Below are 56,567 nucleotides of genomic sequence, written 5' to 3'. Positions count from 1 at the left end.
CTTGGCCTGGGTAGCCTGTTCGAGCAGTTGCTCGATGCTGGCATCCGGAGTCCGTGGAAGTTCGCCAAGGCTGGAGGAAGGGGAGCTAGCGCAGGCCGCCAGCAAGGCAGCGAGGCAGAGGGCAGTGAACAGCCGCAGGCAAGCGATCATGTAAGTGTTCCTGATACTCGATCAAATTAGCGTGGAATTGTACCCAAGCACTGGCCGGGGCGCGATGTTACTGGCGTGAATCAATCAATTTAGCTGGAGTAAATGTTGCAGCGGCGCACAACTGCGTGCAAAACCGCGCTTGGCTCATACGGTTCGCAAGCCTCGTGACGCGCTACAATGCCGGCTTTTACCGAACACGAGGTGTGCGCTTTGACTGCTCCAGGTCCTTTGAATTCCGCTGCTGGCTCGCTTTATGTGGTGGCGACGCCCATCGGCAACCTGGACGACATCAGCGCCCGGGCTCTGAAAATCCTTCGCGAGGTTGCACTGATCGCCGCCGAAGACACACGGCACTCGGCGCGGTTGATGCAGCACTTCGGCATTGCCACGCCGTTGGCCGCCTGCCACGAACACAACGAACGTGATGAAGGTAGCCGCTTTATTACCCGTTTGCTGGCGGGCGATAACGTCGCGCTGATTTCCGATGCCGGGACGCCGCTGATCTCCGATCCGGGTTATCACCTGGTGCGCCAGGCACGGGCGGCGGGGATCAATGTGGTGCCGGTGCCGGGCGCCTGTGCTTTGATCGCGGCGCTGTCGGCGGCGGGCCTGCCCTCCGACCGATTCATCTTCGAAGGCTTCCTGCCGGCCAAGTCGGCAGGGCGCAAGGCGCGCCTGGAAGCAGTCAAAGAAGAGCCGCGCACGCTGATTTTCTACGAGGCCCCGCACCGTATTCTCGAATGCCTGCAGGACATGGAAGCCGTGTTCGGTGGAGAGCGTCAGGCATTGCTGGCCCGGGAAATCACCAAGACTTTCGAGACGCTTAAGGGGTTGCCGCTGGCTGAGCTGCGTGCGTTTGTCGAGTCCGACAGCAATCAGCAGCGGGGGGAGTGTGTGGTGCTGGTCGCCGGCTGGTCTGCACCGGAGTCCGAAGACGCCGTCAGCAGCGAAGCGATGCGCGTGCTCAATCTGTTGCTCGAAGAGATGCCGCTCAAGCGTGCCGCCGCTCTGGCCGCGCAAATCACCGGCGAGCGCAAAAACGTCCTGTATCAGGTCGCACTGGAACAGCAGAAGGGCGAGTAACCCGTCGCGCAGACGGGTTTCACGGCTATTAGCGCTTGTTCTTCGGGCGCTCTGCCGTTAACCTGCGCGGCGGAGAGTCGATCGGACAGTCGCTGCCCTCTATGAAAATTAGGGGGGGGAGGAAAGTCCGGGCTCCATAGGGCGAAGTGCCAGGTAATGCCTGGGAGGCGTGAGCCTACGGAAAGTGCCACAGAAAATAACCGCCTAAGCGCTTCGGCGCCGGTAAGGGTGAAAAGGTGCGGTAAGAGCGCACCGCACGTCTGGCAACAGTTCGTGGCTAGGTAAACCCCACTTGGAGCAAGACCAAATAGGGTCCCAAGGCGTGGCCCGCGCTGGGACCGGGTAGGTTGCTAAAGATGTCCAGTGATGGCCATCGTAGACGAATGACTGTTCAAGACAGAACCCGGCTTACAGATCGACTCTCCACCTTTTTCTTTCCCTGCTTGAATCAATGGCATCAGGGCTGGTTATTATCGGCAGGCCTGCGCTAAAGTCCGGCAGCGGCAAATGCAGTAATAGCCATTTCCCACCTTGCTTCAATCAACAGCAGAAGCGCTTTTGTAATACCGAAAAAATCTTACTCTTAACAAATTACTTTAACTTCCGAGCGCAGCTTTCAGTGCTGCATCAAGTTATTGGTCAAAAGTGTCCGCCAATTTGTCGTTACCCCTCCTTTTAAGCTCCTAAATCTCCGTTCTGTAAGGGTTTTCCTTTGATCCGCGCCTTGACGGTGTGGTGGGCGCATTCCTATAGTGTGCGCAAGTGGCGGAAAGTGGCATGAAGTGGGTTTTTTGAGCTCAAAACGATAAAAATTGGAGAAACGCTGACGTGTTTCGCGGAGCTAACGCTATCAGTCTCGATGCAAAGGGCCGTCTCGCCATGCCGAGCCGGTACCGTGACGAGCTCGTTTCGCGTAGTTCCGGCCAATTGATCGTGACCATTGATGCCGTTGATCCGTGCCTGTGTGTCTACCCGCTCGACGAGTGGGAAATCATTGAAACCAAGTTGCGCGCACTCCCTTCGCTTCGCGAAGAGAACCGTCGCCTGCAGCGTTTATTGATTGGTAATGCCGTCGACCTCGAACTCGACGGCAGTGGTCGTTTTCTGGTTCCACCGCGTCTGCGCGAATACGCCAAGCTTGATAAGAAAGCGATGCTGGTGGGCCAACTGAACAAGTTCCAATTGTGGGACGAGGATGCATGGAACGCGGTGTCTGCCGCTGACCTTGCTGCTATTCAACAACCGGGCGCCATGCCTGATGAACTGCGTGATTTGATCCTGTGACTATTGATAGCGGCTTTAACCACATCACCGTACTGCTTGACGAAGCCGTCGAGGCTCTCGCCGTACGTCCTGATGGCTGCTATCTGGACGGTACGTTCGGGCGCGGCGGGCACAGTCGGCTGATCCTCAGCCAGCTCGGGACGGACGGTCGGCTCATCGGGTTCGACAAAGATCCACAAGCGATTGCCACCGGGCAAACGCTAGCGGCCGAAGACGGCCGCTTTGTCGTTGTGCAGCGCAGCTTTGCCGAGCTGGGTTCGGTGGTTGCCGAGCGAGGTCTGAGCGGCAAGGTCAGCGGTATCCTGCTCGATCTCGGCGTGTCTTCGCCGCAGCTCGACGACGCCGAACGCGGCTTCAGTTTCCTTAACGACGGCCCGCTGGACATGCGCATGGATCCGTCCCGTGGCATCAGCGCCGCCGAGTTCGTCAACACCGCGCCGGTGGAAGAAATCGCCCGGGTGTTCAAGGAATACGGCGAAGAACGCTTCTCCGGGCGCATGGCCCGTGCCGTGGCCGAGCGCCGCGACATCAAGCCGTTCGAGCGCACCGCTGATCTGGCCGAAGTCTTGAAAGTCGCCAACCCGGCGTGGGAGAAGGGCAAGAACCCGGCGACCCGTGCATTCCAGGGTTTGCGCATTCACGTCAACAACGAACTGGGCGATCTGGAAGCCGGCCTCGAAGCCGCCCTGGATGCTCTGGAGATCGGTGGCCGTCTGGTGGTCATCAGCTTCCACTCGCTGGAAGACCGCATCGTCAAACTGTTCATGCGCAAGCTGGTGAAAGGCGAAGCTGACAACCTGCCACGCAACCTGCCCGTGCGCCACGTGGCGTTCGAACCGAAAATCAAAATCCACGGCAAAGCGCAGACGGCCTCCGACGCCGAACTCAAAGCCAACCCACGTTCCCGTAGCGCTGTCATGCGTGTCGCGGAGAAGTTGCGGTGAGCAAGCTTTTCGCCAAGCCCCTGCCGGGCGGCAGCTTTATCATGCTGCTGCTGTTTATCGGCGTGCTCGTGTCGGCCATCGGCGTGTCTTACAGCGCGCACTGGAACCGGCAGTTGCTCAACAATCTTTATAACGAACTCAGCGTGCGCGACAAGGCGCAGGCCGAGTGGGGGCGCCTGATTCTCGAGCAAAGCACCTGGACTGCGCACAGCCGCATCGAAGTGCTGGCCACCGAACAACTGAAAATGCACATCCCTGGCGCGGCTGACGTGAAGATGGTGGCGCCATGATGAAACTCGAAGGGGCACTCTTCCCGTGGCGCTTCCGCCTGATGGTGGCACTGCTCGGCGTGATGGTCGCGGCGATCTGCTGGCGCATCATCGACCTGCAAGTGGTTGACCGTGACTTCCTCAAAGGTCAGGGCGATGCGCGCAGCCTGCGTCACATTCCGATTCCTGCTCACCGTGGTCTGATCACCGACCGTAACGGCGAGCCGTTGGCCGTGAGCACCCCGGTGACGACCCTGTGGGCCAACGCCAAGGAAATGCAGACCGCCAAAGAGAAGTGGCCGGCGCTGGCCGCTGCGTTGGGGCAGGATCCGAAAGCCCTGGCCGAGCGTCTCGAAGCCCAGGCCAACAAAGAATTCATTTATCTGGTGCGCGGGCTGACCCCCGAGCAGGGCCAGGCTGTGCTCGATCTGAAAGTGCCGGGCGTTTACGGCATCGAAGAATTCCGCCGCTTCTATCCGGCCGGTGAAGTTACCGCGCACATGGTCGGCTTTACCGACATTGACGATCACGGGCGTGAAGGCGTCGAGCTGGCCTACGACGAGTGGCTGGCCGGTGTCCCGGGCAAGCGGCAGGTCATCAAGGATCGGCGCGGTCGGCTGATCAAGGATGTCCAGGTCACCAAAAACGCCAAGGCCGGCAAGCCCTTGGCGTTGTCGATTGACCTGCGTCTGCAATACCTGGCCAACCGCGAGCTGCGCAACGCGATCATCGAGAACGGCGCCAAGGCCGGCAGCCTGGTGATCATGGACGTGAAGACCGGCGAGATTCTCGCCATGGTCAACCAGCCGACCTACAACCCGAACAACCGTCGCAACCTGCAGCCGGCGATGATGCGTAACCGCGCGATGATCGACGTGTTCGAACCGGGTTCGACCATGAAAGCGATCTCGATGAGTGCCGCGATCGAAACCGGCCGCTGGAAACCGAGCGACACCGTCGAGGTGTACCCGGGCTCCCTGCAGATCGGCAAGTACACCATCAAGGACGTGTCGAAGACCGAAGGTCCGGTACTCGACCTGACCGGCATTCTGATCAACTCCAGTAACGTCGGCATGAGTAAGGTCGCGTTCGATATTGGTGGCGAAACCATTTTCCGCCTCGCACAGAAAGTCGGCCTCGGCCAGGACACCGGCCTCGGCTTCCCGGGCGAGCGCGTCGGCAACCTGCCGAACTACCGCGAATGGCGCAAGGCTGAAACCGCGACGCTGTCTTACGGCTACGGTATTTCCGTGACCGCGATCCAGCTGGTGCACGCGTTCTCGGCGCTGGCCAACAACGGTCGTCTCGCACCGCTGACCCTGATCAAAACCGACAAGCCGCCGCAGACCACCCAAGTACTGCCGGAAGCGGTGGCGAAAACCATGCAAGGCATGCTGCAGCAAGTGATCGAAGCACCGCGCGGGGTGTTCCGTGCGCAGGTGCCGGCGTATCACGTGGCCGGCAAGTCGGGTACTGCACGTAAAACGTCGGTGGGCACCAAGGGCTACGCCGAAAACTCGTACCGTTCGTTGTTCGCCGGTTTCGGCCCGATGAGCGATCCGCGTTACGCCATCGTGGTGGTGATCGATGAACCGTCCAAGGCCGGTTACTTCGGTGGTCTGGTGTCGGCACCGGTGTTCAGCCGCGTGATGTCCGGCACCCTGCGTCTGATGAACGTGACCCCGGACAACCTGCCGACCACCCAACAGGCCAACGCTACGCCGGTCGTTCCGCTGAAAGCCAATGGAGGGCGCGGCTGATGTCTCTGAGTCTGAACAAGATATTCCCCCACGCCGGTCACGATCTGCTGATCCGTGAGTTGGCGCTGGACAGCCGCAACGTACGCGCGGGTGACCTGTTCCTCGCCGTGCCGGGCGGCAAGTTCGATGGCCGTGCGCACATCGCCGATGCCTTGCAGCGTGGTGCGGCGGCGGTTGCCTATGAAGTGGAAGGCGCCACCGTGCTGCCGATCACCGAAGTGCCGTTGATTCCGGTCAAAGGCCTGGCGGCGCAGCTGTCCGACATCGCCGGGCGCTTTTATGGCGAACCGAGCCATCACTTGAACCTGATCGGTGTCACCGGCACCAACGGCAAGACCAGCGTGACCCAACTGGTCGCGCAGGCACTCGACCTGCTCGGTCAGCACTGCGGCATCGTCGGCACGCTGGGCTCCGGCTTCTATGGCGCGCTGGAAAGCGGTCTGCACACCACGCCGAATCCGATTGCCGTGCAAGCAACCTTGGGCGACCTGAAAAAGGCCGGGGCCAAAGCCGTGGCCATGGAAGTCTCGTCACACGGTCTGGACCAGGGCCGCGTTACCGCATTGGCGTTCGACGTCGCGGTAATGACCAACTTGTCCCGCGATCACCTGGATTATCACGGCACCATGGAGGCGTACGCCGAGGCCAAGGCCAAGCTGTTCGCCTGGAATGACCTGAAGTGCCGCGTGGTCAACCTCGACGACGATTTCGGCCGGCAACTGGCCGCCGATAAACGCGATTCGCGCCTGATCACTTACAGCCTGCTCGACAGCAGCGCCTACCTGTTCTGCCGTGAAGCGCAGTTCGATGACCACGGCGTGCGCGCCACGCTGGTCACGCCGCAGGGCGAGCATCACCTGCGCAGCACGCTGCTCGGTCGTTTCAACCTGAGCAATGTACTGGCGGCAGTCGGCGCCTTGCTCGGTCTGGATTACGCCCTCGACGAAATTCTCAAGGTGCTGCCGAAACTCGAAGGCCCGGCCGGACGCATGCAGCGTCTGGGTGGCGGCACTCAGCCGCTGGTGGTGGTCGATTACGCCCACACCCCGGATGCCCTGGAAAAAGTTCTGACTGCATTGCGCCCACACGTCAAAGGCCAGTTGCTGTGCCTGTTCGGCTGTGGCGGTGATCGTGATCGTGGCAAGCGTCCGCTGATGGCCGAAGTGGTCGAGCGTCTGGCTGATCGCGTACTGGTCACCGATGACAACCCGCGCACGGAAGACCCGGCGCAGATTTTTGACGACATCCGCGCCGGTTTCAGCGCTGTGGATAACGTCACCTTCGTCGCCGGCCGTGGTCAGGCGATTGCGCAACTGATCGCTGGCGCTTCGGCGGATGACGTGATCGTGCTGGCCGGTAAAGGTCACGAGGACTATCAGGAAATCAACGGCGAGCGGCACGCTTTCTCCGATCTGGTCGAGGCCGATCATGCCCTCACCGCGTGGGAGGTGGCCCATGCTTAAGGCCCTGACATTGAGCGAACTGACCAACGTGCTCGACGCCCGTCTGATCAGCAGCGACGCCAGTTTTGATGGCGTCAGCATCGACAGCCGTGCGATCACCGCTGGCCAACTGTTTATTGCCCTGACCGGTCCGCGCTTCGATGGTCACGACTATCTGAACGACGTCGCCGGCAAGGGCGCGGTGGCGGCACTGGTCGAGCGCGAAGTCGTCGACAGCACCTTGCCGCAACTGCTGGTCAAGGACACCCGCCAGGCCCTCGGCCAGTTGGGTGCGCTGAACCGTGCCGCATTCACCCAGCCAGTTGCGGCTATCACCGGCTCCAGCGGCAAGACCACGGTCAAGGAAATGCTCGCGAGCATCTTGCGTACCCGCGGTCCGGTGCTGGCGACGCGCGGCAATCTGAACAATGATCTGGGCGCACCGCTGACCCTGCTCGAACTGGCCCCGGAACACACCGCCGCCGTAATCGAACTGGGCGCTTCGCGTCTGGGTGAAATCGCCTACACCGTCGGGCTGACCAAGCCACACGTGGCGATCCTCAACAACGCTGGCACCGCCCACGTTGGCGAGTTCGGCGGGCCGGAAAAAATCGTCGAAGCCAAAGGCGAGATCATCGACGGGCTGGCGGCGGATGGCGTCGCTGTGCTCAACCTCGATGACAAGGCCTTTGGTATCTGGAAGCTCCGCGCCGGCGCACGCAAAGTGCTGACCTTCTCCCTGAGCAATCCTCAGGCAGATTTCCACGCCAGCGACCTGAGCACCGATGCCCGGGGTTGCCCGGCCTTCAACCTGCATACACCTGAAGGTGTGGAGCACGTTCAACTGAACCTGCTCGGCACCCATAACGTCGCCAACGCCATGGCTGCCGCCGCTGCCGCTCACGCCCTGGGCGTGTCGCTGTTCGGCATTGCCACCGGGCTTGGCGCGGTACAACCGGTCAAGGGTCGCACCGTCGCGCAACTGGCGAAGAACGGCATGCGCGTGATCGATGACACTTACAACGCAAACCCCACCTCCATGTGCGCTGCCGTTGATATACTCGCCGGCTTTTCCGGCCGCACCGTCCTGGTGCTCGGAGATATCGGCGAGTTGGGCGACTGGGCGGAGCAGGGGCACCGCGACGTGGGCGAATATGCCCGGGGCAAGGTTTCCGCGCTTTACGCGGTCGGGCCGAACATGGTCCACGCCGTGAACGCATTCGGTAAAGAGGCGCATCACTTCGGCACGCAAGCCGAACTGATCCAGGCCCTCGACGCCGAGCAGGACACAAACACCACCATTTTGATCAAGGGTTCGCGCAGTGCAGCGATGGAAAACATCGTTGCGGCTCTGTGCGGGTCCAGTCTGGAGAAACATTAATGCTGCTGCTGCTAGCGGAGTATCTGCAACAGTTCTACAAAGGCTTCGCGGTCTTCCAGTACCTGACCCTGCGCGGGATCCTCGGTGTGCTGACCGCGCTGGTTTTGTCGCTGTGCTATGGCCCGTGGATGATCCGCACCCTGCAGAACCGTCAGATTGGCCAGTCCGTTCGTAATGACGGCCCGCAATCGCACCTGTCCAAGTCGGGTACGCCGACCATGGGTGGCGCACTGATTTTGTCTTCCATCGGTGTCAGCACCCTGCTGTGGGCTGACCTGAGCAACCGCTACGTGTGGGTCGTGCTGCTGGTGACTCTGCTGTTCGGCGCCATCGGCTGGGTCGACGATTACCGCAAAGTGATCGAGAAGAACTCCCGTGGCTTGCCAAGTCGCTGGAAATATTTCTGGCAGTCGGTGTTCGGTCTGGGCGCGGCGATCTTCCTTTATATGACCGCGACCACGCCGGTGGAGACCACGCTGATCCTGCCGATGCTCAAGGACTACAGCATTCCGCTGGGCGCCGGGTTCATCGTGCTGACCTACTTCGTGATCGTCGGTTCGAGCAACGCGGTCAACCTGACCGACGGCCTCGACGGTCTGGCGATCATGCCAACCGTGATGGTCGGCGGCGGTCTGGGGATTTTCTGCTACCTGTCGGGTAACGTGAAATTCGCTGAATACCTGCTGATCCCTTACGTGCCGGGCGCGGGCGAACTGATCGTGTTCTGCGGCGCGCTGATCGGTGCCGGTCTGGGCTTCCTCTGGTTCAACACTTACCCGGCGCAAGTGTTCATGGGCGACGTCGGTGCTCTGGCACTGGGCGCGGCACTGGGCACCATCGCAGTGATCGTGCGTCAGGAAATCGTCCTGTTCATCATGGGCGGCGTGTTCGTGATGGAAACCCTGTCGGTGGTTATCCAGGTTGCCTCTTTCAAGCTGACCGGGCGCCGTGTGTTCCGCATGGCACCGATTCACCACCACTTTGAACTCAAGGGCTGGCCCGAGCCACGCGTGATCGTCCGTTTCTGGATCATCACCGTGATTCTCGTGCTGATCGGCCTTGCCACCCTGAAGCTGAGGTAGAACGAGTGTCTCTGATCGCTTCTGACCACTTCCGCATCGTTGTCGGCCTCGGCAAGAGCGGCATGTCCCTGGTTCGCTTCCTGGCGAACCGGGGCGTGTCGTTTGCCGTCGCCGATACGCGGGACAATCCACCGGAACTGGCCACGCTCAAGCGTGACTATCCGCACGTGGAAGTGCGTTGTGGCGAGCTGGACGTCGAATTCCTGTGCCGTGCCGACGAGCTCTACGTGAGCCCCGGCCTGGCGCTGGCGACCCCGGCCCTGCAAGCCGCTGCCGCCCGTGGCGTGAAAATGGCCGGCGACATCGAGCTGTTCGCGCGTAACGCGCGGGCGCCGATCGTGGCCATCACCGGTTCCAACGCGAAAAGCACCGTCACCACTTTGGTCGGCGAGATGGCGGCTGCGGCCGGCAAACGCGTCGCGGTGGGCGGCAACCTCGGTACGCCAGCACTGGAATTGCTCAGCGATGACGTCGAGCTGTACGTGATGGAGCTGTCGAGCTTCCAGCTGGAAACCACCGATCAGCTCAACGCTGAAGTGGCCACCGTGCTCAACATCAGCGAAGACCACATGGACCGCTACAGCGGCCTGCCGGCGTATCACCTGGCCAAGCACCGGATCTTCCGTGGTGCGAAGCAGTTCGTGGTCAACCGTCAGGATGCACTCAGTCGTCCGCTGATCGGCGAAGGCCAGCCTTGCTGGACCTTCGGCCTGAACAAACCGGATTTCAAGGCCTTCGGCCTGCGCGAAGAAGACGGCGAGAAATACCTGGCCTTCGAATTCCAGAACCTGATGCCGGTGCGCGAACTGAAAGTGCGCGGCGCGCATAACCAGGCGAACGCCCTCGCGGCGCTGGCGCTCGGCCATGCGGTCGGCTTGCCGTTCGACGCCATGCTTGATGCCCTGCGTAACTTCACCGGCCTCGAACACCGCTGCCAGTGGCTGCGTGATCTCGACGGCGTCGGTTACTACAACGATTCCAAGGCCACCAACGTCGGCGCCGCTCTGGCTGCCATCGAAGGCCTGGGTGCGGATATCGACGGCAAGGTCGTGCTGATCGCCGGTGGCGACGGCAAGGGCGCCGAGTTCAACGATTTGCGCGACCCGGTGGCGGCCAACTGCCGCGCCGTAATCCTGATGGGCCGCGACTCCGACAAGATCGGCGAGGCCATCGGTGACGCCGTGTCACTGATTCGCGCGACCTCGCTGGTCGACGCCGTTGCGCAGTGCCGCGCAGTCGCCCAGCCGGGTGACGTAGTGCTGCTGTCGCCGGCCTGCGCCAGTTTCGACATGTTCAAGAATTACGAAGACCGTGGTCACCAGTTCGTCCGCGCCGTGGAGGATCTGGCATGAGCCTGCGCAATATCATCAAGCCGTACCCGTCGCCGATCATCACCGGCCGTGGCATCGACCTCGACTTCCCGATGCTCGCCGGTTGCCTGGCGCTGCTGGGCCTGGGCCTGATCATGATCGCCTCGGCCTCCACTGAAGTGGCGGCGGCGCAGTCGGGCAGCGCGCTGTATTACATGATTCGCCACCTGATCTACGTGGCACTGGGCCTCGGCGCGTGCATCATCACTATGATGATTCCGATTGCCACCTGGCAGCGTCTGGGCTGGATGATGCTGATCGGCGCATTCGGTCTGCTGGTGATGGTGATCGTCCCGGGGATCGGCCGTGAAGTGAACGGGTCGATGCGCTGGATCGGTTTCAGCTTCTTCAACGTTCAGCCGTCCGAGATCGCCAAGGTGTTTGTGGTGATCTACCTCGCCGGTTATCTGGTGCGTCGGCAGAAAGAAGTGCGCGAGAGCTGGATGGGCTTCTTCAAGCCGTTCATCGTGCTGCTGCCGATGGCGGGTCTGTTGCTGATGGAGCCGGACTTCGGTGCCACCGTGGTAATGATGGGGGCGGCGGCAGCGATGCTGTTCCTCGGCGGGGTCGGGCTGTTCCGCTTCTCGCTGATGGTGGTTCTCGCAGTCGGGGCCGTGGTCTTGCTGATTCAGATGCAGCCTTACCGGATGGCGCGTCTGACTAACTTCGCCGACCCGTGGGCCGACCAGTTCGGCGCCGGTTATCAGTTGTCGCAGGCGTTGATCGCCTTCGGTCGCGGTGAATGGCTGGGCGTCGGCCTGGGCAACAGCGTGCAGAAACAGTTCTACCTGCCTGAAGCGCACACCGACTTCGTGTTCTCGGTGCTGGCCGAAGAGCTCGGCGCCGTCGGTTCGCTGTGCACCGTCGCGCTGTTCGTCTTCGTGTGTATTCGTGGCATGTACATCGGTCTGTGGGCCGAGAAAGCCAAGCAGTTCTTCGCTGCTTATGTGGCTTACGGTCTGTCGTTCCTGTGGATCGGTCAGTTCCTGATCAACATCGGGGTGAACGTCGGTCTGCTGCCGACCAAGGGCCTGACCCTGCCGTTCCTCAGTTATGGCGGCAGTTCCCTGGTGATCTGCTGCGCCTGCCTCGGCTTGTTGCTGAGGATCGAGTGGGAGAGTCGAACCCACCTGGGCAGTGAAGAGATGGAATTCCATGAGAGCGACTTCGCCGAGGAGCCGAACCATGGGCGCTAACGTATTGATCATGGCCGGCGGCACCGGCGGCCACGTGTTCCCGGCGCTGTCCTGTGCCCGCGAATTCCAGGCGCGCGGCTACACCGTGCACTGGCTCGGCACGCCACGCGGAATCGAAAACGAACTGGTGCCGGCTGCAGGTCTGGAACTGCACCGCATCAATGCCACCGGGTTGCGTGGCAAGGGCAAGCTGTCGCTGCTCAAGGCACCGTTCATGTTGCTCAAGTCGGTGTGGCAGGCGCGGGCGGTGATTCGCAAGCTGCGTCCGGTCTGCGTTGTCGGCTTCGGTGGTTATGTGACCGGGCCTGGCGGAATTGCCGCGAAACTGGCCGGTGTGCCGGTGATCGTTCACGAGCAGAACGCCGTGGCCGGCACCGCCAATCGGTTGCTGGTGCCGTTCGCCGCCCGGGTGTGTGAAGCGTTCCCCGACACCTTTACTCTGTCGGACACCCGCCGTACCACCGGAAACCCGGTGCGCAGCGAGCTGTTCCTCGAAACATCGCGACCGGCTCTGGCCGGGCGCAAAGCGCGTTTGCTGATCCTCGGCGGAAGCCTTGGCGCAGAACCGTTGAACAAGTTGCTGCCTGAAGCCCTGGCGCAAGTCCCTGCCGATTTGCGTCCGGAAGTGTTTCATCAGGCCGGCAAAAACCACGATGAAGTGACTGCAGAGCGCTACCGCGCCGCCGGCGTCGATGCGCAGGTGCAGCCGTTCATCAAAGACATGGCCCAGGCCTATGGCTGGGCTGACCTGGTGGTGTGCCGCGCTGGCGCGCTGACCATCAGTGAGCTGGCTGCCGTTGGTCTGCCCTCGATGCTGGTGCCTTTGCCCCACGCGATCGACGATCACCAGACCCGCAACGCCGATTATTTGGCCCGTGAAGGCGCTGCCTTCGTGATGCCGCAAAGAACGACTGGTGCCGCGGACCTTGCCGCGCGCCTGACAGAGGTCTTGATGCAACCGCAACGACTCGAAGAAATGGCCCAAGCGGCCCGCCGTCTGGCCAAACCCGATGCCACCCGTAGCGTGGTCGATACCTGCCTGGAGGTGGCCCATGGTTGAAAATCAGAAAGCCATGCCACAACCGGAAATGCGCCGCATCCGTCGCATCCACTTCGTCGGTATCGGCGGCGTGGGCATGTGCGGCATCGCTGAAGTGTTGCTGAACCTGGGCTATGAAGTGTCCGGTTCCGACCTGAAGGCTTCGCCGGTGACCGAGCGTCTGGAATCGTTCGGTGCGCACATCTATATCGGCCACCGTGCCGAGAACGCTGCGACCGCCGATGTGCTGGTGGTTTCCAGCGCTGTGAACACCTCCAACCCGGAAGTGGCGACCGCCCTTGAGCGTCGTATCCCGGTGGTACCGCGTGCCGAGATGCTCGCCGAGCTGATGCGCTATCGCCACGGCATCGCCGTCGCCGGCACCCACGGCAAAACCACCACCACCAGCCTGATCGCTTCGGTGTTCGCCGCCGGTGGTCTGGACCCGACCTTCGTCATCGGTGGCCGTCTGAATGCCGCGGGCACCAATGCCCAGCTCGGCACCAGCCGCTACCTGATCGCCGAAGCCGATGAGAGCGACGCGAGCTTCCTGCACCTGCAACCGCTGGTGGCCGTGGTCACCAACATCGACGCCGACCACATGGCCACCTACGACGGTGACTTCAACAAGCTGAAGAAAACCTTCGTCGAGTTCCTGCACAACCTGCCGTTCTACGGTTTGGCGGTGATGTGCCTGGACGATCCGGTGGTGCGTGAAATCCTGCCGCTGGTCAAGCGTCCGACCGTGACCTACGGCTTCAGCGAAGACGCCGACGTGCGCGCGATCAATGTGCGCCAGCAAGGCATGCAGACCTTCTTCACCGTACTGCGCCCGGATCGCGAGCCGCTCGATGTGTCCGTGAACATGCCGGGCAACCACAACGTGCTCAACTCGCTGGCGACCATCTGCATCGCCAGCGACGAAGGCGTCAGCGACGAAGCCATCGTCCAGGGCCTGTCCGGGTTCCAGGGCGTTGGCCGACGCTTCCAGGTCTATGGCGAACTGCCGGTGGACGGCGGCAACGTGATGCTGGTCGACGACTACGGTCACCACCCGACCGAAGTCGCGGCCGTGATCAAAGCCGTGCGCGGTGGCTGGCCGGAGCGCCGTCTGGTGATGGTCTACCAGCCGCACCGTTACAGCCGCACCCGTGACCTGTACGACGATTTCGTCAATGTACTGGCCGATGCCAACGTGCTGCTGCTGATGGAAGTCTATCCTGCGGGCGAAGAGCCGATCCCGGGCGCGGACAGCCGCAAGCTGTGCAACAGCATCCGTCAGCGCGGTCAGCTCGACCCGATCTACATCGAGCGCGGTGTCGACCTCGCGCCGCTGGTCAAGCCGCTGCTGCGTGCCGGCGACATCCTGCTGTGCCAGGGTGCCGGGGATATCGGCGGTCTCGCGCCGAAGCTGTTGAAAAGTGAATTGTTCGCCGGCGCCGTGGCTGCGTCGGTCGAGGGGAAGTTGAAATGACTGCTGCCTACGCCAACCTGTTCTCCACCATCGCGCCGAAAGACTTCGGCCGTGTCGCCGTGCTGTTCGGTGGCATGAGTGCCGAGCGTGAGGTTTCGCTGAAATCCGGTAACGCCGTGCTCGACGCGCTGCAAAGCGCGGGCGTGGACGCGTTCGGGATCGACGTCGGCGAGGATTTTCTGCAGCGTCTGCTGAATGAAAAGATCGACCGCGCGTTCATCATTCTCCACGGTCGTGGCGGTGAAGACGGCTCGATGCAGGGCCTGCTCGAATGCGCCGGTATTCCTTACACCGGCAGCGGCATCCTCGCTTCGGCACTGGCGATGGACAAACTGCGCACCAAGCAGGTCTGGCACAGCCTCGGGATTCCGACGCCGCGTCACGCCGTGCTGTGCAGCGAAGCCGATTGTATTTCCGCGGCGACGGAACTGGGCTTCCCTTTGATCGTCAAACCGGCGCATGAAGGTTCAAGTATCGGGATGGCCAAAGTGAGTTCTGCGTCCGAGTTGATCGACGCATGGAAAGCGGCCAGTACCTACGATTCGCAAGTCTTGGTTGAACAATGGATTCAAGGTCCGGAGTTCACCATCGCCACCCTGCGTGACCAGGTGTTGCCTCCTATCGCCCTGGGTACACCGCACACGTTCTACGACTACGACGCCAAGTACATCGCCAACGATACCCAGTACCGCATTCCGTGCGGGCTGGATGCCGCCAAGGAGCAGGAACTCATGGATCTCACGGCCAAGGCCTGTGAGGCGCTGGGTATTGCCGGTTGGGGCAGGGCGGACGTGATGCAGGACGCCGACGGACAGTTCTGGTTCCTGGAAGTGAACACCGCACCGGGCATGACCGATCACAGTCTGGTGCCGATGGCGGCCCGTGCTGCCGGTCTGGACTTCCAGCAACTGGTTCTGGCCATTCTGGCCGCCAGTGTTGAAGGCTCCGGTAACACAGAGGCGCGAGGTTAAGACCATGCAAGGCGCTCATCTCAGACATCAGCCACCCGCACCCGGCCGCAAGCCGGTGCCGCGGGGTGCCAGCCGAATGGTGGCCAAAGAGCCGATGTCCGCGCGCCTGCCGAAAGCCAATTTCGGCTTTCTGAAAAGCCTGTTCTGGCCGGTGCTGCTGGTGGCGCTCGGGTTCGGTACCTACGAAGGCGCGCAGCGTTTGCTGCCGTACGCCGACCGGCCGATCACCAAGATCGCCGTGCAGGGCGACCTGAGCTACATCAGTCAGCAAGCGGTGCAGCAGCGAATCGCCCCGTACGTGGCGTCGAGCTTCTTCACCATTGATCTGGCCAGCATGCGGACCGAGCTCGAGCAGATGCCCTGGATCGCTCACGCCGAAGTACGCCGGGTGTGGCCGGATCAGGTGGTGATCCGCCTCGAAGAGCAACTGCCGGTGGCCCGTTGGGGCGACGAGTCGCTGCTCAACAACCAGGGTCAGGCCTTCACGCCAAAGGAGTTGGCGAACTACGAACACCTGCCACAGCTGTTCGGCCCACAACGGGCCCAGCAGCAAGTGATGCAGCAGTATCAGGTGCTGAGCCAGATGCTCCGGCCGCTGGGCTTCTCGATCGCGCGCCTGGAACTGCGTGAACGTGGCAGCTGGTTCCTGACCACCGGTGCCGGCAGCTCCGGCCCCGGCATCGAGTTGCTGCTGGGACGCGGCAACCTGGTGGAAAAGATGCGCCGCTTCATTGCCATCTATGACAAGACGCTTAAAGACCAGATTACGAACATTGCGCGCATCGATCTGCGCTACGCCAACGGCCTCGCTGTTGGCTGGCGGGAACCAGTAGCGCCGACGACAGCCCAACCCGCTGTCGCAAAGAATTAAGAAGAGGCAGGACCCATGGCAAACGTGCAAAGCGGCAAAATGATCGTCGGTCTGGATATCGGCACCTCCAAGGTGGTGGCGCTGGTAGGCGAGGTCGCGGACGACGGCACGCTGGAAATCGTCGGTATCGGTACTCACCCGTCCCGCGGCCTGAAGAAGGGCGTGGTGGTGAACATCGAGTCGACCGTGCAATCGATCCAGCGCGCGATCGAAGAAGCCCAACTGATGGCGGGCTGCCGCATTCACTCGGCGTTCGTCGGCGTGGCCGGCAATCACATCCGCAGCCTGAACTCCCACGGCATCGTGGCGATTCGTGATCGCGAAGTGAGCTCGGCTGACCTGGAGCGCGTACTCGACGCCGCCCAGGCCGTGGCGATCCCGGCTGACCAGCGCGTGCTGCACACCCTGCCGCAGGATTACGTGATCGATAACCAGGAAGGCGTCCGCGAGCCTCTGGGCATGTCCGGCGTCCGTCTGGAAGCCAAGGTTCACGTGGTCACCTGCGCCGTCAATGCTGCCCAGAACATTGAAAAATGCGTGCGTCGCTGCGGTCTGGAAATCGACGACATCATTCTCGAGCAACTGGCCTCGGCCTACTCGGTACTGACCGACGACGAAAAAGAGCTGGGCGTGTGCCTGGTCGACATCGGCGGCGGCACCACCGACATCGCGATCTTCACCGAAGGCGCGATCCGCCACACCGCGGTGATCCCGATTGCCGGTGATCAGGTGACCAACGACATCGCCATGGCGTTGCGCACCCCGACCCAGTACGCCGAAGAGATCAAGATCCGCTACGCCTGCGCCCTGGCCAAACTGGCCGGTGCCGGCGAAACCATCAAGGTGCCGAGCGTTGGCGACCGTCCACCGCGCGAACTGTCGCGTCAGGCCCTGGCCGAAGTGGTCGAGCCGCGTTACGACGAACTGTTCACCCTGATCCAGGCCGAACTGCGTCGCAGCGGCTACGAAGACCTGATCCCGGCGGGCATCGTCCTGACCGGCGGTACGTCGAAGATGGAAGGTGCCACCGAACTGGCTGAAGAAATCTTCCACATGCCGGTGCGCCTGGGCGTGCCGCATGGCGTGAAGGGCCTGGATGACGTGGTGCGCAACCCGATTTATTCCACTGGCGTGGGCTTGTTGATGTACGGCCTGCAGAAGCAGTCCGACGGGATCTCGTTCTCGGGCATCGGCAGCCGCGACAGCTACAGCAACGATGAGCCACAGGCGCCGTTGCTGGACCGATTGAAGAAGTGGGTTCAAGGCAACTTCTAAAGCTTTACCGCAACACCGCTACAAAAATGCAGTAGGCGAAAAAACTAGAGAATGTAAGGAGAGGGAAAATGTTCGAACTCGTAGACAACATCCCCGCAAGCCCGGTAATCAAAGTTATCGGTGTTGGCGGTGGCGGCGGCAACGCTGTCAACCACATGGTCAAGAGCAACATCGAAGGCGTCGAATTCATCTGCGCCAACACTGATGCTCAAGCGCTGAAAAACATCGGCGCGCGCACCATCCTGCAACTGGGCACCGGCGTGACCAAAGGTCTCGGCGCTGGCGCCAACCCTGAAGTAGGTCGTCAGGCCGCTCTCGAAGACCGTGAGCGCATTGCCGAAGTCCTGCAGGGCACCAACATGGTGTTCATCACCACTGGCATGGGCGGCGGTACCGGTACCGGTGCTGCGCCTATCATCGCCGAAGTGGCCAAGGAAATGGGCATCCTGACCGTTGCGGTCGTGACTCGTCCGTTCCCGTTCGAAGGCCGCAAGCGTATGCAGATCGCCGACGAAGGCATCCGCATGCTCTCCGAAAGCGTCGACTCGTTGATCACCATCCCTAACGAGAAGCTGCTGACCATCCTCGGTAAAGACGCAAGCCTCTTGTCGGCTTTCGCCAAGGCTGACGACGTACTGGCCGGTGCCGTTCGCGGTATCTCCGACATCATCAAGCGTCCGGGCATGATCAACGTCGACTTCGCCGACGTGCGTACCGTGATGAGCGAAATGGGCATGGCGATGATGGGCACTGGCTGCGCCAGCGGTCCGAACCGTGCACGTGAAGCGACCGAAGCGGCCATCCGCAACCCGCTGCTGGAAGACGTGAACCTGCAAGGTGCACGCGGCATCCTGGTGAACATCACCGCCGGTCCTGACCTGTCCCTGGGTGAGTACTCCGACGTGGGTAGCATCATCGAAGCCTTCGCTTCCGAGCACGCAATGGTCAAGGTCGGTACCGTTATCGATCCGGACATGCGCGACGAACTGCACGTCACCGTGGTTGCCACCGGTCTGGGCGCGAAAATCGAGAAGCCTGTGAAGGTCATCGACAATACCGTTCACACCTCCATGGCTGCCGCTCAGGTTCAACAACCGGCTCCTGCGCGTCAGGAAGCTCCGGCGGTGAACTACCGTGACCTGGACCGTCCGACCGTCATGCGCAACCAGGCTCAGGCCGGTGCTGCGACTGCCGCGAAGATGAACCCGCAGGACGATCTGGATTACCTGGACATCCCGGCATTCCTGCGTCGTCAGGCCGATTGATGGAATGTATCAGGGCTATGACGGTGATTGGTGTTCAGCAAAGGCTCGGTCTGCTATTATCGCCAGCCTTTGTTGATACCAGTTCGCAATTTGCGCTGAAGCGGCCCAAGCCATGATTAAACAACGCACACTGAAAAATATTATCCGTGCCACAGGTGTAGGCCTGCATTCCGGGGAGAAGGTCTACCTGACCCTCAAGCCTGCGCCTGTCGACACTGGCATTGTGTTTTGTCGCGCTGACCTCGACCCTGTGGTGCAGATTCCTGCCCGCGCGGAAAACGTCGGTGAAACCACTATGTCGACGACGCTGATCAACGGCGACGTCAAAGTGGACACGGTAGAGCACTTGCTCTCGGCCATGGCTGGCCTGGGCATCGATAACGCCTACGTCGAGCTCTCCGCGTCCGAAGTCCCGATCATGGATGGCAGCGCTGGACCGTTCGTATTCCTGATTCAATCGGCTGGCCTGGAAGAGCAGGACGCCGCCAAGAAATTCATCCGCATCCTGCGTGAAGTGACAGTGGAAGACGGCGACAAGCGCGCCACTTTCGTCCCTTTCGAAGGGTTCAAGGTGAGCTTCGAGATCGATTTCGATCACCCGGTTTTCCGGGACCGCACCCAAAGTGCAAGCGTGGATTTTTCCAGCACTTCGTTCGTAAAAGAAGTCAGCCGCGCCCGTACTTTCGGTTTCATGAGTGACATCGAGTACCTGCGCAAGCACAACCTCGCACTTGGCGGCAGCGTTGAAAACGCGATCGTGGTGGATTCCGATGGTGTACTGAACGAAGACGGCCTTCGCTACGAAGACGAATTCGTGAAGCACAAGATCCTCGATGCGATTGGCGACCTGTACCTGCTGGGTAACAGCCTGATTGGTGAGTTCAAAGGCTTCAAGTCCGGTCATGCACTGAACAACCAGCTGCTGCGCAAGTTGATTGAGCAGACAGATGCGTGGGAAGTCGTGACGTTCGAAGACGCCAGCACTGCACCGATCTCTTACATGCGCCCGGTTGCGGCAGTGTAAGTAAAAAACCTCTCTAGTTTTTTGAAGGCCATCCTCGGATGGCCTTTTTTTATGCCTGCGGTTTTTGTGTTACCTGGGCCGGCCTATTCGCGAGCAGGCTCGCTCCCACATTTGGAATGCGTTCCCCTGTAGGAGTGAGCCTGCTCGCGATAGGGCCGGTGAAGCCAATACACCTGTCAGCCAGCCACCACCACGCGATTCCGCCCACCTTCCTTGGCCTGATACAGCGCTTTGTCTGCCGCAAACAGCAGTTGTTCCAGCGACATCTCGACCACCGCCGTCCAAGTGCTGATACCGATACTGACGGTCATCGCCACATCCGCGCCCTCGACCCTCGGCATCTGCTCGACCGCCTGGCGGATATGTTCGGCAATCTGTCGCGCGCCGCTGCTGTCGGTTTCAGCGAGGATCACCGAGAACTCTTCGCCACCGTAACGAGCGACCAGATCCCCTGGTCGTCGTACGTTCGCCGTGATCACCTTGGCCAGCTCACGCAGCGCCTGATCACCCGCCTGATGCCCATGCCGGTCGTTGAAGGCCTTGAAGTGGTCGGCATCGATCATCATCACCGACAGCGGCTTGCCCGAACGCTGGGCGCGGAACCATTCGTGGCGCAGCGCCTGATCGAGCATCCGCCGGTTGGCCACGCCGGTCAGCGCATCGGTGGCGGCCAGTTGCGCCAGTTCGCGTTCGGCGCGCTGGCGCAGGCGCAGCTCACGGGCAAGCAGCCAGGTCAGCCACAGCAGCCCGGCGCACAGCACGCCGGTGGCGCCGCTGATCAACAGCGCCGTGCGGCGCCAGGTGCCGAACACCTCATCACTGGAGAGCGCGACCATCACCGTCAACGGCAAATTCCCGACTCGCGAATAGGTGTAGAGCCGTTGCTGATGATCCATGCTCGAAGTGCTGGTGAAACTGCCACTGCCGTCCTTGTCGCCGAGAATCCGCACCACGTTGGGCCGGTTGCCGAAACTCTTGCCGATGGAGTCGCTTTGCAGGTACGGCTTCTGCGCCAGCAGCACGCCGTCGCTGTTGATGATGTTCAGGGTGCTGTCTTTGCCGATATCGAGGCTGTTGAACAACTGATCGAAGTAGTCGAGCTTCATCGACGCTACCGCCACGCCGGCGAATTCTCCGGTGTCCGAGGAGATCCGCCGACTGAAGCTGATTCGCCACTGATTGGCTTCGTCGCAATCGCAGCGGGTTTTGAATGGGCGGCTGATGAACATGCCCATGTCACGGTTGAAGGCATGGGCGAGAAAGTAATCGCGGTCGGCGAAGTTACCCGGCTTGGGTTCGATGCGCGATGAGTCGGCGACCACATCGCCATGCTTGTCGAGCAGCAGGATGTCGCCCTTGAAGCGCGCGGTAGTGGAGCGGTCGAACAGTGCCAGATGGCGGATCTGCGGGGTGACACCGCGCAAGTCGTCGCGCTGGGCGGCGGCGATCAGGCCTTGCAAGGTCAGGTCGTACAGCTCGACCGTGCGCAGGACGTCGGCGTCGATCAACTGGGCGATGGTGGTGGCGCTGCGGGTGGCCGACTCCTGAGCGTTGGCGTGCTCACGAATCAGCAGAAAAGTGACGATGCACAGAATCGCGATCACGGTCAGCGAACTGCCGCAGATCAGCAGCAATTCGGGGCGTCCGGTCTTGCCCGCCAGAGGTGGGGTACGGCTCGCGATCATGATGGGGGCTGTCGGTTGGGAGGATCTTATTAGCGTAGTTGCATCAAGTCAGTGACGGTATTCCATTGTGGGAGCGGGCTTGCTCGCGAATACGCCGTGTCATTCAACATTGATGTCGACTGATGCAGCGCATTCGCGAGCAAGCCCGCTCCCACAGGGTACATCTCTAAATTCAAGACCGTGGTGCAGGGGGGATCTTAGAAGACGTTGATCGGGTAGTCGACAATCACCCGGTATTCATCGGTATCGGTATCAATCGCGCCGTAACCGTTACCACCCCGGTTGGTCGCCCATTGCAGGCGTACCGCGAGGTCTTTTGCCTGACCGCTCTGCACCACGTATTTCAGATCGAGGTCGCGTTCCCAGTGCTTGGCGTTGCGACCGTCAGCGCTGTACCACGAGGCATAGCCTTTGCTGCCCGGATCGACCTTGGTCAGGTCCACGGTGCCGCGCGAATAGGAAACTGCCGAAGTCAGGCCCGGCACACCGAGACCGGCGAAGTCATAGGCGTACTTGAGCTTCCACGAGCGTTCGTTCGGGCCGTTGAAGTCCGAGTACTGTTGCGAGTTGTCGAGGTAAACGCTGTCGCCCTGGCTGATGTAATCGAATGGCGTGTTGCCGTTCACGCGCTGGTACGCGGCGGTGACGCTGTGGTTGCCGATGCCGACGGTGAAATGCAGGCTGTAGGTGTTGTTGTCGATGTTACCCAGCAGCGCGTCGCCGGTGTCCTGCGTGTGATAGAAGTGCAGGCCCGGGTTGAGGCTGACCAGATCGGTCAACTGCCAGGTGTAATCCAGGTCGTAGTAGTACTGGTTCCAGATGTCCTTCAGCTCGGCGGCGTACAGATTGCTGGTCAGGCCTTCGACGCCGCTCCAGGACACGCCGGCCCAGTTCAGGTGGCGGCTTTCGTCGCCCTCGGCGAGTTTGCCGTAGGACGTGCCGATGCGCTGGCGACCGCTCTGATTGTACGGCTTGGTAAAACTGGCCTGGCCACCTTCGAACATCCAGCCGTCGAAGCTGTGGTTGGTCAGGCTCACGCCACGAAAGGTCTGCGGCAACATGCGCGAATCACCGCCGGCAATCACCGGGTTGGTGAGGAACAGGTCACCGGCCTTCAGCTCGGTATCGAACGCGCGCATCTTCAACGTGCCGCCCGCAGTCGAGAACGAGCCCGGCGCTTTGCCGTTGCCATCGCTGATCGGCAGGATGCTCGAGCCATCGGTACCGCCACCGCCGTCGAGCTTCAGCCCGAGCATGGCGTGGGCGTCGATGCCGAAGCCGACCGTGCCTTCGGTGTAGCCCGACTGGAAGATCCCGAGAAAACCCTGGCCCCACTCGATGTTGTCGTCCGTCTGCTGCAGACGGTTGCGATTCATGTAGTAGTTGCGGGCGTTGAGGTTGAGGCTCGAGCCTTCGATGAAGCCTTGTTTGGCGGCTTCGTCGGCTTGGGCTGTGGGGGCAATCGTTGCGGCAATTGCAATGAACAGCGGGGTGAAACTGACTGGGTAACGCACTTGCGACGGAGCTCCTTGGGTCAACTGACACTTCAAAGTCTTGAGGTGCGGGATGTTTCTTGTTTTTTACAGACGAACCAAACGGCTTTCAGACCACAACGAAAAAAGGCCGCTGAAAGGCAGCGGCCTGGAAGGACGACGGTTGAACGGGAAGAGCCAAACAACCGCGTCGAGGGAAATGTTTCGCAGTGCGCGACTCAGCTGTCTTTCTCGGCCGCTTGAGCCTGGGAAGTGGCGGCTTGAGGGGCTTGCGAGGCGTCCTGCGACTTGGCCATCACTTCTGCCTGATACTGTTCGAAGGCGTGAGCGCGAGCGACATTCTGCGCTACGAACGCTTGCGATTCTTCAGCCATCGCCATCGGCGACAGGATCAATGAGGACAAAACGAAAGCGCTGGCAATACCCATACTGTTGGACATCTGGAAAACCTTCTTGCTTGGCAAGTGCTGTTTGGTGCGGGCAAAGATAAGGTTGCCGGGCGCCGAGAAACAGCGTGATTTTCATAAATGACTGTTACAGCACAAGCAAAAGTCACCCCCTCACCCCAGCCCTCTCCCCCAAGGAGGCGAGGGGGAAAGGGAGCAGATCGGGGGCTTTTCAAAACTTGAGTTCGACTGGATATTTCAGGTCGATGCAACTCCAGAGAACAGCTCGGTCAGTCCCCTCTCCCTCCGGGAGAGGGTTAGGGTGAGGGGCTTCTAAACAGGCAAATAAATGCCGAAGGTATTCATCCCCCGATCACTGCGCACAAACACATCACCACCGTGCATCAGCGCAATCGCCTTGACGATCGCCAGCCCCAATCCATGGTTGTTGCCGCTGTTGCTGCGTGATGCATCCACCCGATAAAAGCGCTCGAACAAGCGCGGCAAGTGCTCGCTGGCAATCGGCGATCCGGGGTTGGCCACGCCGATGCTGACCTGATGGTCTTCAACTTCGATGCACACCTCGATCACCTGGCCCGGCTCGGTGTGCTGCACGGCGTTGCTCAGCAGGTTGATCAGCGCCCGACGCAAATGCGCGATCTCGATCCGCACCTGCGCATCGCCACTGACGTGCACCTGCACTTGCGCGTCTTCGAGGATGAAATCCAGATACTCGAGCGTGGTCGCGACTTCATCAGCCAGCGAAGTTTCGGTGAGCTTGGTCGCCTTGCTGCCTTGGTCGGCGCTGGCCAGAAACAGCATGTCGTTGATGATCGAACGCAGGCGTTCCAGCTCTTCGAGGTTCGATTGCAGCACTTCGAAGTAATGCTCGGCGGAGCGCCCGCGGGTCAGCGCGACCTGGGTCTGGCCGATCAGGTTGGTCAGTGGCGAGCGCAGTTCATGGGCGACGTCGGCGTTGAACGATTCCAGGCGCGAATAGGCCTGTTCGACCCGCTCCAGGGTTGAGTTGAACGAGTCGACAAACTGCTCCAGCTCCGGCGGCAAGGGTGACATGCGCAGGCGTCCGGCCCGTAGTGGCGGTGCCAGGCGCTGGGCTTCGTGAGACAGTTTGATCAGCGGCTTGAGACCGATCCGCGCCACCCAGTAACCCAGCGCCGAGGCCAGCAGCACGCCGATAATCGCCAGGCTGACGAGAGCGATCAGCAGACTATGCTGAGTCTCGTGGAAAGTCTCGGTATCGATGCCGATCATGAAGCGCAGCGGCGGGCGTTGATCCTTGGCCGGCAGTTCGGTGAGCAGCACTTTCAGCGGATAAGGATGCTCGGGCAACTGCAGGTCATGCATGCCGGTTGGGCCTTTGGCGAAGGCGCGGATTTGCGCGTCCGGCTCACCGTACTCGTACCCGGGATCACCGCTGACCACCCAGAAACGAATGCGCTTGTCCTCTTCGCCGAGCAGCTTGAGCTTGGCGTTGATCTTCACCCAGTGCTCGGGTGTGCCATAACGATTGAGCGCCGATTCGAGCACGCTGTAACGCGCATCCAGCTCGGCTTCCGGCAGCAGACCCAGGCCTTTGTCGACCTGCTGATACAGCGCGCCGCCAATCAACAGAAACACCAGCAGTGCCACCAAGGTGAACATGCCACTCAGGCGCAGCGCGATAGAATTACTGGACACCACGGCTCTCCAGCACATAACCCATGCCACGAATGGTGTGCAGCAGTTTCTCGTCGAACGGCCCGTCGAGCTTTGCGCGAAGACGCTTGATCGCGACTTCGACGACATTCGCGTCGCTGTCGAAATTGATGTCCCAGACCATCTCGGCAATTGCGGTTTTCGAGAGGATTTCACCTTGTCGGCGCGCCAGAACGCTGAGCAGCGAGAACTCTTTCGCCGTCAGATCCAGTCGGGTGCCGGCGCGGGTGGCCTTGCGGCTGATCAGATCGATCCACAGGTCGGCGATGCTTACCTGCACCGGTTCATGGCCACCGCTGCGCCGGGTCAGCGCCTGCAAGCGCGCTACCAGCTCCAGAAAGGAAAACGGCTTGCCGAGGTAATCGTCGGCGCCGTCACGCAGGCCCTTGATCCGGTCTTCGACGCGCTCGCGGGCGGTGAGCATGATCACCGGGGTCTGCTTGCGTGCACGCAATGCGCGCAAAACGCCGAAACCATCCAGGCCCGGCAGCATGACGTCGAGGACGATCACCGCGTAGTCGCTTTCCAGCGCCAGATGCAGGCCTTCGACGCCGTCGCGGGCCAAGTCCACGGTGTAACCCTGTTCCGTCAGACCGCGGTGCAGATAATCCGCGGTTTTTTCCTCGTCTTCGATAATTAGAACGCGCATGACCCTGCCTCAGTCTGTGGTCGCCAGTGCCGTCGTGGGCATTGGTTTGGGCCTGTGAAAAAGCCGCTCAAGCCACAAGTATATGACCGGCGTGGTAAACAGCGTCAGCATCTGGCTGACCAGCAAGCCGCCCACCACCGCGATCCCCAGCGGCTGGCGCAGTTCGGCGCCGGTGCCGTAACCGAGCATCAGCGGCAACGCGCCGAGCAGGGCGGCGAGGGTGGTCATGATGATCGGCCGGAACCGCGTCAGGCACGCTTCGAAAATCGCATCCTGCGGCGCCAGTCCGCGATTGCGCTGGGCTTCCAGTGCGAAGTCGATCATCAGAATGCCGTTCTTTTTGACGATACCGATCAGCAGCACCAGCCCGATCAACGCCATGATCGAAAAGTCCTGACCGCAGATCCACAGCATGATCACTGCACCGAGGCCGGCTGCCGGCAGCGTCGAGATGATTGTCAGCGGATGTACGAAGCTCTCATAGAGCACGCCGAGAATGATGTACACCGCCACCAGCGCCGCGAGAATCAGCCACGGCTGACTGGCCAGCGAACTCTGGAACGCCTGCGCCGCGCCCTGGAAATTTCCGCTGATCGCGGTCGGCATGCCGATCTCGGCCTTGGCCTGATTGAGCAGGATCACCGCGTCGCCCAACGCCACGCCGGGCGCCAGGTTGAACGACAGGTTGGCGGCGGGGAACATGCCGTCATGGGCAATCGACAGCGGGCCGATGGTCGGCGCATCGAATTTGGCCAGCGCCGACAGCGGCACCATCTCGCCACTCAGCGGCGAGCGCAGGTAGAAATAGTTGAGGCTTTCAGCCTTGCCGCGCTGCTTGGTGTCCAGTTCCAGAATCACGTTGTACTGGTTGACCTGGGTCTGGAACTCGTTGATCTGGCGCTGCCCGAAGGCGTCGTACAGCGCTTCGTCGACATCACTCGCGGTCAGGCCGAAACGCGCGGCGGCACTGCGGTCGATACTGATGTGAGTGATGCTGCCGCCCAGTTGCAGGTCGTTGGAAATGTCGCGGAACGCCTGGTTGCTGCGCAGCTTTTCCGTCAGACGCTGGGTCCAGGTGGCGAGGGTCGCGCCGTCATTGCTCTTGAGCACATATTGGTACTGTGCGCGGCTCGGGCCGGAACTGAGGTTGATGTCCTGGCCGGCGCGCAGGTACAGGACGATGCCCGGGACTTTCATCAGTTGTGGACGAATGCGGTCGATGAACTGGCTGGCCGAGACGTCGCGGTCGCCGCGTTTTTTCAAAGCAATCCAGAAACGCCCGTTGGCGATGGTCTGGTTGCTGCCGGACACACCGACCGAGTGGGAGAACGCCTGCACAGCCGGGTCGGCGGCGACGATTTCGGCCATTGCCAAGTGTTTTTTCACCATGTCGCCGTAGGAAATATCCGCCGCGGCTTCGGTGGTGCCCAGGACGAAACCGGTGTCCTGCACCGGGAAGAAACCCTTGGGAATAAAGATGTAGCCGGCAATCGCCATTGCCAGCGACAGGCCGAACACGCCGATCATCAGCTTCTGATGGGCGAGGGCGCGGCGCAGACCTTTTTCGTACCAGCCGAGCAGGCGTTCGCTGAAGCCCGGTTTGTCGTGGGCGTGGTGCACCGGTTTGCGCATGAACAGCGCTGCCAGCGTCGGCGCGAGAGTCAGCGACACCACCACCGAAATCAAAATGGTCGAGGTCGCCGTCAGGGCGAATTCCTTGAACAGCCGCCCGACCACGCCGCCCATGAACAGCAGCGGAATGAACGCCGCCACCAGCGAAAAGCTGATCGAAACCACGGTAAAGCCGATCTCGCCGGCCCCTTTGACCGCCGCTTCGCGCATGCTGTCGCCGGCCTCCAGATGCCGGTGGATGTTTTCCACCACCACGATCGCGTCGTCCACGACAAACCCGACGGCCACGACAATCGCCACCAGCGTCAGGTTGTTCAGGCTGAAGCCCAACAGGTACATCAGGGCGAAACTGGCAGTCAGCGATACACCGAGCACCGCCGACACAATCATCGTCGCCGACAGCTGGCGCAGGAACAGCGCCATCACCGCCACCACCAGCAGGATCGCGATCAGCAGAGTGATCTCGACTTCATGCAAAGAGGCGCGGATGGTCTGGGTGCGGTCGATCAGGGTTTTCACCTGCACCGAGGCCGGAAGCATGGCTTCGAGGCCGGGCAGGGCGGCTTGAATGCGGTCGACGGTTTCGACGATGTTCGCGCCGGGCTGGCGCGAGATCACCAGGTTCACCCCGGGTTGATCACCGGCCCAGGCTTGCACGTAGGCATCTTCCGAACCGTTGACGACTTTGGCGACATCCCGCAGGTGAACCGGGGCGCCGTCCTTGTAGGAAACGATGAGTTGGCTGTAGTCCTCGGGTTTGAACAACTGGTCGTTGGTCGACAGTGTCGAGATGCTCGATTCGCCGTACAACGCGCCTTTGGCAAGGTTGAGACTGGTCTGCTGGATCGCCAGACGAATGTCGGCCAGGGTCAGGCCGATGGCCGCCAGTTTGTCGGCCGAGGCTTGCACGCGAATCGCCGGACGTTGCTGACCGGTGATGTTGATCTGGCCTACGCCGTCGATCTGACTGATCTGACGCGAGAGCAGGGTTTCCACCAGATCGCTGAGCTCGGTGCCGGGCATTTGCGTCGAGCTGACGCTTAAGATCAGCACCGGGCTGTCGGCCGGGTTGACCTTCTTCCAGGTCGGCAGGGTCGGCATGTCCTTGGGCAGCTTGCCGGCGGCGGTATTGATCGCGGCCTGGACTTCCTGGGCGGCGGTGTCGATGCTCTTGTCGAGAGTGAATTGCAGGGTCAGCAGGCTGGAGCCGAGCGCGCTGCTGGAGGTCATCTGGGTCATGCCGGGGATGGCGCTGAATTGCACCTCCAGCGGCGTGGCCACGGACGAAGCCATGGTGTCGGGGCTGGCACCGGGTAACTGCGCCGAGACCTGAATTGTCGGAAATTCCGCTTCCGGCAGTGGGGCGATCGGCAGGCGCGGGAAGGCAATCACGCCGACCAGCACCAATGCGATGGTCAGCAGAATCGTCGCGACCGGGTGATCGATGCACCAGGTGGAGACGCCTTTGTGCGCCTTCATGGTTTCGGCTCCGCTTGCACCACCTGTGGCGGCTCGCTCATGACCTGCACGGTCGAGCCGGGTTTGAGCCGCGACTGGCCGTCAGTCACCAGTACGTCACCGGCCTTCACGCCTTTGATGATGTCCTGGCCGCTGCCCTGATAGACCATCTGCACTTGTACGGCTTCGACTTTGTCGCCACTCACCCGGTAAACGAAGTGTTGATCGAGACCGCGCTGTACGACGGTGGGCGGCACCACCAGCGCATTCTTATCCAGTGCAGTCTGAATTTTTACCGTCACCAGCAGGCCCGGCCAGAGCTTCTGGCTGGCGTTGTCGAATTCGGCCTTGGCGCGGATGGTGCCGGTGTTGGCGTTGATCTGGTTGTCGATCAGGGTCAGGTGACCTTCGCCGAGCAGGTTGCCGGTTTCACCGTCGGTGTCGGCGCCGATGTAGGCCTTGACCTGTGCGTGCTGCGGATCGTTGATCAGGCCCTGCAGGGTCGGCAGCATTTGCTGTGGCAGCGAGAATTCCACGGCGATCGGGTCGATCTGGGTCACGGTGAACAGGCCGGCGGTGTCGGTCATGCGCAGGAAGTTGCCTTCATCGACTGTACGAATACCGACGCGGCCGGTGACCGGGGAGCGGATCTGCGTGTAAGAAAGTTGTACCTGCGCCGCGTCGATCGAGGCCTGGTTGCCTTGGGCGGTGGCTTTGAGTTGGTTGACCAGTGCTTGTTGCTGGTCGTAGGTCTGTTTCGAGATGCCGTCGTCGACGGTGAGCAGTTTGTAGCGTTTGAGGTTGACCAGGGCGACCTGCAATTGCGCCTGGCTTTCGCCCAGTTGCGCGCGGGCCTGGTCGAGGCTGGCGCGGATCGAGCGGTCGTCGATGGTGGCGAGCAGGTCGCCTGCTTTGACGAGTTGGCCTTCCTTGACGAGGATTTTGGTGAGGATGCCGTCGACTTGTGGGCGCACTACGACGCTGTGTAATGAGAGTACGGAGCCGATGCCGCTGGTGTAGCGGGGGACGTCTTTTTCGCTGACGGTGACGACGCGGACCGGGATGGCGGTTGGGGTGGCCTGTTTGGTCGGGGCGGGTTTCAGGACGTACCACAGACCTGCGCCTGCGAGGACGATCAACAGGGTGGCGAGCAGGGCTTTGTTCTTTTGGATTCGCATGCGGGGTGGGCGCCGGACGGAGTTTGGGCAGGGTTGTTGTCTTTATAAACCTGTCTGCAGGTCAGTAGGGTGACGGCTAGCTGTCAGCGCTGTCAGTTTCGCCGGGGTGTATATCCGTTTCTGCGGGTGTGGCTGATTACGGTTTCGCCCTTACGGCGAGTCACTTTTTCCAGACGCCGAAAAAGTAACCAAAAAGGCTTGCTCCTGCGTTCGGCCCGCTCGCTGGGGCTCGGGGTCCCTTCGCTCCGGGATCGATCCGGGCGCAGCGCCTCCGGTTTGCTTCGCTGCACCTCCTCTCGCTGTGTTTGGCTTCGCCAAACGGTCGCTACGCTCCCACGCCCGGATCAACCCCTCCACTCAGCCTTCCGACGTCGCCCGTGGATCAAGATCAAGAGCTGCAGCCGAGCTTGCGCTCATCCTGTTGAGTGGGGCGGCTGCGCCGCGTGCGGGTTGGACTTATTTTCCCTGTAGGAGCTGCCGCAGGCTGCGATTTTTTGATCTTGCTTTTGCTTTTGCTCTTTTGTGGGAGCTGGCTTGCCAGCAATGGCGGCCTGACAGCTGACCAATCTCCAACTGACTCGCCCAATCCCACTGTGGGAGCGGGCTTGCTCGCGAAGGCGGCCTGATAGCCGACCAATATTCAACTGAATGCACTCAATTCAATTGTGGGGAGCCAGCCTATCCACCCCATGGTCTGAGGCTGTTTAATTCTGTTCCAAATAACCAGAACCTTCCCACAAGGTTTTCAGGTTGTCCGTCGGACATGCGGTCTCTAGTCTTTGGTCATCGCTGCCAATTCAGCGATCGGGTGTGGAAACCCGATTCAAGTAGAAACAATGCACCAGCACCGTAATCGTTGCCGACGTCTTTTTTCGTCTGCAAACTGCGTCGCGGCGGCTGTGCGTGGGCAGACTTCGGTCTGGCCGGTTGCCTACTTATCGGTTTTCCACCCCGCGCACAGTTGCCACCTTTTGTCGTGTGGAAACGGCAAAGGCTGGCTCCCAAATACAAGTAGGAGCTACACCATGGATAAACTGATTCCAGCCCCTCCCCCCGAAACTACAACCCCGCTCGCCGAAGCCATCCGCGCTGACGACTTCGCCAAAAACCGCGAAGCCATCAAACGTGCGCTCGATTTCTACCTCTGTCCGCAACCCGTCCAGCCGCGACAGCCAAGTACCATGTTTCTGGTCAACCCAGGTATCGACACCGAAACCCTGCTCGCCCACGCTTACGAATCGTTGGCCTCTGCCAGTGCCATGGCCAGTAACTTCGCCAATGAACTCGGCGGTCCGCAACGCAGCACGGCACTGGCGATCCAGCAAATCGTCATGCTCGCCGAGCTGGCAGTGAACCGGGCGCTGGATAGGGTTGATCCACGCACTTGATCCGTCCGGGCACCGCGTCATTGTTCATCGCGAGCAGGCTCGCACAGGTTGAAGCACAGTCCACCTGTGGGAGCGAGCCTGCTCGCGAAGACGCCTGTGCGGGCGACGCATCTCTGCCGGCTATTGTTGTTGGCCGGTCCCAAAAAGGGCCCGATCATTCCCGATTCGGGACTCAAATGCCGACTAATCTTCTCAAGATCCAGCCCCGAGCGCGGATAAACATTGTGTAGCCCGGGTTCGCTGGGCCTCACATCGGGAGTGTCTAGATATGAAGCTGAAAACCGCAATGTCATGTGTGCTTCTCCTGCTTCCACTCACCGCGTTCGCCGCGCCCGGCAGTCAATCCGGCGAGATCCGTTTTACAGGGCAGATCGTTGATTCCGGCTGTGCAGTCGGGCGTGCGGGAGCGTTGTCTTCCACCGGGGCCCGGCGAGTTGAAATCAAGCCCGGTGTGAACGTCGATGTGGACACGTATCGCAACGCCTGCAGCCGTCAGGCGCTGCCGCTTTCCATGTCCTATGAACCGTTGCAGACCTCGACCGACAAAGGCATCGTCACCATCACTTACCTGTAAACCGTTCGGCGTACGCTGCAAATCTTCAGGTGCCGAGTCCGGGCGCGCAGGTATACTGCGCGCTTTCGCGGCTCACTGTTCGGGCCCGACTTTTTGCTTTGCGGAGCTTTTATGACTTCCCCGACCCAACCGGTTGACGACGCCGTGAGTGATGTCCCGGCCGAGCTGACTGACGCCAGCGAAACCAAACCCGAGATCCCGGCCTTCAAGTTCCCGTTCAAACCGGGTGAGCTGGCGGCCGCCAAGGGTTCGAACCAGCCGTGGTACAAGAACGGCGCCAAGAACGGCCATACCAAGACCCCGGGCATGGCCCCGCCGGGCACTCGCCGTTCGATGGGCAAGCGCTGAGTTTCCTCCCGCCTTCGGCCATCGACTGCGATTTTCGGTCGCAGTGATGGCTAAGTGCTCATCACCTGAGCCAGATCAATATTTGACCAATTGGTGCGCTTAGAGTCAGCAGCCCTGCCGACTCTTCCCATAAAACGAGCGCGCTTTCCATGAAGATCAATCTCCCGGTAACCGGTCGTAACGTCGATGTGGCGCTGGACGCGAACATTCTTTCGACCACCGATCTGACCAGCGCAATCACCTACGCCAACGACGATTTCATCCAGATCAGCGGTTACAGCCGCGACGAATTGCTCGGTGTGCCGCACAACCTGTTGCGTCACCCGGACATGCCGTCGCAGGCGTTTGCGCACATGTGGCAGACGCTCAAGGGCGGGCGCTCCTGGATGGGGCTGGTGAAGAATCGTTGCAAAAACGGTGATCACTACTGGGTCAGTGCTTATGTCACGCCGGTCACGCACAACGGCGTGACGATGGAGTATCAGTCGGTGCGCACCCGGCCGGATGCGCGACGGGTGGCGGCGGCGGAGCGTGTGTACGCGCAATTGCGCGGTGAGTCGAATGGTAGGCAGGCGCTGCCCACCTTGGGTTTGCGCGGCAGGATCACGGCGCTGGCCAGTGTGTCGTTGGGGCTGGTGTTGGGGATCGAGGCTTGGTTGCGCCCGGAGTCGGCGTGGTTCGACGCGGTTGCGTTTGTCGTCGGTAGCGGACTTTGCACGGTGGGCGTGCGCTGGATCTTGCGCCCGCTGCAGCAGTTGACCGACCGCGCGAGGCAGATCGCGGATAATCCTTTGAGCCAGGGCATTTATACCGGGCGTCACGATGAAATCGGCCAGATCGAGTTTGCCCTGCAGATGCTCGAAGCCCAGGTCGGCGCGGTGGTCGGGCGCATCGGTGATGCATCGCAGCAGTTGGCCGGGCATGCGGCGCAACTGGTTGATCATTTGCAAAGCAGCCACAGCAGTTCGTTGGCGCAGCAAGCGGAAACCGATCAGGTGGCGGCGGCGATTCATCAGATGGCCGCCAGCGTCGCGCAAGTTGCCAGCCATGCGCAGCAGGCGTCGGTAGCGGCGGACATGGCCGGCACGGAAACCCGCGAAGGGCATTGGCTGGTCGGCGAGAGTCGCAGTGCGGTGTTGCGTCTGGCCGAGGAGTTGCGGCGGGCGACCGAGGTGATTCATCAGCTCGAAGGTCACAGCAGCGAGATTTCCGGGGTGATGGAGGTGATCCGCAGCATTGCCGAGCAGACCAATCTGCTGGCGCTCAACGCGGCGATCGAAGCAGCGCGTGCTGGCGATGCCGGGCGCGGTTTTGCAGTGGTGGCCGATGAGGTGCGCGGGTTGGCGCAACGCACGCAGCAGTCGACCAACGAGATCCAGCGGATGATCAGCAGCCTGCAAAACGGCGCGCGCGATGCGGTGCTGGTGATGCAGCAGAGCAGCGAGCATGTGGATAACAGCGTCGAACAGGCACAGCGCGCGGCGCGGGCGCTGGACGGGATCAGTGAGCGGGTCGAGCAGATCACCGAGATGAGCCTGCAGATTGCCGCGGCGGTGGAGCAGCAGAGTGCGGTGAGCGAGGACATTAATCGCAACATCGTCAGCATTCGCACGGCGTCGGAATTGACGGTGGATGAGGGGCGGCAGAGTCAGCGCAATTCTGAAGATGTGGCGGGGCTGGCGGGGGATTTGCGGTTGCTGGCGCGGGAGTTCTGGGGGCGGCGGCAGGTTCGGGATTGAGGTTGCCTGGGCCAGCCTCTTCGCGAGCAAGCCCCCTCCCACAGGTTTGTGAGTTGATCATTTATTCTGTGTACAACTCAAAACCCTGTGGGAGGGGGCTTGCTCCCGAAGGGGCCATTGCAGGCAGTACAAAATCCGGATCAAGCCGCCCGCAGCGAAATGAACGCATACGTCTGCGCCGGCTCCGTCACCACCTTTGCTCCGACGGCGAGCAACTGCCCGGCCACATCATCACCGGACAAATGAAACAGCCATTCGCTGGACGCGTCACTCAGAGGCTGTGCAGAAACCTGATCGATCACCGCCGCAAAAGCGTCCATCTGCGGCAAATACGCGGTAAACCCGTCGCCCTTGAGCGCCGTAGTGCGAATCCCCAGCGCCGCGCAGATTGCATCCTTGATCCGGATGTCATCGCGATCAGCCTGGCGCGAGCGCTGGATCAACTCCAGCAGTTCCTGATCGACCAGCTCCCCGCCGACAATCAGCAGCGGCCCCTGTTGCCACGACTCTGGCGGGCAATCTTTGGCCGCCGGGTTGAGCGGAATGTGCGGATTGATTTCTGCCGGATAAATCCTGCACACCAACGGTCGGCGTTCGTAAATGCGGCACAGGTTTTCTTCGTCAAGATTCCGGCAGCGACCGACGTTGTAGGCGGCGAAGGTGATGGCCACGTGGGCCTCGGTCGTGCCGCTGCGTACCACCAGCGAACGCCGTTCGGCGTGTTCACGCTGCTGCGCCGGCAGGCCCAGGCCGTTGCCGAGAAAGGCCTCCACCAGCACGATCACCTGACCGCCATCCGCCGCCCACATGCGGGCTTCGGCGAGGGTCAGGGGCACATGGTGGTCGGTGCAGCATTTGCCGCAACCGACGCAGGAAAATGTCGTATTCATTGCACGATCAATCTTCAATCAGAGTGTGATACGGCGACGTAAAGTCGCCAGGCTGAGGCTGATCGAAGCAAGTTGTGCGCCAGCCCTCAAGGCTTGACGGTCGGGCGGATCGAGTCCCATTCGGTGACGAACGCGGTTTTCGACTTTTTGCTGTACAGGCACAGCTCAGTGCCTTGCTGGCCTTTCATGTGTTTTTGCGGGTATTGGCCTTGCAACAGCACGGCGGTGTAGCCGACGCGGTCATCGAATTGCGCGGGTGTGCCGACGGGTTTGGCGTCTTTCAGGCCGCTGGCCTTGGTGCAGCTGGCGAGCACGGTTTTATCGTAAGCGGCCCAGGCGTCGGGGCTGGAGGCATGGGCCTGTGAGGCTAGGGCGGTGAGGCAGAGCAGGCTTAGGGTGAGGGTTTTCATCTTGGGCGTCCTTGGTCGTGGGTGGCCAAGGTTGGAGTCTGTCAGGGGTGAAAAGTTGTCAGTGATGGCCTCTTCGCGAGCAAGCCCGCTCCCACAATTTGGAATGCGTTCCCCCTGTGGGAGCGGGCTTGCTGGCGAAGACGGTCGATCAGTCCGGCACAAGTTCCCGGCGAACCACCATCATCCCGGCACTTTCATACAAACGCTGCGCCCGCAGATTGTCTTCCAGCACCTTCAGATCGACAAACCCTTCACGGCGTTGCTGAAACACTTTGAATGCATTCAACAGCAACGCCCGACCCAAACCTCGGCCCTGAGCGCGCGGATGCACCACCAGATTCTTGATGTACGAACTGGTCCAGCATTGCGCCACGCCGATCACGCCTTCGTTATCGCGGGCGATGAAGCACAATTCAGGATCGTATTCGGCATCGCTTTCAAACCGCTGCTGCCACTCCTCCAGTGCCGGCACGCGACCGCCGCCCTCGCGGTAGCCGAGTTGCATCAACTGATGCACGGCCGCCGCCAGTTCCGGACGATAAGTGCTCAGCTCAATACCTTCCGGCCAGTGGATCGCCGGCACGCCTTGCCGCAGATCGCGGCGCATCAAAAAACAGTAGGTCTGGCTCAAGATTCAGTGACCGTTGGCGGCGACGTGTTTGGCGGCTTCGATCAAACGCTGGGTCAGCTCTGGTGACGAGAACTTGGTCAGCACCGCGTTGGCCCCGGCCAGACGCGCTTTTTCGCTGTTCATCGCGCTGTCGAGCGAGGTGTGCAGCAGCACGTAGAGGTGGGCGAAGTCCGGCGTCTCGCGCAGGGTGCGGGTGAAGGCGTAGCCGTCCATCTCGGACATTTCGATGTCGGAGACGATCAGGTTGATCTGTTGCGCGGTGCCTTGCAGATCCAGCAGGCAGTCGATGGCTTCCTTGGCACTGCGCGCGGTGTGGCATTGCAGGCCGAGGTTGCGCAGGGTGTGCACCGATTGCTGCAGTGCCACCTGGCTGTCGTCGACCACTAGAATCCGTGCGTTACCAAGGACTTCGGCGTCTTCCATGCTCAGGTCGGTCGGGGCCATTTCGATCTGCGCCGGGGCGATGCTGTGGATGACTTTCTCGATGTCGAGCACTTGTACCAGCGTGCCGTCGACTGAGGTCACGCCAGTGATGTAGGCGCGCGAACCACCGGAGCCGAACGGCGGCGGCTTGATGTCGGTGGTCAGGCAATGGACGATTTTGCTCACCGCCTGCACATGCAGGCCCTGCTTGGAGCGGCTGACGTCGGTGACGATCAGGCAGCCGCCGTTCGGGTCTTCCAGCGGTCGCTCGCCGATGGCGCGGCTAAGGTCGATCACCGACAGCGACGCGCCGCGCAGGGTGGCGATGCCTTTGATGTGCGGATGCGACTCGGGCATTTTGGTCAGCGGCGGGCAGGGAATGATTTCACTGACTTTCAGCAGGTTGATCGCCATCAGCTTGCCGCTGCGCAAGGTAAACAGCAGAAGCGAAAGTGAATCTGCGCGGGCTTTGTTGGAAGACATAAAAACCTTCTGTGGAAAAAGGTGATGGGCGAGGGTGCAAATCGCCAGAAACTATTGATGCCGGGTTATCGGCGTTAATGGGGTGGGCTTTAGGTCGGTTATCGGCTGGCGGCAGATCCAAAGCCCCTCACCCCAGCCCTCTCCCGAAGGGAGAGGGGGCCGAACGAGGTGTCTGGCGCTGTACATCGACCTGAATGACCGAGTCGATTATGGATTCAGTACAGATCTCTCACGTCGGCGGAGTTCTTGAATATCCCCCAATCAGTCCCCTCTCCCTCCGGGAGAGGGCTAGGGTGAGGGTGTGCTTTTAGCTCTTCATCCCCAACCGCTTGGCCATCCGCCCAAGATTCGCCCTATCCAGCCCCAGCTCCCGCGCCGCACTCGCCCAGTTATCCTGATTGCGTTCCAGCGCCGCACTGATCAAGCGGCGCTGATACTCCTCAGTGGCGCTGCGCAAGTCGCCATTGATCAACGGTGCCACGGTTAAAATATTGGCAACCGGCTCAACCGAGTTATCCACAACCTCCCGCGGCAAATCCAGATCCGCCGCGCTCAAACTGAGGATCTTCGGCCGCACCTTGCAATTGCCCAGTGCCTTCAGTGCGCTGCGGCCGATCAAGTGTTCCAGTTCGCGCACGTTGCCCGGCCAAGTGTAGGCGAGCAACGCGTCCTGGGCGTCGCTGCTCAGGCGCAGGCTGTTAAGGCCCATGCGCGAGCGGTTCTGTTCCAGAAAGAAGCCGCTGAGCAGCAACACATCGCGGCCGCGATCGCGCAGCGCCGGGACGCGCAGCGGGTACACGCTCAAGCGGTGATAGAAGTCGGCGCGGTAGCGGCCGCTGCGCACTTCTTCGGCCAGATCGCGGTTGGTCGCGGCGATCAGGCGCACATCGACCTGATGTTCCTTGTCCGAGCCGAGCCGCTGCAACTGGCCGCTTTGCAGCACGCGCAGCAACTTGGCCTGTACGGTCAGCGACAGTTCGCCGACTTCATCGAGAAACAGCGTGCCGCCATTGGCCAGTTCGAACTTGCCGCGGCGGTCGCTGGTGGCGCCGGTAAAGGCGCCGCGCACGTGGCCGAACAGTTCGCTTTCGACCAACGTATCGGGCAGAGCGGCGCAGTTGAGGCTGATGATCGGTTTGTCGGCGCGCGGCGAGGCGGCGTGGATCGCTTGCGCCACCAACTCCTTGCCGACCCCGGTTTCGCCGGTGATCAGCACGGTCAAGTCGCTGCCGCCGACCAGATTGATTTCCTCCACCAGCCGTTTGTGCGCTTTGCTTTGGCCGATCATTTCGCGTTGCTGCTGGCCGCTCGCCTGGCGGTAGACCTCGGCGCGTTGGTGTTCGTCTTCGGCACGCAGCGCCAGGCGCTCAATGCGTTCGGCGGCGTTGACCGTGGCCGAGGCGAGACTGGCGAACGCTTGCAAGGCGTCGAGTTCGATCGGTTCAAAACGCTCCGGATCGAGCGCATCAAGGGTGATCAGGCCCCAGAGTTTTTCATCGACGAACAGCGGACAGCCAAGACAGTCATGTACCTCAAGGTGATCGCCCAGACCATCGACCAAGCCGTCGTAAGGATCGGGCAAGTCGCTGTCGGCGGCGAACCGCGTTGGCCCGGCGCCGTCCAGAAGGATCTCGAAACGGGGATGTTCGCTGACCTTGAAGCGCCGGCCGAGGGTGTCGGTACTCAAACCATCCACCGCCAGCGGCACCAGCCATTCGCCGTCCAGGCGCAGCAACGCGGCGGCATCGCACGGCAGCAGGGCGCGCATGGCTTCGAGCAGGCGCCGATAGCGCTCGCCCTCGGGCAGTTCGCGGGACAGGTCGGAGACCAGTGGCAGTAGAGCGGTGAGCAGGGATTTGGCGGTCATGGTCTTGTAGTCAAAGAGACTCGATGTAGTCGAGATGACTATAAAACGCTTTGAGTCTAAATGACTACGTAAAAAATAAACAATTGATTTATAACGATAATTTATCTGGCACGAAAACTGATAAGCCTAAGGTAATTCTCAAAAAGCTCAGGAGTCATTCTTATGCTTAGCGTCCAGGATCGTGCCATCGTCAAATCCACTGTGCCTCTGTTGGAAAGCGGCGGAGAAGCGCTGATCACCCACTTCTACCGCATGATGCTCTCCGAATACCCTGAGGTGCGCCCACTGTTCAACCAGGCGCATCAGGCCAGTGGCGATCAGCCGCGCGCGTTGGCCAATGGTGTGTTGATGTACGCCCGGCACATCGATCAGCTCGACCAGTTGGGCGATCTGGTGGCGAAGATCATCAACAAGCACGTCGCCCTGCAAATCCTCCCGGAGCACTACCCGATTGTCGGCACCTGCCTGCTGCGTGCCATCTCCGAAGTGCTCGGCGACGAGATCGCTACGCCTGAAGTCATGAGCGCGTGGGGCGCGGCGTACGGGCAATTGGCCGAGATTCTGATCGGCGCTGAAGCCGCGATCTACGACCAGAAAGAACAAGCGGTCGGCGGCTGGCGCGGCGCGCGGGAGTTCATCGTGGTGGACAAGGTCGAGGAGAGCGCGGAAATCATTTCGTTCTACTTCGAGCCGGCGGACAAAGGCCCAATCCTGGCCGCAGAGCCGGGTCAGTACATCGGCATGAAGCTGATCCTCGACGGCGAAGAAGTCCGTCGCAACTACTCACTGTCGGCGCTGGCCGATAAAGGTCAGTACCGCATCAGCGTCAAACGCGAACCGGGTGGTCGTGCGTCCAACCACTTGCATGACCAATTGCACGTCGGCGCGAGCATTCAGCTGTTCCCGCCATCGGGCGAGTTCACCCTGACTGCCAGCGACAAGCCGTTGGTGCTGATCAGTGGCGGGGTCGGCATCACGCCAACTTTGGCGATGCTCGAAGCAGCGCTGCAAACCGAGCGCCCGGTGCACTTTATCCACTGCGCGCGCAACGGCAGCGTGCATGCGTTCCGCGACTGGATCGATGGGCTGGCGGCGCGTCATCCGCAGCTCAAGCGCTTCTATTGCTACGCCGAAGACGACGGCGTGAGCCCGGCGGCGGACAAGGTCGGGATCCTCAGCCAAGAGCAATTGGGTGAGTGGCTGCCGGCGCAACGCGATGTCGACGCTTACTTCTTGGGGCCGAAGGGCTTCATGGGGGCGATCAAGCGGCATCTGAAAGCGTTGGGCGTGCCGGAGCAGCAGAGCCGTTATGAGTTCTTCGGGCCGGCGGCGGCTTTGGAATAATCCAGAACCGGGTTGCCTTCATTCGCGAGCAAGCCCGCTCCCACAGGATTTGTGGCGTGCACAGAATGTGTGAACGACGCTGAACCTGTGGGAGCGGGCTTGCTCGCGAAGGCCGTTACGCGGTCTCGATTCTTAAATTCTGTTTAAAGGTTAATCGTTTCTTAACCGGTTTATCGTTTATTCCCCGATGCTGATGATAGGCGCTCGTTCGTTTAACTGATCAGGATCGCCCCCATGTCGCACATCATCTTCTCCTCTCGTCTGAACCTGACAATGCTTGGCCTGTCGGCTGTTTTATTAGCCAGTCCGTTTGCTGCGGCCGAATCGGCATTGATCGCGCCACAGACCCTGGTCGTCGATCAGAGCCTGCCCAAGGCTCAGCGCGATGCAATGGAGTTGGCGGCGCGGCGTTACGGCAGTTTCTGGAACAGTGGGGAAGAGGCCCTGGCCACGGCAGCCTTGTCGCCGCAGTTTGTCGACAAGACCCCGCCCGAAGGTCGGGTGCAGGGGCCGACCGGGCCGTTGCTGGCATCGAAGTTCTTTCGTACGGCGGTGCCGGACCTGAGCTGCGAGATCGAGCAAATGATCATTGCCGGTGACCGCGTGGTGGTGCATCTGCACTTTCGCGGACACTTCAGTGGGACGTTCAAGGCTCTCAAAGGGCAGGGCCAGCGTGTAGACTTCCGGGCAACCGATATCTATCAGATCGACAACGGTCGCATCGCGGCCAATTGGCATATCGAAGACAACATCAGTCTGATGGCGCAACTGCAAGCGCAGCCGCCAGCCAGCTGAACCATGGACATACAAGGGAAACGCGATGAGCGAGGAAACGATTCGACTGGGACGTGAGCGGCGCTTTCTGGTGCTGCTGGGCATCATCTGTCTGGCACTGATCGGCGGCGCGCTGTACATGCAGATCGTGCTGGGTGAGGCACCATGCCCGCTGTGCATCCTGCAGCGTTATGCATTGCTGCTGATTGCGCTGTTCGCGTTTATCGGCGCGGCCATGCGCACCCGCCGCAGCATCACGGTGTTCGAAGTGCTGGTGGTGATCTGCGCGATCGCCGGCGCCGGTGTTGCCGGGCATCACGTGTACACCCAGTTCTATCCGGCGGTGAGCTGCGGCATCGATGTGTTGCAGCCGATTGTCGACGACCTGCCGCTGGCGAAGATCTTCCCGCTGGGCTTCCAGGTCGATGGTTTCTGCTCGACGCCGTACCCGCCGATCCTCGGTCTGTCGCTGGCGCAATGGGCGCTGGTGGCGTTCGTGCTGGTGGTGATTCTGGTGCCGCTGCTGACCTCGCGTAACCGAAAAGCACTGCGCTGAATCAACTCTTCGGCAGATTGGCCGATACAGAAAACGCCCCGATTTGCGTATCAGCCGATCGGGGCGTTTTGCATTTCAGAGTGTTTGTGAAATCACCGTGACGAACGGCAATGGAGAGTGCGGCAGATGTGCGACATGTTGTCACACGCGCCCTGTCGCAGGGCGTTTCGGCGACCCGGATTGGCGTAATGTTACAAAAAAGGATTGGTCTGTTTCGGCATTTTTCTGGTTTTGCACGCAGGTGCCAGATCAGGCAGTTTTAACAGGCTCTGGCAGATGGCCAGAGGCCTTTGAATATCGGGCTTTGCGCCGATTCGCCGCTGGGAAAATCCCTTCGGAGCTGTCTGAACTGAGGTGTATAGGCCTACATTTTTTGGTGTTTTTGTTGAGAATCGATTTCGATAACATGCGGAACTTTTGCAAAAACGGTGATGGATTGTTGCTCTGAGCGATAAAAATTATTTCGGGATAAGACATGGTGTATAGGGCGCTACCTATCTACAATCGCCCGCACTGAATTCCCGGCACTGTTCAGCCTTTATTAAGGAACTGGACAGGAAGTCGGGTGTCGAGCGGGCCGAAAGGCTTTTGCGACACCCAGGTGTCGGTGCCTTCCAACTTTCCGCACCAAATGGAATTGGTCTGTAACAAGGCCTTTGACCACGAATTCGAATAAGAACTGACCGCTGTCCATGGTTTTGTCGAGCGTCTGACGCGCGACGGGCGGCCCTTATTCAATCCAAAGAAAATGCCAACCCTTGGCAGGGTGAAGTGTTGGCGATCAAAACCCAACTGCATTGCGCAAGCTGCTTTAGAGGTCGTGAGATGAGTAAAAACAGGTACCCCAGATTACTAGGCCTAGTGCCGCTGCTCGGCACGTTGTTGCTGGGAGGCTGCAACATGACCCTGCTCAATCCAACGGGCCAGGTCGGCCTGGAACAGCGCAACCTGATCATCACCGCCACGCTGCTGATGCTGTTGGTCGTTGTGCCGGTTATCGTCATGACCTTCCTGTTCGCCTGGAAGTACCGCGCGTCCAACAAGGATGCCGTCTACACCCCGAAATGGTCGCACTCGACCAAAATCGAAGTGGCGGTCTGGACCATCCCGGTTCTGATCATCATCGCCCTGGGTTACATCACCTACATTTCGACCCACAAACTGGACCCGTACCGTCCGATTGAATCCGACGTCAAGCCGGTGACCATCGAAGTCGTTGCGCTGGACTGGAAGTGGCTGTTCATCTACCCGGAACAAGGCATTGCCACGGTCAACAAGATCGTGTTCCCGGCGCACACTCCGGTCAACTTCCGGATCACCTCCGACGCCGTGATGAACTCGTTCTTCATCCCGGGCCTGGGCGGCCAGATCTACGCGATGGCGGGCATGACCACCAAGCTGCACCTGATCGCTGACCGCAACGCTGAAATGGACGGTATCTCCGCCAACTACAGCGGCGCTGGTTTCACCGGTATGAAATTCAAAGCGATCGCAACTTCTCAGGAAGATTTCGACGCCTGGGTAAGTGAAGTCAAAAAGGCACCTAAACAGCTTGAACAAGCTGAATACGCAGCCCTTGCCAAGCCAAGCCAGAACAATCCAGTCGAGCTCTACTCCTCGGTCACGCCGAACCTGTTCCAGACCATCGTCGACAAGTACGAAGGCATGAAACCGGGCAAGCCGCTGAAGCACGAGAAGAAAGAGAAAGAAGTGGCGGCAACGGACATGGACTCGAATTCGCATTCAGCTGCCGGGGCAGAGGAGTAAACGATGTTTGGTAAATTAAGTTGGGAAGCGATCCCTTTCCACGAGCCGATCGTGATGGTCACCATCTCGATGATCGCGCTCGGTGGTCTGGCGTTGTTCGCTGCAATCACCTACTTCAAGAAGTGGACCTACTTGTGGACCGAGTGGCTGACGTCGGTCGACCACAAGAAAATCGGTGTGATGTACATCATCGTTGCCATGGTCATGCTGCTGCGTGGCTTTGCCGACGCCATCATGATGCGTACCCAGCTGGCCATGGCCACCGAGGGTTCGCCTGGCTACCTGCCGCCTGAACACTATGACCAGATCTTCACCGCTCACGGTGTGATCATGATCATCTTCATGGCGATGCCATTCTTCACCGGCCTGATGAACCTTGCAGTGCCGCTGCAGATCGGCGCGCGTGACGTTGCCTTCCCGTTCCTGAACTCCCTGAGCTTCTGGCTGCTGGTGTCCGGCGTTGTGCTGATCAACCTGTCCCTGGGCGTCGGCGAATTCGCCAAGACCGGCTGGGTTGCCTATCCGCCGCTGTCGGGTCTGCAGTACAGCCCTGGCGTGGGGATGGACTACTACATCTGGGCGCTACAGCTATCCGGGTTGGGTACGACGCTGACGGGGGTCAACTTCCTCGCCACCGTGCTGAAAATGCGTACCCCTGGCATGAAACTGATGGACATGCCGATCTTCACCTGGACCTGCACCTGGGCCAACGTCCTGATCGTGGCTTCGTTCCCGATCCTGACCGCTACCCTGGCACTGCTGACCCTCGACCGTTACATGGATTTCCACATTTTCACCAATGAACTTGGTGGCAATCCAATGATGTACGTCAACCTGTTCTGGGCCTGGGGCCACCCTGAGGTTTACATCCTGATCCTGCCGGCATTCGGCATCTTCTCGGAAGTGATCTCGGCGTTCACCGGCAAGAAACTGTTCGGCCACCACTCGATGATCTACGCTTCGGGCGCGATCTCGGTACTGGGCTTCATGGTTTGGCTGCACCACTTCTTCACCATGGGTTCGGGTGCCAGTGTCAACGCCTTCTTCGGTCTGGCGACGATGCTGATTTCCATCCCGACGGGTGTGAAACTGTTCAACTGGCTGTTCACCATCTACCAGGGCCGTCTGCGCTTCACCAGCCAGGTTCTGTGGACCCTGGGCTTCATGGTGACCTTCGCCATCGGCGGCATGACCGGCGTACTGCTGGCCATCCCGGGTGCTGACTTCGTTCTGCACAACAGCCTGTTTGTGATCGCGCACTTCCACAACGTGATCATCGGCGGCGCGGTATTCGGCTACATCGCAGGTTTCGGCTTCTACTTCCCGAAAGCGTTCGGCTTCAAGCTGCACGAAGGCTGGGGTAAAGCAGCGTTCTGGTTCTGGATCTCGGGCTTCTTCGTCGCGTTCATGCCGCTCTATGCACTGGGCTTCATGGGCATGACCCGTCGTCTGAACGCCACCACCAACCCTGAGTGGGTACCGTACCTGTACGTTGCCATGTTCGGTGCGGTGATGATCGCTGTCGGTATCGCCTGCCAACTGATCCAGCTGTACGTCAGTGTGCGTGACCGCAACAAGCCAGAGAACATGTGCGAACACGGTGACCCGTGGAATGCCCACACTCTGGAATGGTCGACCTCGTCGCCACCTCCGTTCTACAACTTCGCTGTGCTGCCTAAGGCTGACTGCATCGACCCGTTCACCGAAGCCAAGGAAAACGGTACTGCGTACCAGGCTCCGGCCAAGTACGAGCCGATCCACATGCCGAACAACACCGCCACTGGCGTGGTGATGGGCGCACTGCTGACCGTCTTCGGTTTCGCGATGATCTGGCACATCTGGTGGTTGGCGATCGCCAGCCTGGCCGGCACTGTCATCTACTTCGTGATCCACGCCGCACGTGACGACCAGGGCTACATGGTTCCGGTTGAAACGATCGAGCGCATCGAAGCCGAGCAGCACAAGCGTCTGGTCGCGGCAGGGAAAATCCCGGCCAATGCCACCCGTGTAACCTCGTTGGAACAGGCTTAAACCATGTCGAACTTAGTGACCAATGTTGGACACGCCCATGGTGACCATGGGCACGATGACCATCACCACGACTCGGGCGAGATGACCGTATACGGTTTCTGGCTCTACCTGATGACCGACTGCATTCTGTTTGCGTCGATCTTCGCGGTGTACGCAGTACTGGTAAACAACGTCGCCGGTGGCCCGTCGGGCCACGACATTTTCGAACTGCCATACGTGCTGGGCGAAACCGCTCTGCTGTTGTTCAGTTCGATCACCTACGGCTTCGCCATGTTGGCGTTGTACAAAGGCAAGAAGCAGCAGGTTCTGGGCTGGTTGTTCATGACCTTCCTGCTCGGCGCAGGCTTCATCGCCATGGAGATCAACGAGTTCCACCTGCTGATCTCCGAGGGCTTCGGTCCTAGCCGTTCGGGCTTCCTGTCGGCGTTCTTCACCCTGGTCGGTACCCACGGTCTGCACGTATCTGCGGGTCTGATCTGGATGGGCATCATGATGTACCAGGTCAACAAGCACGGCCTGACGGCGACCAACAAGACCCGTCTGAGCTGCCTGAGCCTGTTCTGGCACTTCCTGGACGTGGTGTGGATCTGCGTATTCACCGTTGTTTACCTGATGGGGACTCTGTAATGGCTAATGCACACTCCCATGACAGCCATGATGCTGGCCACGGCAGCGTAAAGTCGTACGCCATCGGCTTCATCCTGTCGGTGATCCTGACTGCCATCCCGTTCGGCCTGGTGATGTTCCCGACCTTGCCGAAGTCGACCACGCTGGCAATCGTTCTGTTGTTCGCAGTAATCCAGGTGATTGTTCACCTGTACTACTTCCTGCACCTGGACCGTTCGATTGCACAACGTAACAACGTGATCGCGTTTGTCTTTACGGCCATCGTGATCCTGCTGCTGGTTGGCCTGTCGCTGTGGATCATGTTCAGCATCCACACGTACATGATGGCGAAGTGAGGTAGACCCGATGTCGCTCAAGCACTTTATCCAAATCACCAAACCGGGGATCATTTTCGGTAACGTGCTTTCTGTGGCAGGCGGGTTCTTCCTGGCCTCGAAAGGGCATGTAGATCTGGCGGTGTTCCTGGCCGCCATGATCGGCACTTCCCTGGTTGTGGCCTCCGGTTGCGTGTTCAACAACTGCATCGACCGCGACATCGACCTGAAGATGGAACGCACCAAGAACCGGGTGCTGGTGCAGGGCTTGATCTCCCTGAAACTGGCCCTGGTCTACGCGACCATCCTGGGTGTTCTCGGCGTTGCCTTGTTGTACAAGGTGGCCAACCCGTTGGCCGCCCTGTTCGCGGTAATCGGCTTCATCATCTACGTCGGCTTCTACAGCCTGTACCTCAAGCGCAAGTCGGTTCACGGCACGCTGGTGGGCAGTCTGTCGGGCGCCATGCCGCCAGTGATCGGTTACGTTGCCGTAACCAACAGCTTCGACATGGCCGCACTGACCCTGCTGGTGATGTTCAGCCTGTGGCAGATGCCGCATTCCTACGCCATCGCGATCTTCCGTTTCAACGACTACCTGGCCGCATCGATTCCGGTGCTGCCCGTCAAGCGCGGAATCGAAGTGGCCAAGAAGCACATCCTGCTCTACATCCTGGCGTTCCTCGTGGCGACCTTGATGCTGACCTTCAGCGGTTACGCCGGCATGAGCTACCTCGCGGTCGCCGCGGCCATGGGCATGTACTGGTTGTACATGGCCTGGACCGGCTACAAGGCGGTGGATGACACGGTCTGGGCACGCAAGCTGTTCGTGTTCTCGATCTTCACCATCACCGCCCTGAGCGTCATGATGTCCCTGGACTTCAAGGTGCCGGCCGAGCTGTTGCTGACGTACGCGCCGTAAGGCTGGATGGCTTCACGAAAAACCCCGCACATTGAGAGATGTGCGGGGTTTTTTGTTGGGTGCTATTTAAGGTTGAGCGTGTCTTTGGGAAACGACTGTCTGCTTATAGAGAGATCTCCTACCTTCGGAAAACTTTTCATTAGTTAGGATCCCAGAGGCTATTTTCTAATGGGGCAGGTTTGGATGAAAAAGCGCGATCTGTTTGCTGAATTAATGCAGGGCGTCGCAGAGATGGCGGCACATCGTGAAAATGTGGCGAAGGATGCCTTAGCGGCCGGTTGCTATCACTTCGTGAAACACCTAGATTTGGATCCAACTATGTCGATGACCTGCCACAAATCGGATCTCCGGCAATCATCGGTCTTAACCTGCGGTTCTTCATGCACTGATCAAAAGGCTGGGCGAAATGACTGAGAGGATGACCTGCGACGAACGTTTCATTGCCCTGGCACACGAGCTGAACTACGACATCTATGGCGAGAACACCGCCGGCGGCAATTACGCGCCGCTGATCCGCCATCGCGATGAGTTGTACATCAGCGGCATGGTGCCGCGGGTCAATGGCAGGATTCTGTATCCCGGTCGCGTCGGGTTGGAGTTGACGCTCAAGGATGCCCAGGCTGCCGCGAGCATCAGTGCCATGCGCTGCCTGGCGCTGATTGTCGATGCGGTGGGTTCGCTGGACAAGATTCGAGCGTTGTTGCGGGTCACGGTGTATGTGAAGTCGACCCCGGACTTCGTTGACCTGAGCGAGGTGGCAAACGGCGCATCGGACGTGTTCAGCCATGTGCTCGGCGATGCCGGCCGGCACACTCGCACTACGGTCGGTGTCTATCAGTTGCCGAAGAACGCCGCGATTGAAGTCGACATGATCGCGGCGGTGCAGTCGGAAGTCTGATCGCCGCGCCGCCCAACAAAAAGCCCCGCCTGAATCTCAGAGCGGGGCTTTTTTGTCGGCGCCGGGATTACTGCGCGGCGATGCTGTAACCATCGAACGCGGTTTGCTGTTGCAGGGCGGTGATGATGTTCTTGCGGTTGATCGCGTGTTCGGTGCCGGCGTTGTCGAGGAAGGTTTCGCCTTCCAGCTCGGCTTCTTCGCCTTCACCGACGAAGGTGAAACCGAGGAACTCCAGCGCTTCACGGTCAACGTTCAGGCGCGAACGCGGAGTGCGCAGCGGCAGGGTCACGCTGCTGCCGTCCTTGCTGATGGTGAAGATTTCCAGTTCTTTCTTCTTGGCAGCCTTGCCCTTGCCGCCACTCGGATTGCTGATCGCCTGGTGGGTCTGATTCAGCACTTTGAGCGCGAGGCCGTAAACGATTTCCTGGAACGCCGGATCGTCCTTGAAGCAGGACAGGATGCGGCCGATCGAGAACTTGCTGCTCAGGTCTTCAAGGGCGGCGAGGTCGGCGGCCTCGGCGTCCTTGAGGCGCTTGAGTTCGCCCATCAGCTCGTAGGCCTTGTCGTCATCGAAGCTGTCGTGCGCCTGACGGATCGCGGCGCGCAGCTCGCGGATCTGGTCACTTTCGCGGGTCGACTGGAAAGCATCCAGCACCATCTCGCTGATGATTTTGGCTTGTGGAAGGTGTTGTGAAAGATTGATGGAGTTTTCGTATTCCGCTTTGGACGATTCGGTGACTACGGATTCAGCGGTGTTGAAATCGGACATTGAAATTTCACTACTTTTTTAACTTGAGTGGAAACGAGAAAGCGCGAGGTCTTTTTCAGGCCGGTTAATTTAGGGGAGCGGGGCGGCGTTGTCACGGAACAACAGTCCGGTGGTGCGGATTATTTGTCCGGCGTGTTCAGGTTCATCGAGCGCACCATCCACTGTTCAGCGGTTTGCTGATCGGTCGGCAGCGTGAAGCGGAAAGTCGCGCCGCGCCCGGCGACATCGATCAACTGAATCTCACGCCCGTGCAGTTGCAGGATGCGGTGGACGATCCGCAGGCCCAGTCCACCGTCACGCCGCGCGCCGCCAATATTGAACGGACGCAGGAACAGACCTTCGCGCAGATCCGGAGCGATGCCGGGGCCGGAGTCGCTGACCGTGACTTCGACCAAGGCGCCCTGGGGTTTCAAGTCGAGCTCGATTTCACCGCCCGCAGGCGTGTGGCGCAAAGCGTTATCCACCAGGTTGGTCAGCACCCGTTCGATCAACCCGAGGTCGGCGCAGACGGTCGGCAGGTTCGGGACGAAGCTGGCCTTGAGTTCGACATGGCGGGCTTCGGCGGCCAGTTCGAATTTCTGGAAGATGTCCTGCAGCAGATCGATCAGCGAGAAGCGTTCCAGTACCGGCTGCACGAAACCGTGCTCCAGACGCACCAGCTCCAGCAGCGATTGCGCCAACCCGCCGACCTTGCGGCTCTGATCCAGCGCGATGCCCAGATAACGCCGGCGTTCTTCGGCGGTGAGTGTGGCGTCCTTGAGTGACAGGGTTTCCAGATAGCCGTGCAGCGAGGCCAGCGGTGTGCGCAGGTCGTGGGAGATGTTCGCCACCAGTTCGCGGCGCTCCTGATCCTGGCGGGTCAACGAGCGCCACTGATCACCCAGTCGGTTTTGCATCTGCCGGAAGGCGCCATCGAGTACGGCGATTTCATCCGGGTCAGCGCTTTTATCCACAGTCGCTGACGGTGCAGGCAGAGGTTGCGGCGCGCCATCAATGTCGAAGCGGCTGACGGTTTCGGTCAATCGGCGCAGTGGCCGGGTGATCAGGTTGAACGCCGTGAGACCGGCGATCAGGCATAGCAATGCGACCAGTCCGATCGACAGCAATGCAGTGTTGAGCGCGGCACTGGTCGCGCCACGTTCGGCGAAACGATCGTGTTCTTCACTGAGCAACACCACGTACAGATAACCGGCGGGCTTGCCGTTGACCCGTAACGGCGCGGCACTGAAGACCTTGCGCCCGTCGACGCTGCGCGGGTCATCGCCGAGGATCGGCAGCGGCTGGTCATTGAGCAGGCGGCGGATCGGCGCCAGATCGACGGTCTCCCGGCGTAGATGGCCTTCGGGCGCCGCGTTGCCGACAATCCGCCCCTCACTGTCGAGCAGGTACACCTCGACACTCGGGTTGACCAGCATCAGCTTGCTGAACAGTTCGCGCACGGCGCCGGGCATCAGGCCATGGCTGTCCATCAGCACCGTGTCATGGGCGATGTGCTGCGCCAGATCCCGCGACAGGCCTTGCACCACTTCCAGTTCATGCATCTTGCTGGAGCGCACCTGCAGCCATGCCGAGGTGCCGCAGCACACCAGCAGCAAAACGGCGAACACCAGCGACAGGCGCTGCGACAGGGTCAGTTTCATGGTTGTTCCGTACTGAATTTATAGCCTCGGCCCCACACGGTGAGGATGCGGGTCGGTTGCGCCGGATCGCTTTCGATTTTCGCCCGCAAGCGATTGATGTGGGTGTTGACCGTGTGCTCGTAGCCTTCGTGGCTGTAACCCCATACCGCGTTGAGCAGGTCCATGCGTGAGAACACCTTGCCCGGCTGTCGGGCGAAGAAATACAGCAAGTCGAACTCTCGCGGAGTGAGGTCCAGACGCGCGCCATTGAGGGCGACGTCGCGGGTAATCGGGTCGATGCTCAAACCATCGAGACTGAGGCTGCCGGCGTCCATCTTCAGGTTGCGCGCCATGGCGTCGACCCGGCGCAGCAAGGCTTTGACCCGAGCCACCAGTTCCAGCATTGAAAACGGTTTGGCGAGGTAATCGTCGGCACCCAGTTCCAGACCCAGAATGCGGTGCAATTCGCTGGAGCGGGCGCTAGTGATGATGATCGGCGTGTAGCGCGCCATCGCCCGGGCGCGGCGGCAGATTTCCAGGCCGTCGACCCCCGGCAGCATCAGGTCGAGGATCAGTGCATCCCATTGTCCCTGTTGCAACAGGCGCATGCCTTCGTCGCCATCGGCGCAGTGCACGACGTCGTAATGCTCATCGCGCAGGTGCAGGCAAATCAAGTCGGCGATGTGCTGGTCATCCTCGACCACGAGGATGCGTCTGGTTAATTCCATCAAGCTCAATCCTTCGGCGCAGTGAGCGCATTGTGCGGGTTTTCCTCGGGGCGAGTTATCACGAATTCGTTAACTTCCCGTGAGGATTTGGCGATCAACCCAAGCGTAGGCTGTGTTCCATGACAGGCACCTGGAATTTTTGGAGACGGCCATGTTTTCACGGCGACAGATTCTCGTAGCGAGCGGCGGGCTGGGGGTTGCAGCTCTGGTGGCGGGTGTATTGCCAAAATTTTCCTCGGGCTCCGCACTGATCGAGCAAGCCCATGCCGATGAGGTTTTCGAGGTTAGCCACAGCGACAGTGAATGGCACTCGCTGCTCTCGGACGAGCAGTACGCCATCCTGCGCGAAGAAGGCACCGAACGGGCCTATACCAGCCCGCTCAACGACGAGCATCGCAACGGCACATTCGCCTGCGCGGGTTGTGATCTGGCGCTGTTTTCATCGGCGACCAAGTTCGACAGCCGCACGGGCTGGCCGAGTTTCTGGGCACCGTTGGAACATGCGGTGGCCACGCGTCAGGACCGATCGTTCGGTATGTCACGCAATGAAGTGCACTGCCGACGCTGCGGCGGGCACTTGGGACATGTGTTCGACGACGGCCCGAAACCCACCGGCCTGCGCTATTGCATGAATGGCCTGGCGATGACGTTCAAACCCGTAGCGGCATGAGCCATGGCCATTTTTCGATGTTCACTTTCTACAGGACGACACCATGTGGCTCTTGGTTCTCGCTTATCTGGGCGGTGTGCTGACGATCGTCAGTCCGTGCATCCTGCCTGTTCTGCCTTTTGTCTTCGCTCGCACCGGGCAGCCGTTTATCAAGAGTGGCTTGCCGCTCTTGGCCGGGATGGCGCTGACTTTCGCCCTCGTCGCCACACTGGCGGCGGTGGGCGGCGGTTGGGTGGTGCAAGTCAATCAGTACGGGCGCTGGCTCGCGTTGCTGTTCGTTGCACTGTTCGGGCTGACGCTGCTGCTGCCGCGCCTCGCCGAGCGCCTGACGCGACCGCTGGTCTCGGCCGGCAGTCGGCTGTCCGAAGCCGCGGGCCAGGACAATCGTCCGCGTCCCGGCGCCTCGTTTCTGATTGGCGTCGCCACGGGTCTGCTCTGGGCACCGTGCGCCGGGCCCATCCTCGGTTTGATTCTGACCGGAGCCGCGCTGCAAGGGGCAAGCATCGCCACCACGCTGTTGTTGCTCGCCTACGCGGCGGGCGCCGCGACTTCACTGGCGGCGGCGCTGCTGCTGGGCAGTAAGGTCTTTGCGTTGATGAAGCGCTCGATCGGTACGGGGGAGTGGATCCGGCGCGGGTTGGGGGCGGCGATGCTCGCGGGTGTCGCAGCGATTGCGCTGGGCCTCGACACCGGGCTGTTGGCGCGGCTGTCGACGGCTTCCACGGGCGGGATTGAACAGGCGCTGGTCGGCAAGCTGACCAGCAAATCGCCGACGGGCAACGGAACCATGATGGCGCAGATTCCTGCTGCCGGCGGGGCGATGAAAGTTGCCGACAAGGCACCGGGAACACTACCGGTCGAAGGCCAGTTGCCGCCGCTCAATGGCGCCGTGCAATGGCTCAATTCGCCACCGCTGGACGCCCATGCATTGAAGGGCAAAGTGGTGCTGGTGGATTTCTGGACCTACTCCTGCATCAACTGCCTGCGGACCTTGCCATACGTCAAAGCCTGGGCGGAAAAGTACCGCGATCAAGGCCTGGTAGTGATTGGCGTGCACGCCCCGGAGTTCGCTTTCGAGCGCGATGTGGGCAATGTCACTAAAGCCATGAAGGAGCTGGGTATCAACTATCCGGTCGCCATCGATAACGACTACAAGATCTGGCGTGCTTTCAACAACGAATACTGGCCGGCGCATTATTTTGCCGATGCTCAAGGACGGATTCGTTACCACCATTTTGGCGAAGGCGACTACGCCGAATCGGAGCGGGTCATCCAGCAGTTACTGCGTGAAGCCGGGGCGAAAACCGTGGCCGATGGCCTGATCAACGCCGATGCCCAAGGCGTGCAACAGGCGCCGGACATGAATCAGGTGCTGTCACCGGAAACCTACGTCGGCTACCAGCGTGCGGAACATTTCGTACCGGAAACCGGGCTGGTGCCTGACAAGGTCGCGACCTATAACCCACCCGCCAACCTGGCTTTGAATGACTGGAGCCTTGGCGGCCAGTGGGCCGTCGGTGCCGAGCAGGCCACCGCCAGCGCGCCGGCCAGTCGCATCGTCTACCGCTTCCACGCCCGCGATCTGCATCTGGTGCTGGGCCCGGGTGCGGATGGCAAACCGGTGCGTTTCAACGTGTCGATTGACGGTCAGGCGCCGGGTGCCGCCCATGGTGTGGATGTCGCCGCGGATGGCAGCGGCCGCGTGACCGAGCAGCGCCTGTATCAACTGGTACGGCAAACCGACGAGGTGAAGGACCGGACCTTCACCATCGAATTTCTTGACCCGGGCGTATCGGCTTACGCCTTCACCTTCGGCTGATCGGGAGTGCGCAACATGAAAGCTCAAAACAACTGGCGCCGTGCACTGCTCGGCGTCGCCATGGCCGGTGTGATCGGTCAGTGCTCGGCGTTCTCTTTCGGTGCAGAGGACGCGGTGGTCATCCCGCCGCCAGCCCTCGACGAAACCACTCAGGCGCACAGTGAAACGGCGGTATTCGCCGGTGGTTGTTTCTGGGGCGTGCAAGGGGTTTTCCAGCACGTCAAAGGCGTGCAGAAAGCCGTCTCCGGTTATGCCGGCGGCGCAGCGAACACGGCGCAATACGAGCGGGTCAGCGAAGGCGATACCGGTCACGCCGAGTCCGTGCAAGTTACCTTCGACCCGACGCAAGTCAGCTACGGCAGCCTGCTGCAGATCTACTTCTCGGTGGCCCACAATCCGACCGAACTCAACCGCCAAGGCCCCGACAGCGGCACGCAATATCGCTCGGCGCTGTTCCCGGTCAATGCCGATCAACAACGGGTGGCCCAGGCCTACATCGCCCAACTCGACGCGGCGCATGCCTACAGCAAACCGATCGTCACCCAACTGGAAACCTACAACGGTTTCTACCCGGCGGAGGACTATCACCAGGATTTCCTCACCGAACACCCGAGCTATCCGTACATCGTGATCAACGACATGCCCAAGGTCGCGCAGTTGAAGCAGTTGTTTGCGCAGCGTTATCAGGAGAAACCGGTGTTGGTGAAAACTGGTTCCTGAATTACTGCGAGGTTATTTGCCGGCGTTGGGACTGAAGCGTGCGCAGCAAACGGTAGTACTTCAGCGAACGAGTGCCGATCAACCCACAGACGAAACCTGACGCTGCAGCTTTGAACAGCAGCGTATCCAGAGCAGAGGCTTGCTCCGGATGCACGTCATCCTGATAACCGAAGTAGTAATTCACGGCAAAAAACAGCAGGTACAACATCAACACTTTCCAAGTGCCGGGCAAGATCAGTCCTGTTTGCGAATCATCAAGCGTCACGTATTGCGCCGAAAACATTAGCCATGCCGTAACGCCGCCCAGCAAGAGGGCGCCAATCCAGCAGCTGAGGGACAGGACTGGGTTAAGCGTCAGATTTATTGAGAAGAGAGACCAGGCTATTAACACTGGTGGCGTGACCAGCATTGCTAAACGGCTCTTGGGGCTGGGCGTGCGAGCCTTGATCCCGAAATAAACGAGTACCAGGAAAACCGCATAAACCCACAGAGGGGTGTTTTGCAGAGTGATCAGCATCAATTGGCGTCCGTGCTTGAAAGAGAAGATGAATCATAGCGGTTGCCATGTTCGGCGGCGGTTATTTCAAGCGCGGTCGCTCCATGGCAATTACCGATGTTTCAAACCCCAAACTGGCAAAAAACGCCTCCGCACCTTCGCGCCCGGCGCGTAGTACCCAAGTGATCTCGGGGTTGTCCCCCATGACATGCTCGACCAGTGCGCGCCCGACGCCGGCGCGCCGATGCTGGCCATCAACTACGACCATCGACAGATAACCGTTGGACAAACCATCGGTGATGCCTCGGGCAAAACCGATGATTTTTTCTCCGCTCAGTGCGACGGCAGTGCGTTGCGAGTTTTCGATCAGTTGAGTGAAGTAGTCGCTGGAGCCTGTTCGGTGTCCCCAGCCATGTAGGCCGAGAAACAGCCGAACTGGCTCCACTTCGTCGGGCAACAGATCGCGTACGGTAAGGTCGTTTCTCATCGATAACAGCATCCTTGTCGGCAATCACCGGAGCGTAGTCGATAGCAATTGAGTCAGGATCTGCCCCAGGTTTTCATCGCGAACTCGACGAAGCGCCGCAGCTTCGGCAAACGATAACGATCCGGGGCATACAACAGATGCAAAGGGCGGCTCGGTGGCTGGTAATCGGGTATCACCGTCACCAGTTTGCCGTCGCGCAGATCCTGTTCCACCAGCGCATCCGGCAGCATCACGATGCCCATCCCGGTGCGTGCCGCCTGATGCAGGCCGGCGGAGGTGTTCATCAGCATCGGGCCGCTGACGTCGACCAGAATCTCGCCGTCCGGGCCGCTGAGGCGCCAGCGTTTTTCCACTGATTGCCAGTCATCGCCGGCAGGGTAGGCGAAGGACAGGCAGTCGTGTTGTTGCAGGTCTTCCGGGGTGATCGGCATGCCGCGTCGGGCGACGTAAGCCGGCGAAGCGCACACGGTCAGGGTGTAGTCGATCAGCGGCCGGGCGATCAGGTTCGACTGCTCGAAATGGCCCAGCCGAAACGCTACATCGAGGCCACTTTCCAGCAAGTCCGGACGGCGGTTGGTCAGCACCACGTCCATTTTCACCTGCGGGTATTGCAGGGAAAACTCGCTGAGCGCCGGGGCCAGACGTTCGACGCCAAAAGTCAGCGGCGCGGTGATGCGCAACAGGCCGCGCGGCTCGTCTAGGGCCTGTTCGGCCAAGCGTTCGGAGTCGGCCACCAGACCCAGAACGTCCAGACAGCGCTGGTAGTAAACGCTGCCGAACTCGGTAAGCCGCTGGCGGCGGGTGGTGCGCTGCAACAATTGCACGCCGAGCCGTTGCTCCAGTGCGCGCAGGTGATTTCCGACCATGGTTGTGGACATTTCGCACTGCAACGCGGCCGCCGTCATGCTCCCGGCTTCCACGACCTTCACATACACGCTCATCGCCTGCAACAGGTCCATTATCAAGCTCAGCTTTTAAATGAATGAAGTTTTGCCGAGTTTATCCAGTTCTGGTGGCTAACCATACTGCAAACACACCGACCTTCACTGGAGTTTGAAGTCATGACCGCCGCCCTGATGAACACCTACCAACCGCTAGCCTTGAGCTTCACCAGAGGCCTGGGCACTCGCCTGTGGGATCAGGCCGGTCGTGAGTATCTGGATGCCGTCGCCGGGGTCGCGGTGACCAATGTCGGGCAC

At 60.6% G+C, this 56,567-nt stretch carries 54 protein-coding genes and 1 other RNA gene (2 of these 55 running past the window's edge); 36 read left to right on the top strand and 19 right to left on the bottom strand.

Annotated elements, in window-relative coordinates; genetic code table 11:
- Positions 1–150, bottom strand: the 5' portion of a protein-coding gene (locus tag M0808_RS19005) for a penicillin-binding protein activator (RefSeq protein WP_247842137.1). The gene continues 1,662 nt to the left of window position 1, outside the view; the window shows 150 of its 1,812 coding nt (coding positions 1–150); it begins with the start codon at positions 148–150; the stop codon falls past the left edge of the window.
- A 177-nt stretch (positions 151–327) separates the two neighbouring features.
- Here M0808_RS19005 and rsmI point away from each other — a divergent pair, with 177 nt between their 5' ends.
- The 18 genes from rsmI to lpxC all read left to right on the top strand — a co-directional run bounded on the left by rsmI (position 328) and on the right by lpxC (position 19,880).
- Positions 328–1,233, top strand: coding sequence for a 16S rRNA (cytidine(1402)-2'-O)-methyltransferase (gene rsmI / locus M0808_RS19000; RefSeq protein WP_123587826.1), 906 nt, complete (start codon positions 328–330; stop codon positions 1,231–1,233).
- A 73-nt stretch (positions 1,234–1,306) separates the two neighbouring features.
- Positions 1,307–1,660, top strand: an RNA gene (gene rnpB / locus M0808_RS18995) — RNase P RNA component class A.
- A gap of 401 nt (positions 1,661–2,061) precedes the next feature.
- Entirely contained in the window at positions 2,062–2,517 is a 456-nt protein-coding gene (gene mraZ, locus M0808_RS18990; RefSeq protein WP_003228026.1) for a division/cell wall cluster transcriptional repressor MraZ, read from the top strand.
- Between the two features lie 2 nt (positions 2,518–2,519).
- Positions 2,520–3,461 (top strand): 16S rRNA (cytosine(1402)-N(4))-methyltransferase RsmH, encoded by a 942-nt coding sequence (rsmH, locus tag M0808_RS18985; RefSeq protein ID WP_097086287.1) that lies wholly within the window; start codon positions 2,520–2,522, stop codon positions 3,459–3,461.
- Positions 3,458–3,751: a cell division protein FtsL gene (gene ftsL, locus M0808_RS18980; protein WP_007961627.1), complete on the top strand. Its 294-nt coding sequence runs from the start codon at positions 3,458–3,460 to the stop codon at positions 3,749–3,751. The genes rsmH and ftsL overlap by 4 nt, the downstream gene beginning before the upstream one ends.
- Positions 3,751–5,490 carry a penicillin-binding protein 2 gene (locus M0808_RS18975; protein ID WP_171061849.1) on the top strand — a complete coding sequence of 580 codons (1,740 nt, stop codon included), beginning with the start codon at positions 3,751–3,753 and terminating at the stop codon, positions 5,488–5,490. The genes ftsL and M0808_RS18975 overlap by 1 nt, the downstream gene beginning before the upstream one ends.
- Entirely contained in the window at positions 5,490–6,953 is a 1,464-nt protein-coding gene (locus M0808_RS18970; protein ID WP_097086212.1) for a UDP-N-acetylmuramoyl-L-alanyl-D-glutamate--2,6-diaminopimelate ligase, read from the top strand. Before M0808_RS18975 ends, M0808_RS18970 begins: the two co-directional genes overlap by 1 nt.
- A complete protein-coding gene (murF, locus tag M0808_RS18965; protein ID WP_097086210.1) occupies positions 6,946–8,313 on the top strand; it encodes a UDP-N-acetylmuramoyl-tripeptide--D-alanyl-D-alanine ligase in 1,368 nt (455 codons plus the stop codon). Before M0808_RS18970 ends, murF begins: the two co-directional genes overlap by 8 nt.
- On the top strand, positions 8,313–9,395 hold the full coding sequence (gene mraY / locus M0808_RS18960; RefSeq protein WP_025109289.1) for a phospho-N-acetylmuramoyl-pentapeptide-transferase: 1,083 nt from the start codon (positions 8,313–8,315) through the stop codon (positions 9,393–9,395). Before murF ends, mraY begins: the two co-directional genes overlap by 1 nt.
- A gap of 5 nt (positions 9,396–9,400) precedes the next feature.
- Positions 9,401–10,747, top strand: a complete 1,347-nt coding sequence (gene murD, locus M0808_RS18955; protein ID WP_247842136.1) for a UDP-N-acetylmuramoyl-L-alanine--D-glutamate ligase — start codon at positions 9,401–9,403, stop codon at positions 10,745–10,747.
- 2 nt (positions 10,748–10,749) lie between these two features.
- Positions 10,750–11,961: a putative lipid II flippase FtsW gene (gene ftsW, locus M0808_RS18950; protein ID WP_171061850.1), complete on the top strand. Its 1,212-nt coding sequence runs from the start codon at positions 10,750–10,752 to the stop codon at positions 11,959–11,961.
- Positions 11,951–13,021 carry an undecaprenyldiphospho-muramoylpentapeptide beta-N-acetylglucosaminyltransferase gene (gene murG / locus M0808_RS18945; RefSeq protein WP_027612180.1) on the top strand — a complete coding sequence of 357 codons (1,071 nt, stop codon included), beginning with the start codon at positions 11,951–11,953 and terminating at the stop codon, positions 13,019–13,021. Before ftsW ends, murG begins: the two co-directional genes overlap by 11 nt.
- Positions 13,014–14,474, top strand: a complete 1,461-nt coding sequence (gene murC / locus M0808_RS18940) for a UDP-N-acetylmuramate--L-alanine ligase (RefSeq protein ID WP_025109285.1) — start codon at positions 13,014–13,016, stop codon at positions 14,472–14,474. Before murG ends, murC begins: the two co-directional genes overlap by 8 nt.
- A complete protein-coding gene (locus tag M0808_RS18935; RefSeq protein WP_027612179.1) occupies positions 14,471–15,445 on the top strand; it encodes a D-alanine--D-alanine ligase in 975 nt (324 codons plus the stop codon). The genes murC and M0808_RS18935 overlap by 4 nt, the downstream gene beginning before the upstream one ends.
- Before the next feature lie 4 nt (positions 15,446–15,449).
- Positions 15,450–16,316 (top strand): cell division protein FtsQ/DivIB, encoded by an 867-nt coding sequence (locus M0808_RS18930; RefSeq protein ID WP_007961636.1) that lies wholly within the window; start codon positions 15,450–15,452, stop codon positions 16,314–16,316.
- Positions 16,317–16,331: 15 nt separating this feature from the next.
- Positions 16,332–17,591: a cell division protein FtsA gene (gene ftsA, locus M0808_RS18925; RefSeq protein ID WP_003228014.1), complete on the top strand. Its 1,260-nt coding sequence runs from the start codon at positions 16,332–16,334 to the stop codon at positions 17,589–17,591.
- A gap of 68 nt (positions 17,592–17,659) precedes the next feature.
- Positions 17,660–18,856 (top strand): cell division protein FtsZ, encoded by a 1,197-nt coding sequence (gene ftsZ, locus M0808_RS18920; protein ID WP_007961637.1) that lies wholly within the window; start codon positions 17,660–17,662, stop codon positions 18,854–18,856.
- A 112-nt stretch (positions 18,857–18,968) separates the two neighbouring features.
- The gene (lpxC, locus tag M0808_RS18915; protein ID WP_007961638.1) at positions 18,969–19,880 is read left to right on the top strand and encodes a UDP-3-O-acyl-N-acetylglucosamine deacetylase; all 912 of its coding nucleotides are present in this window, start codon (positions 18,969–18,971) and stop codon (positions 19,878–19,880) included.
- Positions 19,881–20,056: 176 nt separating this feature from the next.
- On the opposite strand, the gene M0808_RS18910 is transcribed toward lpxC, so the two are convergent.
- The 7 genes from M0808_RS18910 to M0808_RS18880 all read right to left on the bottom strand — a co-directional run bounded on the left by M0808_RS18910 (position 20,057) and on the right by M0808_RS18880 (position 30,077).
- Positions 20,057–21,565, bottom strand: coding sequence for a sensor domain-containing diguanylate cyclase (locus M0808_RS18910; protein WP_247842135.1), 1,509 nt, complete (start codon positions 21,563–21,565; stop codon positions 20,057–20,059).
- A gap of 197 nt (positions 21,566–21,762) precedes the next feature.
- The gene (locus M0808_RS18905; RefSeq protein ID WP_098965538.1) at positions 21,763–23,079 is read right to left on the bottom strand and encodes an OprD family porin; all 1,317 of its coding nucleotides are present in this window, start codon (positions 23,077–23,079) and stop codon (positions 21,763–21,765) included.
- A 197-nt stretch (positions 23,080–23,276) separates the two neighbouring features.
- On the bottom strand, positions 23,277–23,498 hold the full coding sequence (locus tag M0808_RS18900) for a hypothetical protein (protein ID WP_247842134.1): 222 nt from the start codon (positions 23,496–23,498) through the stop codon (positions 23,277–23,279).
- Between the two features lie 279 nt (positions 23,499–23,777).
- Positions 23,778–25,142: a heavy metal sensor histidine kinase gene (locus M0808_RS18895; RefSeq protein ID WP_247842133.1), complete on the bottom strand. Its 1,365-nt coding sequence runs from the start codon at positions 25,140–25,142 to the stop codon at positions 23,778–23,780.
- On the bottom strand, positions 25,132–25,809 hold the full coding sequence (locus M0808_RS18890) for a heavy metal response regulator transcription factor (protein ID WP_007916978.1): 678 nt from the start codon (positions 25,807–25,809) through the stop codon (positions 25,132–25,134). Before M0808_RS18890 ends, M0808_RS18895 begins: the two co-directional genes overlap by 11 nt.
- Positions 25,810–25,818: 9 nt before the next feature.
- The gene (locus M0808_RS18885) at positions 25,819–28,920 is read right to left on the bottom strand and encodes a multidrug efflux RND transporter permease subunit (protein ID WP_247842132.1); all 3,102 of its coding nucleotides are present in this window, start codon (positions 28,918–28,920) and stop codon (positions 25,819–25,821) included.
- Complete coding sequence (locus tag M0808_RS18880) at positions 28,917–30,077, bottom strand: efflux RND transporter periplasmic adaptor subunit (protein WP_247842131.1); 1,161 nt, start codon at positions 30,075–30,077, stop codon at positions 28,917–28,919. Before M0808_RS18880 ends, M0808_RS18885 begins: the two co-directional genes overlap by 4 nt.
- 1,025 nt (positions 30,078–31,102) lie before the next feature.
- Between M0808_RS18880 and M0808_RS18875 the strand changes: the two genes are divergently transcribed.
- The 4 genes from M0808_RS18875 to M0808_RS18860 all read left to right on the top strand — a co-directional run bounded on the left by M0808_RS18875 (position 31,103) and on the right by M0808_RS18860 (position 34,126).
- Positions 31,103–31,465, top strand: coding sequence for a DUF6124 family protein (locus M0808_RS18875; protein ID WP_247842130.1), 363 nt, complete (start codon positions 31,103–31,105; stop codon positions 31,463–31,465).
- Between the two features lie 268 nt (positions 31,466–31,733).
- Positions 31,734–32,039 carry a type 1 fimbrial protein gene (locus M0808_RS18870; RefSeq protein ID WP_247842129.1) on the top strand — a complete coding sequence of 102 codons (306 nt, stop codon included), beginning with the start codon at positions 31,734–31,736 and terminating at the stop codon, positions 32,037–32,039.
- A gap of 111 nt (positions 32,040–32,150) precedes the next feature.
- Entirely contained in the window at positions 32,151–32,387 is a 237-nt protein-coding gene (locus M0808_RS18865) for a hypothetical protein (protein ID WP_247842128.1), read from the top strand.
- Positions 32,388–32,536: 149 nt separating this feature from the next.
- Positions 32,537–34,126, top strand: a complete 1,590-nt coding sequence (locus tag M0808_RS18860; RefSeq protein ID WP_247842127.1) for a PAS domain-containing methyl-accepting chemotaxis protein — start codon at positions 32,537–32,539, stop codon at positions 34,124–34,126.
- 140 nt (positions 34,127–34,266) lie between these two features.
- On the opposite strand, the gene M0808_RS18855 is transcribed toward M0808_RS18860, so the two are convergent.
- From M0808_RS18855 to norR, 5 genes are all read right to left on the bottom strand, one after another.
- Complete coding sequence (locus M0808_RS18855; protein WP_247842126.1) at positions 34,267–35,016, bottom strand: YkgJ family cysteine cluster protein; 750 nt, start codon at positions 35,014–35,016, stop codon at positions 34,267–34,269.
- A gap of 86 nt (positions 35,017–35,102) precedes the next feature.
- A complete protein-coding gene (locus tag M0808_RS18850; RefSeq protein WP_096795489.1) occupies positions 35,103–35,426 on the bottom strand; it encodes a hypothetical protein in 324 nt (107 codons plus the stop codon).
- A gap of 148 nt (positions 35,427–35,574) precedes the next feature.
- Positions 35,575–36,033 (bottom strand): GNAT family N-acetyltransferase, encoded by a 459-nt coding sequence (locus M0808_RS18845; RefSeq protein ID WP_247842169.1) that lies wholly within the window; start codon positions 36,031–36,033, stop codon positions 35,575–35,577.
- Positions 36,034–36,060: 27 nt separating this feature from the next.
- Positions 36,061–36,963, bottom strand: coding sequence for a chemotaxis protein (locus M0808_RS18840; protein ID WP_027612166.1), 903 nt, complete (start codon positions 36,961–36,963; stop codon positions 36,061–36,063).
- Positions 36,964–37,270: 307 nt separating this feature from the next.
- On the bottom strand, positions 37,271–38,830 hold the full coding sequence (gene norR / locus M0808_RS18835; protein WP_139054201.1) for a nitric oxide reductase transcriptional regulator NorR: 1,560 nt from the start codon (positions 38,828–38,830) through the stop codon (positions 37,271–37,273).
- Between the two features lie 162 nt (positions 38,831–38,992).
- Between norR and hmpA the strand changes: the two genes are divergently transcribed.
- From hmpA to M0808_RS18785, 10 genes are all read left to right on the top strand, one after another.
- Positions 38,993–40,174 (top strand): NO-inducible flavohemoprotein, encoded by a 1,182-nt coding sequence (gene hmpA, locus M0808_RS18830; protein ID WP_247842125.1) that lies wholly within the window; start codon positions 38,993–38,995, stop codon positions 40,172–40,174.
- A 234-nt stretch (positions 40,175–40,408) separates the two neighbouring features.
- On the top strand, positions 40,409–40,969 hold the full coding sequence (locus tag M0808_RS18825; RefSeq protein WP_247842124.1) for an ester cyclase: 561 nt from the start codon (positions 40,409–40,411) through the stop codon (positions 40,967–40,969).
- A gap of 25 nt (positions 40,970–40,994) precedes the next feature.
- Positions 40,995–41,504, top strand: coding sequence for a disulfide bond formation protein B (locus M0808_RS18820; RefSeq protein ID WP_025109264.1), 510 nt, complete (start codon positions 40,995–40,997; stop codon positions 41,502–41,504).
- A gap of 825 nt (positions 41,505–42,329) precedes the next feature.
- Positions 42,330–43,271 carry a ubiquinol oxidase subunit II gene (gene cyoA / locus M0808_RS18815; protein WP_027612162.1) on the top strand — a complete coding sequence of 314 codons (942 nt, stop codon included), beginning with the start codon at positions 42,330–42,332 and terminating at the stop codon, positions 43,269–43,271.
- Between the two features lie 3 nt (positions 43,272–43,274).
- Positions 43,275–45,302 (top strand): cytochrome o ubiquinol oxidase subunit I, encoded by a 2,028-nt coding sequence (gene cyoB, locus M0808_RS18810; protein WP_007968380.1) that lies wholly within the window; start codon positions 43,275–43,277, stop codon positions 45,300–45,302.
- A 3-nt stretch (positions 45,303–45,305) separates the two neighbouring features.
- Positions 45,306–45,929 carry a cytochrome o ubiquinol oxidase subunit III gene (gene cyoC, locus M0808_RS18805; protein ID WP_003227982.1) on the top strand — a complete coding sequence of 208 codons (624 nt, stop codon included), beginning with the start codon at positions 45,306–45,308 and terminating at the stop codon, positions 45,927–45,929.
- Positions 45,929–46,264, top strand: a complete 336-nt coding sequence (gene cyoD / locus M0808_RS18800) for a cytochrome o ubiquinol oxidase subunit IV (RefSeq protein WP_003227981.1) — start codon at positions 45,929–45,931, stop codon at positions 46,262–46,264. The genes cyoC and cyoD overlap by 1 nt, the downstream gene beginning before the upstream one ends.
- Positions 46,265–46,274: 10 nt before the next feature.
- Positions 46,275–47,162: a heme o synthase gene (gene cyoE, locus M0808_RS18795; protein ID WP_003227980.1), complete on the top strand. Its 888-nt coding sequence runs from the start codon at positions 46,275–46,277 to the stop codon at positions 47,160–47,162.
- 183 nt (positions 47,163–47,345) lie between these two features.
- Positions 47,346–47,576, top strand: coding sequence for a hypothetical protein (locus M0808_RS18790; protein ID WP_147304791.1), 231 nt, complete (start codon positions 47,346–47,348; stop codon positions 47,574–47,576).
- On the top strand, positions 47,569–48,060 hold the full coding sequence (locus M0808_RS18785) for a RidA family protein (RefSeq protein WP_135296519.1): 492 nt from the start codon (positions 47,569–47,571) through the stop codon (positions 48,058–48,060). The genes M0808_RS18790 and M0808_RS18785 overlap by 8 nt, the downstream gene beginning before the upstream one ends.
- Before the next feature lie 67 nt (positions 48,061–48,127).
- On the opposite strand, the gene M0808_RS18780 is transcribed toward M0808_RS18785, so the two are convergent.
- The 3 genes from M0808_RS18780 to M0808_RS18770 form a co-directional block, all read right to left on the bottom strand.
- Positions 48,128–48,829, bottom strand: a complete 702-nt coding sequence (locus M0808_RS18780; RefSeq protein WP_247842123.1) for a hypothetical protein — start codon at positions 48,827–48,829, stop codon at positions 48,128–48,130.
- Between the two features lie 119 nt (positions 48,830–48,948).
- Complete coding sequence (locus M0808_RS18775; RefSeq protein WP_247842122.1) at positions 48,949–50,469, bottom strand: HAMP domain-containing sensor histidine kinase; 1,521 nt, start codon at positions 50,467–50,469, stop codon at positions 48,949–48,951.
- Positions 50,466–51,176: a response regulator transcription factor gene (locus tag M0808_RS18770; RefSeq protein ID WP_223007999.1), complete on the bottom strand. Its 711-nt coding sequence runs from the start codon at positions 51,174–51,176 to the stop codon at positions 50,466–50,468. The genes M0808_RS18775 and M0808_RS18770 overlap by 4 nt, the downstream gene beginning before the upstream one ends.
- A gap of 151 nt (positions 51,177–51,327) precedes the next feature.
- Here M0808_RS18770 and msrB point away from each other — a divergent pair, with 151 nt between their 5' ends.
- From msrB to msrA, 3 genes are read left to right on the top strand one after another with little or no spacing between them, the layout of a single operon-like run.
- Positions 51,328–51,846 carry a peptide-methionine (R)-S-oxide reductase MsrB gene (msrB, locus tag M0808_RS18765; protein ID WP_096795498.1) on the top strand — a complete coding sequence of 173 codons (519 nt, stop codon included), beginning with the start codon at positions 51,328–51,330 and terminating at the stop codon, positions 51,844–51,846.
- Between the two features lie 43 nt (positions 51,847–51,889).
- Positions 51,890–53,665 carry a cytochrome c biogenesis protein DipZ gene (locus M0808_RS18760; protein WP_247842121.1) on the top strand — a complete coding sequence of 592 codons (1,776 nt, stop codon included), beginning with the start codon at positions 51,890–51,892 and terminating at the stop codon, positions 53,663–53,665.
- Positions 53,666–53,680: 15 nt separating this feature from the next.
- On the top strand, positions 53,681–54,385 hold the full coding sequence (gene msrA / locus M0808_RS18755) for a peptide-methionine (S)-S-oxide reductase MsrA (protein ID WP_247842120.1): 705 nt from the start codon (positions 53,681–53,683) through the stop codon (positions 54,383–54,385).
- A 1-nt stretch (position 54,386) separates the two neighbouring features.
- On the opposite strand, the gene M0808_RS18750 is transcribed toward msrA, so the two are convergent.
- From M0808_RS18750 to M0808_RS18740, 3 genes are all read right to left on the bottom strand, one after another.
- Positions 54,387–54,902 (bottom strand): hypothetical protein, encoded by a 516-nt coding sequence (locus M0808_RS18750; protein WP_135296512.1) that lies wholly within the window; start codon positions 54,900–54,902, stop codon positions 54,387–54,389.
- 61 nt (positions 54,903–54,963) lie between these two features.
- Positions 54,964–55,368 carry a GNAT family N-acetyltransferase gene (locus tag M0808_RS18745; RefSeq protein WP_135296511.1) on the bottom strand — a complete coding sequence of 135 codons (405 nt, stop codon included), beginning with the start codon at positions 55,366–55,368 and terminating at the stop codon, positions 54,964–54,966.
- A 53-nt stretch (positions 55,369–55,421) separates the two neighbouring features.
- The gene (locus tag M0808_RS18740) at positions 55,422–56,327 is read right to left on the bottom strand and encodes a LysR family transcriptional regulator (RefSeq protein ID WP_097086174.1); all 906 of its coding nucleotides are present in this window, start codon (positions 56,325–56,327) and stop codon (positions 55,422–55,424) included.
- 102 nt (positions 56,328–56,429) lie between these two features.
- Here M0808_RS18740 and M0808_RS18735 point away from each other — a divergent pair, with 102 nt between their 5' ends.
- Positions 56,430–56,567, top strand: partial view of an aspartate aminotransferase family protein gene (locus tag M0808_RS18735; RefSeq protein ID WP_247842119.1) — the 5' end (the start) only. 1,035 nt of this gene lie beyond the right edge of the window; only the first 138 of its 1,173 coding nucleotides appear in the window; its start codon is at positions 56,430–56,432; its stop codon lies beyond the right edge, outside the window.

The sequence above is a fragment of the Pseudomonas sp. MWU12-3103b genome, from assembly GCF_023100615.1.
Lineage (GTDB): Bacteria > Pseudomonadota > Gammaproteobacteria > Pseudomonadales > Pseudomonadaceae > Aquipseudomonas > Aquipseudomonas putida_A.
The sequence above is the reverse complement of the archived record's forward strand: the minus strand, read 5'-3'. Positions and strand labels throughout refer to the sequence as shown.

Excerpts from the sequence above, each read along its gene's own strand:
- rsmI (WP_123587826.1), top strand. The coding sequence starts at position 328 with ATGCCGGCTTTTACCGAACACGAGGTGTGCGCTTTGACTGCTCCAGGT.
- M0808_RS18975 (WP_171061849.1), top strand. The coding sequence starts at position 3,751 with ATGAAACTCGAAGGGGCACTCTTCCCGTGGCGCTTCCGCCTGATGGTG.
- M0808_RS18970 (WP_097086212.1), top strand. The coding sequence starts at position 5,490 with ATGTCTCTGAGTCTGAACAAGATATTCCCCCACGCCGGTCACGATCTG.
- murF (WP_097086210.1), top strand. The coding sequence starts at position 6,946 with ATGCTTAAGGCCCTGACATTGAGCGAACTGACCAACGTGCTCGACGCC.
- mraY (WP_025109289.1), top strand. The coding sequence starts at position 8,313 with ATGCTGCTGCTGCTAGCGGAGTATCTGCAACAGTTCTACAAAGGCTTC.
- murG (WP_027612180.1), top strand. The coding sequence starts at position 11,951 with ATGGGCGCTAACGTATTGATCATGGCCGGCGGCACCGGCGGCCACGTG.
- murC (WP_025109285.1), top strand. The coding sequence starts at position 13,014 with ATGGTTGAAAATCAGAAAGCCATGCCACAACCGGAAATGCGCCGCATC.
- M0808_RS18935 (WP_027612179.1), top strand. The coding sequence starts at position 14,471 with ATGACTGCTGCCTACGCCAACCTGTTCTCCACCATCGCGCCGAAAGAC.
- M0808_RS18930 (WP_007961636.1), top strand. The coding sequence starts at position 15,450 with ATGCAAGGCGCTCATCTCAGACATCAGCCACCCGCACCCGGCCGCAAG.
- ftsA (WP_003228014.1), top strand. The coding sequence starts at position 16,332 with ATGGCAAACGTGCAAAGCGGCAAAATGATCGTCGGTCTGGATATCGGC.
- ftsZ (WP_007961637.1), top strand. The coding sequence starts at position 17,660 with ATGTTCGAACTCGTAGACAACATCCCCGCAAGCCCGGTAATCAAAGTT.
- lpxC (WP_007961638.1), top strand. The coding sequence starts at position 18,969 with ATGATTAAACAACGCACACTGAAAAATATTATCCGTGCCACAGGTGTA.
- M0808_RS18910 (WP_247842135.1), bottom strand. The coding sequence starts at position 21,565 with ATGATCGCGAGCCGTACCCCACCTCTGGCGGGCAAGACCGGACGCCCC.
- M0808_RS18900 (WP_247842134.1), bottom strand. The coding sequence starts at position 23,498 with ATGTCCAACAGTATGGGTATTGCCAGCGCTTTCGTTTTGTCCTCATTG.
- M0808_RS18890 (WP_007916978.1), bottom strand. The coding sequence starts at position 25,809 with ATGCGCGTTCTAATTATCGAAGACGAGGAAAAAACCGCGGATTATCTG.
- M0808_RS18885 (WP_247842132.1), bottom strand. The coding sequence starts at position 28,920 with ATGAAGGCGCACAAAGGCGTCTCCACCTGGTGCATCGATCACCCGGTC.
- M0808_RS18880 (WP_247842131.1), bottom strand. The coding sequence starts at position 30,077 with ATGCGAATCCAAAAGAACAAAGCCCTGCTCGCCACCCTGTTGATCGTC.
- M0808_RS18875 (WP_247842130.1), top strand. The coding sequence starts at position 31,103 with ATGGATAAACTGATTCCAGCCCCTCCCCCCGAAACTACAACCCCGCTC.
- M0808_RS18870 (WP_247842129.1), top strand. The coding sequence starts at position 31,734 with ATGAAGCTGAAAACCGCAATGTCATGTGTGCTTCTCCTGCTTCCACTC.
- M0808_RS18865 (WP_247842128.1), top strand. The coding sequence starts at position 32,151 with ATGACTTCCCCGACCCAACCGGTTGACGACGCCGTGAGTGATGTCCCG.
- M0808_RS18860 (WP_247842127.1), top strand. The coding sequence starts at position 32,537 with ATGAAGATCAATCTCCCGGTAACCGGTCGTAACGTCGATGTGGCGCTG.
- M0808_RS18855 (WP_247842126.1), bottom strand. The coding sequence starts at position 35,016 with ATGAATACGACATTTTCCTGCGTCGGTTGCGGCAAATGCTGCACCGAC.
- M0808_RS18850 (WP_096795489.1), bottom strand. The coding sequence starts at position 35,426 with ATGAAAACCCTCACCCTAAGCCTGCTCTGCCTCACCGCCCTAGCCTCA.
- M0808_RS18845 (WP_247842169.1), bottom strand. The coding sequence starts at position 36,033 with ATGCGCCGCGATCTGCGGCAAGGCGTGCCGGCGATCCACTGGCCGGAA.
- M0808_RS18840 (WP_027612166.1), bottom strand. The coding sequence starts at position 36,963 with ATGTCTTCCAACAAAGCCCGCGCAGATTCACTTTCGCTTCTGCTGTTT.
- norR (WP_139054201.1), bottom strand. The coding sequence starts at position 38,830 with ATGACCGCCAAATCCCTGCTCACCGCTCTACTGCCACTGGTCTCCGAC.
- hmpA (WP_247842125.1), top strand. The coding sequence starts at position 38,993 with ATGCTTAGCGTCCAGGATCGTGCCATCGTCAAATCCACTGTGCCTCTG.
- M0808_RS18825 (WP_247842124.1), top strand. The coding sequence starts at position 40,409 with ATGTCGCACATCATCTTCTCCTCTCGTCTGAACCTGACAATGCTTGGC.
- M0808_RS18820 (WP_025109264.1), top strand. The coding sequence starts at position 40,995 with ATGAGCGAGGAAACGATTCGACTGGGACGTGAGCGGCGCTTTCTGGTG.
- cyoA (WP_027612162.1), top strand. The coding sequence starts at position 42,330 with ATGAGTAAAAACAGGTACCCCAGATTACTAGGCCTAGTGCCGCTGCTC.
- cyoB (WP_007968380.1), top strand. The coding sequence starts at position 43,275 with ATGTTTGGTAAATTAAGTTGGGAAGCGATCCCTTTCCACGAGCCGATC.
- cyoC (WP_003227982.1), top strand. The coding sequence starts at position 45,306 with ATGTCGAACTTAGTGACCAATGTTGGACACGCCCATGGTGACCATGGG.
- cyoD (WP_003227981.1), top strand. The coding sequence starts at position 45,929 with ATGGCTAATGCACACTCCCATGACAGCCATGATGCTGGCCACGGCAGC.
- cyoE (WP_003227980.1), top strand. The coding sequence starts at position 46,275 with ATGTCGCTCAAGCACTTTATCCAAATCACCAAACCGGGGATCATTTTC.
- M0808_RS18790 (WP_147304791.1), top strand. The coding sequence starts at position 47,346 with ATGAAAAAGCGCGATCTGTTTGCTGAATTAATGCAGGGCGTCGCAGAG.
- M0808_RS18785 (WP_135296519.1), top strand. The coding sequence starts at position 47,569 with ATGACTGAGAGGATGACCTGCGACGAACGTTTCATTGCCCTGGCACAC.
- M0808_RS18780 (WP_247842123.1), bottom strand. The coding sequence starts at position 48,829 with ATGTCCGATTTCAACACCGCTGAATCCGTAGTCACCGAATCGTCCAAA.
- M0808_RS18775 (WP_247842122.1), bottom strand. The coding sequence starts at position 50,469 with ATGAAACTGACCCTGTCGCAGCGCCTGTCGCTGGTGTTCGCCGTTTTG.
- M0808_RS18770 (WP_223007999.1), bottom strand. The coding sequence starts at position 51,176 with ATGGAATTAACCAGACGCATCCTCGTGGTCGAGGATGACCAGCACATC.
- msrB (WP_096795498.1), top strand. The coding sequence starts at position 51,328 with ATGTTTTCACGGCGACAGATTCTCGTAGCGAGCGGCGGGCTGGGGGTT.
- M0808_RS18760 (WP_247842121.1), top strand. The coding sequence starts at position 51,890 with ATGTGGCTCTTGGTTCTCGCTTATCTGGGCGGTGTGCTGACGATCGTC.
- msrA (WP_247842120.1), top strand. The coding sequence starts at position 53,681 with ATGAAAGCTCAAAACAACTGGCGCCGTGCACTGCTCGGCGTCGCCATG.
- M0808_RS18750 (WP_135296512.1), bottom strand. The coding sequence starts at position 54,902 with ATGCTGATCACTCTGCAAAACACCCCTCTGTGGGTTTATGCGGTTTTC.
- M0808_RS18745 (WP_135296511.1), bottom strand. The coding sequence starts at position 55,368 with ATGAGAAACGACCTTACCGTACGCGATCTGTTGCCCGACGAAGTGGAG.
- M0808_RS18740 (WP_097086174.1), bottom strand. The coding sequence starts at position 56,327 with ATGGACCTGTTGCAGGCGATGAGCGTGTATGTGAAGGTCGTGGAAGCC.